Raw genomic sequence first — 57671 nt, 5'->3', positions numbered from 1 at the left:
CACGATGTGTTGCGTCTGACCGTTGCTGATCTCTTCGCGAATCTGATTGCTGAGGAAATTCGGGGCGTTGCTGCTTTCAACACTCATGGGGCGATGCTGAACCTCGTGATCGAACGGCGAAGCGAAGGCTTGCCTGGAAATATTGGAATAGCGGGGCTTAACGTCTTGCCAAAGCCTGCAAGTAAAAAACGTGTGCGGGGTTTTCAGCGGCGCTGACGCCACCTTCCCCCACATCGACATACACATGGCGCCATTGTACCGACCTTTGACGCGACTTTCCCGCTATCGACATAAACCGCTATTATAACGATCCGCGAGCTGCCTGTACGCACCTTGCCCGTATCCTCTTCAGCGAAGAGCCGTTCGCTTCGAGCGGCCTTCGCACCTAACAAGGACTTCCGCATGATTGTACTGAATACCTCGAAAGGCAAAATCAAGCTGCGCCTGTTTGCCGACAAGGCACCGGAAACCGTGAAGAACTTCGAGAACTATGTGCGCTCAGGTCATTACGACGGCACCCTCTTCCACCGCGTTATCCCCGGTTTCATGGTGCAGGGTGGCGGCTTCGATACCAATTTCGAGCAGAAGCCCACAGAAGCACCGATCAAGAACGAAGCTACCAATGGCGTTGCCAACAAGCGCGGCACCCTGGCCATGGCACGTACCCCCGATCCGCACTCCGCCAGCGCACAGTTCTTCATCAATGTGTCTGACAACAATTTCCTGAATCATAGCGCCCCCACCCCGCAAGGCTTTGGCTACTGCGTCTTTGGTGAAGTGGCTGAAGGCATGGAGATCGTCGAAGCGATCGAAGGCGTAAAAACCGGTCGTCGCGGCATGCACGCTGACGTTCCGCAGGAAGATGTAGTGCTCGAAAGCGCTACCATCGAAGAAGAGTAACCAGCACGCCGCTATCAGGCACCGCTGAATCTTGTCGGGCGGTGCTGATGACGGCATCGGCAATGCCTCTCGCTGGCGTACTTGCTTGCCCTTTTTTACCGTGGCCCAGCGCCACGGTTCATGGGGCTTTCTTCCGTCAAGAGTGGCATTGCACTCGCCATGGCAGCAGGTATGCTTAGCCCATGATTCCCCATTAATAGAGACGCTATGACAACGCTTTTCATTGCCGACCTGCACCTGTCGCCGTCGCATCCCGATCTGACTCAGGCGTTCTACGATTACCTTGAATATCGTGCGGCAGAAGCAGCCACCCTCTACATCATTGGCGACCTGTTCGACTACTGGATAGGTGACGACGCCATGGGCGACTTCGAGCATGAAGTGGCGGCCAAAATTGCCGCTTACGCCGATACCGGCAAGGATGTGTACTTCATTCACGGCAACCGCGACTTTTTGATCGGCGAAGCCTTCGCGAATGAAGCGCACCTCACGCTGCTGGATGACCCCTCGCTGATCATGCTGGGAGATGTACCGGTGCTGCTCGCGCACGGTGATGCCATGTGCACTGACGACGAGCAGTACATGGAGTTTCGCGCCATGATGCGCAATCCGCAGTGGCAGCAGCAGGCACTGGAGATGCCGATTGAGGCGCGTCAGGCCATTGCCGAGCAGTTCCGTGCCGACTCAAGCGATGCCAATGCCAACAAGCCGCAAAACATCATGGATGTTAACCAGCAGGCGGTTGCCGAGCTGATGGGCGAATATCAGGTGCGCACCCTGATTCACGGTCATACCCATCGTCCTGAAGTACACGATTTCGATGTCAACGGTGAGCTGATGCGCCGCTACGTAGTGGGCGACTGGCGTCTTGATCACGATCAGGATATCGATATTGGCTGGGAGATACGCCACGACGGTCTGGCCCTGACGCTGGAAGAGTTCAGCCTTAGCGAACTGGCCTACGACTAACGCTGAAAAGAGGCGCGGCGCTTGAATGTTCGCCTGCTAGTGCTGCGTTTCTCTTCTTGTTCTTGCTGTTCCTGCGTGCCTTTTCTATTAAAACTTTTTCTATGAAAAGGCGATGCTTTTCAAAGGGCGGTATCTGCGGGTGCCGTCTTGCGTTGGATTCGTGCGCCTGCCCCAGCGGGTACGTTTCCACCCTCTTGTTACTGTTCAGGATTCCCAATGTCGCCATCAGACACCCTCGAAAACCATTGCTACGACGAACTACAGCCGGGCCAGCAAGCATCGCTATCACGCACCGTCAGCCATGACGATATCGCCCTGTTCGCGCACTTGTCTGGCGATATCAACCCGGCACACGTCGATGCCGACTATGCAGAAAACACCTCATTCGGTGGCGTTATCGTGCACGGTATGTGGACAGCGGGGCTGGTCTCCGCCGTACTGGGTACCCAACTGCCCGGGCCAGGCGCGGTGTATCTCGAACAGAGTCTACAGTTTCGCAAACCGGTGAAGCCCGGCGACACCATTACCGCCACGGTAGAAGTCGTCGAGAAAGGACGGCGCGGTCGGGTTACACTGAAATGCAGTGCGCATAATCAGGAAGGTGTTGAGGTATTGCGCGGCGAGGCTCTGGTGATTGCACCGAGCGAGAAGGTCAGCCGCCCTGCTACAGCGCTGCCTCGGGTCTCGGTTGAACGATAGCTACAGGCTCGATTACCACCGCCGGCCCTAATCTCCAGACGTCCGCCGATTCTGCACGCGCTTGAAAAGCAGCACATGACCGGCGGACGCCTTCTTGCCTATCGTCGCTCGCCTGACAACGATCTCTCTCCATTAAACCGCTGACGGGCAGCATTCATCAGGCGCTGCGCGGAATACCGCTATGGAAGCGAAATTCATCATCGGGGCCTTCGATCAACTCGCGCTCGCGGGCGCAGAAAAACGCGATACGTTCCGCGATGCTGCCAAGCCCGTGCTCTTCGGCGTACTGCTCGGCCAGCGCAATGTAATCCTCGAAGTGACGCCCTTCCGAACGCACCAGCGTGCGGTAGAACTTCGCCAGCCCTTCATCGAGATGAGGAATCAGCGCGGCAAAACGTTCGCATGAACGCGCCTCGATCAATCCCCCCACAATCAGAATATCAATCAAACGCCCCGGCTCATTGGTACGCACATGGGCACGCAGCCCTTCGGCATAGCGAGACGCACTGAGGTGCTCGTAGGCAATGCCGCGTTCACGCATCAACTCCACCACCTGCTCGAAATGCAGCAGCTCTTCACGCGCCAACTGCGACATCTTTGTCAACAATTCAGTGCGGTCAGTGTAGCGGAACATCAGGTTCATCGCCGTGGAAGCGGCCTTCTTCTCACACTGCGCATGATCGATCATCAGCAAGCGTTCGTTGCCAAGGGCTGCTTCCACCCATTCAGGCGGCGTCAAACAGGGCAGGAAGTCGATCAACTGCTGCGGCAGCATGGTCAGGTAAGCAGGCGTTTCCATTACATTTTCCTCTTCAATAACAGCACATCGTCACGCATCGGCGCTGCGCAAATCATACGTGAGCCGTGTCACAATGGGCAGCCTTAGGCGAAAGGGCTATCCCTTTAGCCTTAACATTGTCGACATTCAACGCTACCATATCGCTACTTTTTATCCCGCGAGGAGATCACCGTGCTAGAAGCCTATCGTCAGCAGGTTGAAGAGCGTGCAAAAGAGGGTATACCCCCGAAAGCGCTCGACGCAGAAATGACCGCTCAATTGATTGAGCTTTTGAAAAACCCGCCCAAGGGTGAAGAAGAGTTCCTGCTTGAGCTTTTGACCAACCGCATTAACCCAGGGGTGGATGAAGCGGCCTACGTCAAGGCAGGATTCCTCGCGGCCATTACCAAGGGCGAAGCTCAATCGCCATTGATTGACAAGATTCATGCCGTGAAGCTGCTGGGCACCATGCAGGGCGGCTACAACATCGCCACTCTGGTCGAGCTGCTTGACGATCAAGCGCTGGCAGCGGAAGCCTCCGAGCAGCTCAAACGCACGCTATTGATGTTTGATGCCTTCCACGATGTCGCCGAGCGTGCGCGCAATGGCAACCAGCATGCGCAGGCCACCATCGAATCGTGGGCGGAAGCCGAGTGGTTCACCCATAGACCCAAACTGGCCGAGAAGATTACCCTGACCGTCTTCAAGGTGCCGGGCGAGACCAATACCGATGATCTCTCCCCTGCCCCTGATGCGTGGTCACGTCCGGATATTCCGCTGCATGCCAATGCCATGCTGAAAAACCCGCGTGACGGTATCGAGCCGGTCGAGCCTGGCACGCGAGGCCCGCTGACGCAGATCGAAGAAGTGCGCAGCAAGGGCTTCCCGGTGGTTTACGTGGGTGACGTGGTGGGCACCGGCTCCTCGCGTAAATCTGCTACCAACTCCGTGCTGTGGTTTTTCGGCCACGACATTCCCAATGTGCCGAACAAACGCAGCGGCGGCTTCTGCTTCGGTGGCAAGATCGCTCCCATTTTCTTCAACACCATGGAAGATGCCGGCGCCCTGCCAATCGAAATGGATGTCGATAAAATGGCGATGGGCGACATCATTGATGTTTACCCCTATAAAGGCGAAGTCACTCGTCACGACTCTGATGAAGTGATCTCCACCTTCTCGCTGAAAACTCATGTGCTGCTCGACGAAGTGCGCGCAGGTGGCCGTATCCCGATGATTATCGGCCGTGGCCTGACCCACAATGCCCGTGAATATCTCGGCCTGCCTCCCAGCGACGTTTTCGCCACTCCCGAACAGCCCAAAAGCACCAACGCGGGCTATACGCTGGCGCAGAAGATGGTCGGCAAGGCTTGCCACATGGAGGGCGTTCGCCCTGGCATGTACTGCGAACCGCGCATGACCACGGTAGGCTCTCAGGACACTACCGGGCCGATGACTCGCGACGAGCTGAAGGATCTGGCGTGCCTCGGCTTCCAGGCCGATCTGGTGATGCAGTCGTTCTGCCACACGGCAGCCTATCCGAAACCCGTTGATGTCGAAATGCAGCACACTCTGCCCGACTTCATCATGAATCGCGGCGGCGTGTCGCTGCGCCCCGGCGACGGCATTATCCACTCATGGCTTAACCGCATGCTGCTGCCTGATACCGTAGGCACCGGTGGCGATTCACACACCCGCTTCCCGATGGGCATTTCGTTCCCGGCAGGCTCCGGTCTGGTGGCCTTCGCCGCTGCTACCGGCGTAATGCCTCTCGATATGCCCGAGTCGATTCTGGTGCGCTTCAAAGGCAAGCGTCGTGCTGGCGTTACCCTGCGCGATCTGGTTCACGCCATTCCCTACTACGCCATTCAGCAGGGTCTGTTGACGGTAGAGAAATCCGGCAAGAAAAATGCGTTCTCGGGCCGTATTCTGGAGATCGAAGGGCTTGAGGATCTCACCGTTGAGCAAGCCTTCGAGCTTTCCGACGCCTCTGCCGAGCGTAGTGCCGCAGGCTGTACCATTACGCTCTCCGAAGCGAGCGTGACGGAATATCTCAAGTCGAACATTACGCTGCTGAAATGGATGCTGAGCAACGGTTACGGCGACGTGCGCACCATCGAGCGCCGTATCAAGGGCATGGAAGAGTGGCTGGAAAACCCGACCCTGATGCGTGCCGATGCCGACGCTGAATATGCAGAAGTGATCGAGATCGATCTTGATCAGGTGGATCAGCCGATTCTCTGTGCGCCTAATGACCCTGACGATGCGCGTCTGCTGTCAGACGTGGCCGGTGAGAAAATCGACGAAGTATTCATCGGTTCGTGCATGACCAATATTGGGCATTTCCGTGCAGCCGGCAAGCTGCTGGAGAAACAGCCACCGGGATCGCTGAAAACCCGTTTGTGGCTGGCACCGCCCACCAAAATGGACAAGCACCAGCTTGAGGAAGAGGGTTACTACACCATTTACGAGCACGCCGGTGCACGCATGGAGATGCCGGGCTGCTCGCTGTGCATGGGTAACCAGGCGCGTGTGGAGGCCCACTCCACGGTGGTTTCAACTTCGACGCGCAACTTCCCCAACCGCCTGGGCGATGGCGCTAACGTCTACCTTGGTTCAGCGGAGCTGGCAGCGATCTCTGCGGTACTGGGACGTCTGCCCAGCGTGGATGAATACCAGGGCTACATGGGTGAATTCGATGCTATGGCGGGCGATATCTATCGCTACATGAACTTCCATGAAATCGCCGAATACCAGAAAGCAGCGGCGACCATTCCTCTGGAAGAAGCGTAACCCCCACAGGACGCCCCGTACGCCTGAAAACAAGGCGTGCGGGCGTCTTTGCAGCGGTAAAATGAAAAAAGGAAAAAGGCAGAACTTCTTCATTTTCCGCGCTTAGCGGTTGCGAACACCGTTTTCAAACTATATAAAAGAGCCCTGTAAAGGAATATGATGTACTATAGTGAGTGATTAGGAAAAAGTTCCCTCAAGAAAAAATTTTTCTTGATTTTTTCCTCTATAGAGATCATATTAAAAAACACTGTTCGACAACGCATCGAGCAACACAGACTCATAAAGCTTGCAACGACTTTTTTGACAGGAGCAAGGTCATGAAATTTGCCACTCTTATTGCAGCACCCGTAGTTCTCGCTACTTCGCTGGCGGCCATCAACGTTGCCAGTGCTGAAACCGGCATCTACTCTGGTATCTCCGGCAACAACACCAACTTCAATGGTGGCGGTGACTTCAAACACCACAACAAGCAGGGCGGCGGTGCATTCGTCGGCTTCAAATATGCTCCCTGGCTCTCCACTGAACTGAGCTATGACGACTACGGCAACCGTGTTCGCACTACTGGCCTGAGCGTCCTGCCTGAACTGCCCGTTGGCGCTGGTTTCAGCGTATTCGCTCGCGGTGGCTTCAACTATGTTGACGCTAGCGGCAAAGGCGCTCGCAACTGGGCTCCTTCTTATGGCGCCGGTGTTAAATACCAGCTTCCGTTCGAAGAATGGCCCGTATTTGCTCGTCTCGAGTATGATCGCGTTCCGGTCAACAGTGACTTCAAAATCGACTCCACCAAAGCTTCCATTGGTGTGCAGTTCTAATCACGCCCTTCAAGGCATGATGCAAAACGCGCGGCTTTTTAGCTGCGCGTTTTTTTATATCTTCTCACCAGCCTAATCTCCCGGCTTCACGCTCTGCTCTCACAGTACAACCCCCTGCCCTTCTTCATGCTGCTACCAGCATCATCTGTTGCAGCACTCTTCACACCCTATTTCTTCACACCCTATTGATTGCACCCTTCTGACGCACGCCCAGATCAAAGGCACCACTGCGCTCCCATTTATACCTTCTCGGCATCCACCACCGTTGCCTTCCTGCCCATACTTTTCTCTGACAACAGCGATCAATAGAATGTTTCATCGCACCCATGATCGGCTTCGCCTGCGAACTCTTACGGCTATTGCCTGCTGCTGCCAATAGGCGTTACGCCGGAAAAAGCGCCCTTGCTTTCGGCCCCAGAAGAGCGGCACGAATATTGCTTACACTCTGGACAAGGCCATGGGAGCTGACTCTATTCTGCTCTGCGACTAAAGGTTTTTGTCCGGACGGATGCTGAATCTCGACAATGCCGGTAAACTGCACCGCAACGTCATATCGTAAGGAACCAACATGCTCAGTGAGCAACAGATTCAAACGCTGCTCGATGCCGCCATCGACGCACGCCATCACGCCTATATCCCTTATTCATCCTTTGCCGTAGGTGCCGCCCTCCTCACGCGTTCCGGCAATATCGTGAGCGGCTGTAACGTTGAAAATGCCTCTTACGGCCTGTGCAACTGTGCAGAGCGCACCGCGATATTCAGTGCGGTTGCCCAGGGCCAACGGCAGTTTGCAGCGATCGCGGTCGCAGCGGATACCAGCGAACCGGTATCACCGTGTGGTGCCTGCCGTCAGGTGCTGGCGGAGTTCTGCGATGCCGACACCAGAATTTTGCTCACCAATCTGACCGGTGATGTGCGTGAATGCACCATCAGCGAGCTGCTGCCAGGTGCCTTTGCCGCACGCGACATGACACCTTGATGAGCCTATCCCATGCGGCCAGCGCCGCCATATAACCCAAGAACCGGGAACCCCTCATGCACTATCTGGTCGCTCTGCTGAGTGTCTTTGTTATCTTCCTGCTGGCGCTGCTGGTCTCCAGCAATCGCTCCGGTATTCGTTTTCGCCCATTGGCCGTAATGCTGGTCATCCAGCTGGTTCTGGCCTTTGCACTGCTTAATACCGGTGCCGGTGCGGTGTTCATTGGCGGCTTCGCCAGCGCCTTCGCCAAGCTTTTAAGCTATGCGGCTGTCGGCGTGAACTTCGTATTCGGCGGTATCGTCAAGCCAGACACCTTCGTCTTCTTCTTCAATGTGCTGATGCCCATCGTCTTTGTGTCGGCACTGATCGGAATTCTTCAATACATCAGCGTGCTGCAATGGTTCATGCGCATTGTCGGATGGCTGCTCAGCAAGATTACCGGCATGGGCAAGCTGGAGTCCTACAACGGCATCGCGTCGCTGATTCTGGGCCAGTCCGAAGTCTTCATTTCAATGAAGAAGCAGCTTGATTACCTGACACCGCAGCGCCTCTATACCCTGAATGCCTCTGCCATCTCGACGGTCTCCATGTCGATTGTTGGCTCCTATATGCAGATTATTGATCCACGCTACGTGGTCACTGCGGTAGCGCTCAACATGTTCGGCGGCTTTATGATCGCCTCGATCATCAACCCCTACACGGTGGCCCCCGAAGAGGATCTGCTCGAACTCGAAAATCCGCGCAAGCAGCACTTCTTCGATATGCTCGGCGAATATCTGCTGGATGGCTTCAAAATAGCGGTGATTGTCGCTGTCATGGTGATGGGCTATGTTGCGCTGATCGCGATGGTCAATGGCCTGTTCGACGGGATTTTCGGCATGACCTTCGAGCATCTGGCAGGCTATGCATTTTCGCCATTCGCGCTGCTGATCGGTATTCCATTCAGCGATGCAATTCAGGTGGGAGGCATCATGGCGATCAAAACGCTCAGCAACGAATTTGTCGCCATGTTGCAGCTCCAGAACCTGAATGAATTAAGCCCACGCAGTATCGGGATCACCTCGGTCTTCCTGGTCTCGTTTGCCAACTTCTCATCGGTCGGCATTATTGCTGGCGCCATCAAGGCGCTGAGTGATAAGCAGGCGGTCGAAGTCGCTCGCGTTGGCCTCAAACTGCTGTACGGTGCCATGCTGGTCAGCCTGCTGTCGGCTACCATTGCGGGGCTGTTTATCTAGCCTTCCTTCTGGCATCACTTCAGCGCCAGTTCAAACGTGAGTAAACACGGAGGGCTGGCGCTGCTGTTTATAGCCTGACCGTCACAGCGAAGATTTTGCTTTGCACCAAGCGCCCTGTTTTACGGATAATCACCCGCCACGCCTACCCGCATCTCTGACACGTCGCCACTGTGTACCAGCCTTCTCACGAAAGAAGACTGGTCTACCTGCCTGGTACTCTGGTGGTACAGTAACAGCGATTTTTGGCGGTATTTTGCGGTAAACAGCGGTAAAAACACTGTTCATTCAGACAGCATAATATATTTTTAAATGATTGATATTAAAGAAGAATCCCTTACTGACCGTGCACGACGCTTTTCCGTGGCCCCGATGATGGACTGGACGACACGCGATTACCGAGCGTTCGCACGCTGTCTGACCCGTGAAGCGCTGCTCTACACCGAGATGGTGACGACCGGCGCACTGCTGCACGGCACCCCTCGCGAGCGTTTCGTAGGCCATAGCGAGGTGGAGCACCCACTGGCGCTGCAACTGGGCGGCAGTGATGCGGGGGAATTGGCGGAATGCGCGGCCATCGCGCAGCAATGGGGCTTCGATGAGGTCAATCTCAATGTCGGCTGCCCCAGTGATCGGGTGCAGAATAACGAGATCGGCGCATGTCTGATGGCTCAGCCTGAAAAGGTGGCGCGTGCTATCAAGACGATGCAGGATGCTGTCTCGATTCCGGTCACGGTGAAGTGTCGGATCGGCATTGATGACCAGGATACCGAAGCCGATCTGGATCGCTTTATCGACCAGGTAGCTGATGAAGGTGGCTGCCGCGTTTTTATCGTGCATGCCCGCAAGGCGTGGCTGGCGGGGCTCTCCCCCAAACAGAACCGCGAAGTACCGCCCCTCGACTATGCGCGCGTGCGGCGCCTGAAGGCACGCCGTCCTGAGCTTCATATCTCGCTTAATGGCGGCCTCACCACTCTGGCTGATGCACTTCCGCACCTGGATACCCTTGATGGCGTTATGCTCGGGCGAGCCGCGTATCACGACCCGTGGCTGCTGGCGTCTGTCGATGAGCAGCTATTCGGCAGCACCGCCGTGGTGTCGAGCCGGCTCGAAGCGCTAAAAGCCTTCCGCCCCTATGTCGAGCATCGCCTGGCCGAAGGCGTTAAGCTCAATCATATTACCCGCCATATACTGGGGCTTTGCGCAGGTCAGCACGGTGGCCGCGCCTTCCGCCGCTATCTCTCCCAGCACGCCCATCTGCCCGATGCGGGCATTGACGTATACGACGCCGCGCTTGAGTGGGTAACAGGCTAGAGAAGCGAGTTTCCGGAGCATTTTATTGAAAGATCAGGCTGAACTCTGCGCGAAGTTGCTGGGCTGGCGCTCTTGTCCGCGGCTTGTTTCGCCTAATGCGAGAGGCACCTTTCCCCTCTCGCGCTTCCATTAGAAGAAGCGCTCACAATATCGCCTTTACTATCCACTGCTTCACATCCGGCGATTAGCTATCGTCGCCTGAACGGTGCTCGGCATCGTGATTGATCTGCTGCTCGTGCTGCTGCGCTTCTTCCTTGTGTACTCTCTCCTGCAGTGTCGTCATGCCCAGATAGATAGCCACCAGAAGCACAATGGGGATGAGCAGTAGATACATTCTGAATGTCCTTATAGGGTCGTGGGGGGCGTACCGCTATCCAGTCACTCTGCACCGCGCATATATTCAATGGGCAATCATGCTTTGGTTATTGGATACGCGTAACGCCACTAACATAGCAACCGTACACCTTACCGCGAAAGGCGCGGAATCATCCGCTTGCAGCGCGATTTTGCAAGCGGATGGTCTGACGCGACTGACGACAGCGGGGGTGAAGGGGGCCTGCAAGGTCCCCTTCGACATCAAGAAGCCAACGTTTGCAAACACGCCAACAGTGAAGTTCTGCGCAGTTTCCTCCTTCCCTAAGCAAAGCCACTGTTAAAACAGGCACAATTGAGCACCTTATCAAGGAAGGCGCGGGATCATCCGCTTGCAGCGCGTTTTTGCAAACGGATGGTCTGACGCGCCTGACGACAGCGGGGGTGAAGGGGGCCTGCAAGCTCCCCTTCGACATCAATAGGCCAATGTTTGCAAACACGCCAACAGTGAAGTCCTGCGCAAATTCCAGAATCTCCTTCTTAATAAGACTCCCCTACCCCTGCAAACGCGAAATCCGCTCACGCAGGTTGGCATCGCGCCAGATACGTTGCTGGGTGGCGCTTTCGATCAGTGTGGGGGCGGCGGATGCTATCGTACAGTGATGACGGGCGCGGGTAATGCCGGTATACAAAAGTTCACGGGTAAGAATCGGATTAGGCTGCTCGGGAAATACCAGCATTACACGACTGAATTCTGAGCCTTGCGACTTGTGTACGGTCATGGCGAAGCAGGTTTCTACGGAGGTCAGACGCCCTGGGGCAAGACTGCGTACCCCTTCTTCCCGATCAGGTGCAGCAAAAAATACGCGCAGTCGGGAGGCGTCATCAGGGTCGGGTAGCGTCAGGCCAATATCGCCATTGTACAGACCGAGGCGCGGATCATTACGGGTGACCATCACGGGGCGTCCGGCAAACCAGCCGCGGGTATGGCTAATCAGGTGGCGGCGTTTAAGCGCCTGGGCAATGGTGTCGTTAAGCCCTTCAACACCCCATCTGCCGCGCCGCAGCGCGCACAGCAGTTGAAACTCGCCCAACCGTTGCAGCGCCTCCAGCGGATCAAGCTGCGCCAGTGGTTCCAGATAGTGGCGATAGCCGTCTACTGCCAGCTCGGTCAATTGCCCATCGCCCTGCTGCGTCAAATCCACCCGCGCGATGTCTGCATAGCCCGCTTCCCAGCACGCGTTTACCGCTGCGCGATCCCCATTGTTGACCGCCCTTGCCAGGGCACCGATACCGCTGTTGTGATCGAAGCGATAGCTGCGCTCCAGCATGGTCACGTTATCCGCCAGCGGGGAATGGGGCGAACGCTGCGGCAGCGCTGTGCCGCCAAGCTGTTCTAGCCGTGCGTGCATGGGCGCTGAGAAGCCCGCCGACTCGCTGCACAGCTCTCCGAGTACCGCCCCTGCTTCGACGGACGCCAACTGGTCGCGATCCCCCAACAGCACCAGACGCGCGTCACTCGGCAGCGCCGCGAGCAGGGAGCGCATCATGTCGAGGTCAATCATTGAGGCTTCATCCACGACCAGCATATCGAGCGGTAGCGGCTGCTGCTCATTGTGACGAAAACGGCGCGTGTCTGGTAACGCCCCCAGCAAACGGTGCAGGGTGGTGGCCTCACAGGGAATCGCACTTTTCAGCTCGTCGTCGGTCACAATGCGCTGTAGCGCACCGGAAATCGAATCACTCAGCCGAGCCGCGGCCTTGCCCGTGGGAGCCGCCAGCCGAATACGCAAAGGCCGCCCTTGCTGGTTGAGCGCCTGACGCTGCAATACCGCGAGCAGCTTGATTACGGTGGTAGTTTTACCGGTGCCGGGGCCACCGGAAATGACTGCCAGCCGCTGCGTGGCGGCCAGCGCTACCGCCACCTTCTGCCAGTCGGGTGTGCCATCCTGCGGTGCCATGCTGTGCGGAAAATATGTCGCCAGCAGCTCGCCCAACTGCTCATCAGCAGGTGGTAACGCCCCCATGCGGCTGACCAGCGAGGCAGCCACATCGCCTTCGGCGCGCCAGCTACGGTAAAGATAGAGGCGCTGACCATCCACCACCATGGGCGCAGGTGCCGCTTCTTTCGACTCAAGCTGACGCGCATTCGCCACCTGCGGTGCCGCGCTGAGAAGCGCCAGCCACGTCTCTACCGACGACAAGCCCAATCCACGCAGCAGCGCACGCGCATCAATGGCGTGGGTGTCAGTCCGTCTGCCATCCTGTGGCGGCAGCGATAGCACACTGGCAGGGTCAGCCAGCGTACGGGCCAGATCAAGACATACGTGACCACGCCCCAACTGATGGCTGACCAGTGCAGCGGCGAGAGCAAGCGCTGGATGTTCGGTAATCCGATCCCCCACCACAAAGTGAGCAAAGTAGACATCCAGCGGTCGCAGCCAGCCGAGTTCACGCCAGGCATCGAATACCTCGCTCAGGGAGATAGTGCTATGACGTACCGCTGCGGAGGCGGGTGCATCTTCATCAAGCAGCGACAGTTGCGATGATTGCTCGTTCATTGAGCCTCCTGCTGAGGCAGGGTGACAGCTTCGCCTTGCAGCATGTTGTCCAGCGCCTCGATCAGCTCAAGCGGCGGACGCGCGTGGAAGATCCCCTGCCCCGGCCGTGCCGTATCGACACCGCGCAAAAACAGATAGAAGACGCCGCCCATATCACGCTGGTAGGAGTAATCGGGAAGGCGCTGCGCCAGGTGGCGATGCAGTGCCAGCACGTAAAGCACGTACTGTACATCGTAACGGTGATCGAGCATGGCGGCAGCCAATTGCGCCTGCGCGTACTCTTCGCCCCGCTCGCCCAGATAGTTGGATTTCCAGTCGAGAAGATACCAGTGCCCCTGCCAGCTAAACACCAGATCAATGAAGCCGCGCAGCATGCCATGCAACTGACGCGGTGCCAGCGCTGGATAATCACTGCTGCGCGCGAGGGGCTGATGATGTCGAATCAGGTGATCCACCGCCTGCGCTGAGGCATTAGCCACCGGCAGCCAGAACTCCAGCTCAATGGCCCATGATGCTGGGCTTCCAGCAGCCTGTTGCTCGCCGAGCGCGGCCAGCCGCAGCGCGCTGTTAGTGGGGGCATCTTCTTCCATCAAAGGCGCATCAAGCAGGTTCTTCAGCCATTCGCACAAGGGAGTCTGCCAGCCATCATCAAAACCTGACCGCGCCAGACGCCGTTCGATCATCGCTTCCAGTTCATGGGAATAGTCAAATTCACCGATACGATTGAAATCAATCGCGCCCAAAATACCGTGCAGGAAGGTGCCTGCCCGCGGGCCGCGAGGGAAGTCGTTGATTTTACCCAGCGGCGGTGCAGGCACCGGGGTGCGTTCGGTGGCAACTTCAAGATCAAGCGCCGCCTCTTCGGCACTCGGAGGATCGGCACCCAGCGTTTGGGTATCGCTGGTCAATACCGAGTAGGAAGCGATCCACCAGCGCCGGTCGATATGGCCTTCGAAGGGGCGCGCACGTCGCTCGGGCGGGGCGGCAAGCTGATCGGCAAGGGGCGTGCCAGGTGCCTCAGGCGGCGGCAAAATGCACATGTCACTGTATGCGGCGAGCTGCTTGAGCACCTCGCGCAAGCGCGTACCGCTCAGCGCATCCTCGGGGCCTGACTTGAGCAGCCATCCCAACGCACTCTTCCCGATGGTGGTCGCATCAGCGGCGTCCTCCTTGCGCTTGCGCCCCTTGTAAAGCGGCGCCACGCCCACTCGGCAGGCGTAGCTCGCGCGCGTCAATGCCACATACAGCAGTCGCACATCCTCAGCGTGGCGTGCTTCCTCTGCCCATTCGCGCTGCTCCTCATTCACCGCCAGACTGATCGCGCGGCCATAGCGTGGATGCTGCACCAACTGAGCGGGCGAGCGCCGATCCTGCTCCCGGTAGTCGCACGGGAAAGGTACATAGACCACCGGATATTCCAGCCCCTTGGAGCCGTGAATGGTCACCACCCGCACCAGTTGTTCGTCGCTCTCCAGCCGCTGGGTCAGGCTATCGGGGTCCATGCCCTCCTCGAAGCGCCCATCCAGCGCACGATGCAGCCAGCGAAGCAGCGCCTGTTCACCATCCAGCAGATGGCTGGCGGTTTGCGCAAGTTCGGCCAGATGCAGCAGATTGGTCAGGCTACGCTCACCACTGGCACTCGCCAGCAGCCGCGCCCCCACCGCGAAATCCAGCATGACGCGCCGCACCATCGCCAGCACGCCGATATAACGCCAATCGCGCTGATAGCCTTCAAAGCGTTCCACCATCGCTTCCCAGCGACGCTCATCTGCTACCAGTTGCTCTACTTCACTGAGATCATCGCTGAGCAGGCGACTTGCCAGAGCGGCGCGCAGGCTGCTTTCGCGGCGCGGCTGACCGACCGCTTCCAGCAGTTGCAGCAGCCACCAGGCTTCATGACTTTCGAACACCGACTGCCGCTGGCTTAGATAAACGCTCTTGATGTTGCCCGCTTCCAGCGCGTCGCGCACCAGCTGCGCCTCACGACCGGTACGCACCAGCACCGCGATGTGGTGCGCCTGTAGCGGCTGCTCCACGCCCTCTTCATTGCCGAAGCCGATCTGCCCCGCTGCGCCACCTTCCAGCAAACGCTGAATATCCGCCCGCACCGCCGTACTCATGACGCGCTGATAGTCGCTCTTGCTCATGCTTTCACTGCTCTCGGGCAGCCACCAGCTCAACGCAGGCTCAGGCTGCCCCGCCACCATTAACTGCTGCGCCCGCCCTTGTGCGGCACTCGGTGCAAAGTGCAGCTTCTTCTCCATGAAGGCGTTGGGATTGTGGGCAAAGAGCGCATTAACGGCGGACACCATACCGTTGGTAGAGCGGAAGTTGCGATCCAGCGTGTAGCCTGCATCGGCGCTGTCGCGCGCGTTCAGATAGGTGGCCAGATCGGCATTGCGGAAGGCGTAGATGGCCTGCTTGGGGTCGCCGATCAGCAGCAGCCCTGTAGCGGGCGTGTCGTCCGAACGCGCATATATGATGTTGAAAATGCGGTACTGGCGGGCATCGGTGTCCTGAAATTCATCAATCAGGGCAATCGGCAATTCATGACGAATACTCGCCGCCAGACGCGCGCCCTGGGCCCCCTGCAACGCATTATCGAGTTCACTGAGCAGATCACCGAAATCCAGCGTACCAGCGCGCCTTTTGGTCGCGCTAATGTCGTCACTGATGACCTGTAGGGCGTGGCTAATCAACGCGGGCGCCGGGTCAGGCACCCGCTGCTGCGCCTCGGCCAGCGCGTCCAGAGCTTCAAACAGCGCATGTTGGGGTGCTTGAAAGCCCTTCTTGACCGAGGCATCGAGGCGCTGTTGCCCCAGCCACGCGCTACCTTTGCTATCCAGAAGCGTCGTGGGCAGCGTGGTCGCCCCGCCAGCGCACCACTGTTCCAGCAATGCGATACGCTCTTGCAGCGCGTCCGGCTTGATGCGCGTCGCGTTGAACGCCTTGCTGTGAGCGCTTTCATTCAGCGCCTCAATGGCGGCACCACCGAAGTTATCGCGTACTCGTTGGGTCAACTTCTCAAGCTGGGCCAACACTTCCCGTGTCGCTGCCAACGCTCCTTCAGCACTGGCGGGCACTTCCAGCAGCGTATCACCCTCCAGCAAGCGCCCTTCCACATCTGCGTTCAGCGCAATGCGCACCCGCTCGGCGAGCGCTGCCGGACACTCGAACTGCTCGAAAATCAGACGCTGCGCTTCAACATCCAGCGGATAGTAGTGGCGTCGCCAGTAGTCCTCGACGGCCTGCTGCAGCAGCGCATCACCGTTGGAGGTTAACTCGACATTGAAACGGGCACCGCTATCGAAGGCGTGGCGTTTCAGCATTCGTTGGCAAAAGCCGTGAATGGTAAAGATGGCGGCGTCATCCATCATGCGCACCGCACTATCGAGCTGGAGCGCCTTGAGACGGCGCTGCTCCTCGTCGTAGTCACACAGCAGGCCCGCCAGGATAGCGTCGCCTTCGGCACGTCCCAGCAGCATATCGCGCGCTTCCCGCAGACGCCGCCGAATCCGCTCGCGCAGCTCTTCGGTTGCCGCACGAGTGAAGGTCACCACTAGAATCTGCTCCGGCGTCAGCGACACCAGTTCGCCATGGCCCAGCACCAGCCGCACATAAAGCGCGGCAATGGTGAAGGTTTTGCCAGTGCCGGCACTCGCCTCAATCAAGCGCCGCCCCGTCAGCGGTAGCGTGGCAATATCAAGGCGCTGCTCAGTCATCGCGGCGAGATTCCTGTTCAGTGGCTTCACGCCAGCGCTTCACGGCCCCCACCTCAATATCAAACAGATCGAGCACGCGCCCCAACGAATGATCCACCATCTGCTCGATCGACTCAGGGCGAGCATAAAAGGCGGGCACCGGCGGTGCCACAATAGCGCCCATTTCGGTCAGTTCGCTCATGTGGCGCAAATGGTTCAGGTGCAGCGGCGTTTCCCGCACCATCAGCACCAGCCGTCGGCGCTCCTTGAGCACCACATCAGCGGCCCGCGTCAGTAGCGACGCGGTTGTACCTGCGGCAATTTCCGACATCGAGCGTATCGAACAGGGTGCCACAATCATTCCCAGCGTGCGGAAGGAGCCGCTGGAGATGGCCGCGCCAATATCGGCGCTGGGATACACCACATCGGCCAGCGCCTCCACCTGCTTCACCGAGTAGTCGGTCTCCAGCGCAATGGTCAGTCGCGCAGAAGGTGACATCACCAGATGCGTTTCGATGTCGCTTTCGCGCAGAAGCATTAGCAATCGAATCCCATAGATGGCGCCCGAAGCCCCTGAAATACCCACCACCAGGCGTGCGGGGTACGCTCGTTGGGGGGGGCTGCCCGGATAGGCTGTGCTCATGAATGACTCCTTTGGGATTGGGTGTCGCCACCGGGCAAGAGCGCATGAAGCAGCTCAAACAGCGGCTGATAGAGGTGCTGACTGGCGCTCTCGAAACCGGCGGCCTCCAGTGCCACAAACTGCGGCCAGCGATCGCCCAGCTGCGGGTAGCGCTCACGTAGCGCGGGGCTGTACGCGCCACCTTCTTCATAGCGCTGGCGCAGCGTATCGCGCACGTTCTCATCGCCTTCGCCCGCCAGCCACTCCAGCGACAGCTCGGCCAGCGCGGGCATCGGCTCTGCCCAGGCTGCGCGATAGCACTCAAGGTAGTGGCTCAGCAGCTGGCGCGCCTGCGAAGCTGAAACGCTCGGCAAACTCAGTTGGCGATCTTCAAACAGCCCTTGCAGCGCCACGGGTTTGCCCAGTGCAGCAGCGGCCAGTAACTGTTCGAGATGCAAAAGGTACAGTCGATGCGGCTTGCCCAGATGCGTCAGCCGCCCGCTACGGTCAGCTTTCAAGGTGCCGTAAACGCCCGCCTCAAGCCGCCATAGTTCAGCGTAATCGCCGTGATCGACCAGGTTGTCGAGCCGCCCGCTAATGCTGGTATCGCCCATGTTGACCGCCAGGCTCAAAGTGACGAAATCCGGCAATTCAGCCGTCGCTTCACCCCACTTCTGCCACTGCTTCTCCACCACGGGAAGCTGCTCGGCCAGCAGCGCATCGCCAAATCCCAGCGCCGGTAATTGCCCAGCGTGCTGCAAGCGAGTGGCGCTCTGTGCCAGCGGTTGCCCAGCCAGCAGGGCATCGAGCAGCTTACGCTTGAAGTGGTGCTGGGCCAGCCCATCGAAGTCGAACGGCTCAGCGTCGGGGGCCAGCTCTTCGGGAGTGATCGCCCGCGCCCCCAGACGCTCCTTCAGACATACCGAACACGGCTCGCGCAGCAGCGTTTTCAGCATCGGCAGCGTTATCTCCACCGGCGGCGGCGCGACGCTGGACACTGCGGAAGAAGGCGCTGCCACCGGCTGCGGCTGCCACTGGTCGTCGTAGCTGAAGAGCGCCTTCTTTCCTTCCTGCCCTTGAGGCTGAGCATTGCTGAAATATGTCAGCGAGAAGGGCTGAAGCGGATGCTCTTCATACAGATGCGCCTCCAGATGCTGCCGCTGCGTCTGCTCATCGCTCTGCTCGTCACCGGCCAGACACCAGCCCTGGGCAATGGTATCCAGCAGCTCGCTGACCAGCACCGAGGGCGGGCGCGGCAGATTGCTGCGCTGATCGTGCCCCACATAGCTAATCACCAGTTTCTTTCTTGCTGCCAACAGCGCATCGAGCATCAAATAGCGGTCATCATCGCGCCGCGAACGGTCGCCGCCGCGCGGATAGGCGGCCATCAGATCGAAATCCAGTTCCACCCGCGGCCGCGGATATTCGCCATCGTTCATGCCGAGCAGATAGAGATGGCTGAAAGGAATCGCACGCATCGGCATCAGCGTTGCGAAGTTCACCCGCCCAGCCAGAAAGCGCGGCGACAGGCCACTTTCATCAAGCTGCGCAGCGATCGCTTCGCGCACCACGGAGAGCGGCAGCGGCCCCTCGAAGGCTGCGGCATCACAGCTATCGCTCCACTGCGCAATGGCTCCTAGCAAGCGCCCGACACTATCGTGCTCGGCATCGCTATCGGGCAGCACCAGCTCCTCGGTCAGCGCCTCGATACGCTCGCTCCACTGCGCCACGCTGCGCGGCTCGCTCAGCTCACGCGCCGCCTGCTCCAGAGTATCGACCAACTGCAACAGCCGCCCCGCCAGCGCAGCATCAAGCCCACTGACTTCATCGTAAGGCTCGATCTCATCAAAGCCAGCGTCCGACGCGGGCAAGGTATCGCCCATCGCATAGCCCAGCAGCATACGCCGTGCCCCGAACCGCCAGCTATTGGCAGCAAGCGGCGGCAGCTTGAGCTGCGCACGATGCGCTTCCGACAGGCCCCAGCGAATACCGCTCTGCTCCACCCAGCGCGTCAGCAGCGCCAGCTCATTGGCGGCAATACCGAAACGCCGACGCAGCGCGGGAATATCGAGCCAATCGAGCATTTCGCCAATGGTGACGCGCCGCTCGGGCAAATCGAGCAGTTCCAGCAGGGTCGCCAGCAGAGGATCAGCGCGGGTGGCGCGACGATCGGTAATCGTGAACGGAATATAGCGCGGATCATTCGTGTCATAGCGCCCAAATACCGCTTCGATAAAAGGCGCGTAGCGATCAATATCCGGCACCTGCACGATAACATCACGCGGCTTCAGTTCAGGATCTGCACTGAAGGCGGCGAGCAGCTTATCGTTGAGAATCTCGACTTCGCGCAGCGCTGAATAGGCGGTGACGAGCTGGATCGAATCATCTTCCGGCGCGACGCTGCATTTCCCTTCCTCCTCGGCATGTTCCAGCGGATGGCGCAGATCGAGCACATCCTGCTGAAGCTGGCGCAGCAGCGACGGCGTTTCATCGGGCGTTATCCAGTCGCGGAAGATATCGGCTTCGGCATCCTGCGGGCTGTGCTGTTCGATGTCATAAAGTGCCTGAATGAAATCACGCCCCTGCGCCCCCCACCCCGCGAGCAGCGGATTGGCACGCAGATGCAGCTCGGTAGGGTCAAGTCCGCTCAACTCAGGCCGTTCAGGGTGGCGACGCAGCGCCCGCGCCTGCTCGCGCAAGGCTTCACGCTCACTGACCACATCGCCCCAGTAAAAGCGGCATGGGTTGGTGAGCAGCAGCATCACATCAATATGGCGCGCCAGACCGTGCAGCGCCTCAATCACCGCCAGCGGCAAGGATGAAATGCCAAAGACAAAGAGCCGTGGCGGCAGCCCAGCCGGTGCATGATCGAGCTGCTTGAGGCGTGCCAGAAAGCGCTCCTGCAAGGCGGCGCGCTGCAACGGCTGCTCACTTTCATCGGCTGCCGCCAACAGCCGCTGCCATAGCGCCGGCTGCCACGCCTGAGTGCTCGGCAAGCCTAGCTGCGCGGCACTTTCGCCTGCGCTCCAACGGGCCATCCAGTCAGGACGGTAGACCAGATACTGGTCAAACAGCGCCGCCAGACACTCGGCCAATTGGTAGAGATGCCGCGCTTCTGGCGTGGCGTCGCTGGGCAGGTCAGTCACCGCCTCAGGAGCGCTACGCTCATCGCGCAGATAATCGGCCAGCGGCGCAAACTGCGGCTCATCCAGCAGAGTTGGCAGCAGCGCCATCAAGCGCCACACCAGCGCCTTGCGCTCGAATGGAGAGCGGCGTGGAATATCGTCCCCCAGCACCGCGCGATACGCCTTCCAGATAAAACTGGAAGGCAGTTCAAACTCAAGCGCGGCGGCAATACCGGAGCGTTCGGCAATTTCCAGCTTGAGCCACTGCCCCATGCCCGCCGACTGCACCAGGAAGGTCTCGGCGGTCAAGGGCGGCAGCGGATGACGTTCAGCCAGCGACAGCGCCAGGTCGCGCAGATCCTCAATATGATTGGCATGAATGACACTGAACATGAGCACTTACCGGGCCGAAGGGAGAAATCGCTACAGTCTACCTGAGCAGGCGTGAATCCGCAGTGCCGAGGCGGAAAGAGCGCTGAGCGCGCCGAGGTGCCACTACACATCCAATGCAAAACGGGCAGCTCATGTTCCAGAGCTGCCCGCCTTTGCTGCTTTTCAGTGCTTCTTTCAGTTCTACTTCCAGTGCTTCTTCTTGGTAAGCCTTGCGCCGTTAGCGACGCTGACGCGCTTCGCGGATATTCAGCCACACACCCAGCACGCACGCCAGCAGGCCCAGCAGCGCTATATAGAGGGTCGGAGTGTAATCCCACTGCGCGACCAGCAGCGAGATAACCAGCGGAGTCAGGCCGCCAAACACCGCATAGGCCAGATTGTAGGAGAACGACACACCAGAGAAGCGCACCTGCGCCGGAAAGGCACGCACCATAACGCCCGGCACCAGCCCCGTAATACCACCAAAGAAACCTGCCACGGCATAGGCAGGATAGAGCCACGCCATACTGTGGTGCAGCGCGATGCCCATCACTCCAAAGCTCGCCCCAAAACCGAGTCCGAAGCATACCAGCGCCTTGCCAAAACCGATGCGGTCCGCCAGCCAACCGGCCGCTACGCAGCCAAGTGCGGTCAGGGCGATGGCTATACTGTTGACGGCCAGGCTGGCACTGCGTTCAAGACCAAACGACATCTGTAGCAGGGTCGGCATCATCAGTAGCCCCACCACTACCGCGCCGGTGAGAATCCAGGTCACCAGCATCGACAGGATGACACTGCCGCGGTGTTCCCTCAGTACCTGCTTGACCGGCATCTCCTGCGCCTCAGAAGCGGCCTTGTTCTTCTGCATCTCGGCAAATACCGGCGTCTCGTGCAGATAGCGACGCAGATAGAGAGTCACAAGGCCAAATACACCACCCAGCAGGAAGGGAATGCGCCACGCCCACGCCATCAGCTCTGCATCGCTGTAGACATGGGTCAGCGCTGACGCCACCAGCGATCCGATCAGGATACCCGCCACCAGCCCCATGGTGAGGGAAGCGCAGGCAAGACCGGTATGACGCTGCGGCACATGTTCGGTAACAAAGACCCAGGCCCCTGGCGCTTCCCCACCGATGGCGGCACCCTGACAGAGACGCATCAGCAGCAGCAGCAGCGGCGCGGCCACCCCGATGGTGGCATAGGTAGGCAGCAGGCCAATCACCAGCGTGGGCAGCGCCATCAGCAGAATACTGAGCATAAACATGCGTTTACGCCCCAGAATATCGCCGAAATGCGCCATGACGATGCCGCCGAGGGGGCGGGCCAGATAGCCGGCAGCGAAAATGCCAAAGGTTTGCACCAGACGCATCCACTCGGGCAGTTCGGCGGGGAAGAACAGCCCCCCCATCACGGCAGCAAAAAACACGAAGATGACGAAATCGTAGAATTCCAGCGCCCCACCCAGCGCTGAAAGCGCCAGAATGCGCACATCGGAGGCACCCAGCGGACGCCGCTGATCGGGAGATTCATCGGAGAAGGAACGACTGCTGGCAGCTAACTCGGTCATTGAAGGCTCACGGAACACCAAAGATACAAACCACGCGCTCGGCCGCTATTATCAGCAACACTGATATAGCCGACCACGGCGCACATAAACCTCGATATACTGGCACTCAACGGGGATCGCCCAGTGGTGAATCAAGGTATTCAGGTACATTTCAGGCTCTGTAGGCCAGCACCCAGGCTCCAGCAGGGGTAACGCTTTTGAGCAGGAATTGCCAAGCATACCAAAAAAACAAAAAATATATAGTGCTTTTGGCTAATTAAGCGCAATACATTACACTCACCAGCGGCCTATTCCGATCTTATCTTCCATTCATTCTTCCATCCATCAGAAGGAATTCTCATGTCGAGCAGCACCGCTAGCTACCCTTCTTCCAGCCGTGCATGGCTTGAACAGCTGGTGAGCTTCAATACCGTCTCCAGCAACAGCAACCTGGCCCTGATTGATTACGTCGATACCGTCCTTGCCGAACTTGCCGCGACGCCCGGTCAGCCCTTGACCACAGAACGGATTCCCAATGACGACGGCAGTAAAACCAACCTGCTGGTACGCATCGGCCCTGATGTGGAAGGTGGCGTGGTACTGTCGGGCCACACCGATGTGGTGCCCGTGGAGGGGCAGCAGTGGAGCAGCGATCCCTTTACGGTCACCGAACGCGAGGGGCGCCTCTACGGACGCGGCACCGCAGACATGAAAGGGTTTATCGCCTGCTGTCTGGCGCAGGTGCCGACATGGCGTCAGTTGCCGCTGCAACGCCCGATTCTCTTGGCACTCTCCTATGACGAAGAGATCGGCTGTGTGGGCGCTCCCCGCATGATCGAACGTTTGGCAGCGCGCAGCGATCGCCCCGCCATTGCAATTATCGGCGAGCCCACCATGCTGCAAGCGATCAATCGCCAGAAGGGCATCACCGATCTGATGACCCGCGTCACCGGGCTGGAAGCGCACTCCAGCCAGATTCCTGACGGCGTATCAGCGATTCATGTCGCGGGCAAGCTTATCAGCAAAATTGACGCCATCATGGAGGAGCTAAGCGGCGGTGACGCCCTCAATCCTGCCTATAACGTGCCCTACTCCACCCTCCATGTAGGTACCATCAAAGGGGGCACCGCCGTCAACATCATGGCGGGTCAATGCGCCTTCGAATGGGAAATTCGTGACCTGCCCGAATATGGCTTCGATACCGTATTCGAGCGTTTTCAATCCTACGCCTCGGAGCTGGAAGCCGACTTACGCACCCGCGCGCCCTCGGTATCCATCACCACTACCCAGGTGGTGGAAACAGTGCCGGGCCTCAACAGTCTGGATGATGCGCCCGCGCTCAGGTTTATCCTGCCGATGCTGGAGAACGGCACCACGGGCGCCGTGGCTTTCGCCACTGAAGCGGGCCAGTTCCAGCGCGCCGGATTCAGTGCGGTGATCTGCGGCCCGGGAAATATTGCCGTAGCCCATAAGCCGGATGAATATCTTGAGCTGGAGCAGCTCGACAAGGCCGACACCCTGATGCAGCAGATCGGCGAAGCCATGACCCACGCCTAGAGACTTCAGGCAATCTGACGGCAGTACGCTGGCACACTACTCGATGTAGCCATCACGCGAGCCGCGCCGTGGGTCATAAGCAGTCAGGTAGCAAGAAGTCAGGCACTAAAAAGGAGGCGGTAGCATGTGCTATCGCCTCCTTTGTTGCTGGTAGTAAACGGTGCTGTTACACCAGAACGACTACCCTGCCCGATTAGCCTTTCAGCGTTGCGCTGAGGGTAATTTCGGTGTCATACAGCTTGGAGACCGGGCAGCCTTCCTTGGCAGAGTTGATGATGGAATCGAACTCATCCTGGGCAATGCCGGGAATGGCGGCTTCAGTAATCAGATGAACGCCCGATACGGTGAAACCATCGCCATCCTGATCGAGAGAGACTTCAGCCTTGGTATCAATGCTGTCAGCGGTATACCCAGCGTTGCCCAGCATCAGTGAAAATGCCATCGAGAAGCAGGCGGCGTGCGCAGCACCCAGCAGCTCCTCGGGGTTGGTACCGGGCTGACCCTCGAAGCGAGTATTAAAGCCATAGGGGTTCTCTTTCAAAGCGCCGCTCTCGGTAGAGACAGTGCCTTTGCCTTCCTTGATAGAGCCACTCCAGTGCGCTGAACCTGCTTTTTTAATCGTCATGATCTCTCCAGTACGTTACTTGAATGGGCTACCTTTACTGCAATGGGGACGGTATATGCCGTCATCAACCATTACGTGCACTTCTTTAAAAAGAATAGCCGATATTGGCGCAACCGCCATCCGCTTTTGGTCTTTTATATCTGCGTTCCAAAGCGCCACTCAGCATGGCTGGCATCAGGGGGAAGGATGGCAATGGGCAGCGCATTGGGGGCGCTCTCGCCACGGTGAGAACCATGAACAAGCTGCCGAATGGCTCTGAATACTCCTGAATGCGCCACGACAACAGGATGGTGATAGCGCTCCAGCAGATGGTTGAGCGTAGTGCCTACCCGTTCGACAAACGGCACCCACGGCTCTGCCCCCGCGGGCGGATCTAGATAGGGCATCTCGGCCAGCACCGGGCCAAGCTCCAAAGGCCCCCAGTTGCGCTCGCGCAAGCCATCGAAGGTGGCGATCCGCTGCGCCGGCAGCGCCAACTCTGCCGTTTGAACAGCGCGCCGCAGTGAACTGGCCGCAACGATCTCTCCCTGCCAGTGATGCAGCGCAGCGCGGGCCGCGATCGCCTGCTGCTGACCTTTCGGCGTTAACAGCACATCCCGGCTGCCGGCAATAACGCGCGCGCGATTGTGGAAGGTTTCGCCATGGCGGATAAATAAAAACGGCTTCGCTACCAGTTCCATTTCAGGCTCTCGTCAGTTTCATTGGCGATGCATTGCGCGCACGCTTCAAGGCAAAACGCCACCTTAACACTTAAAACAAGCCATACGACAAGCCATTGGCATAAAAGCTGTCGTGAGCTTTAAGAAAAAGGCCGACATGATAGAGGAAGCCAGTGATGATACTGGCTATAAGCGTGTGAGGGCGCTCAATGCACCTCATAATGGAAATTTTGCGCCATCGCGTCAGGTCAGCCCCCGCTCTCCTGACGGTAGAAGGGGCACCAGAGCATGAACCGCGCCATTACACACTCCGTTTTATGGTTGAGTTATTACCCTTGGCAGTTTTGATATGACTTCACACTCCACTGATGACGATCAACCAAGCGCTATCCATGATCACAATATTGCTTACCTGATGCTGGCACGCGAACTCATTATCAAGGATAAATCTCTGGCGCTGCTCCAGTTGGGTATGAATGAATCCCTTGCCGAGCTGATTGCTGCGATGCCGATCGAACAGATAATCGCCATCAGCCGCACCAACCGGCTGATTTGCACGCTTGCCCTCGATCAGGAGCGTTTGCTGGAGTGGCGCGACAATACGCCATGGCATCAGGAGATCTATCACGCCCAGCGCACCCTGTATCTCACCGGCAATACGTGCAGCGAACCGAGGGAAAGCGGTGAAAGCGACTCAAGTCAGAGACCGGGAGCCTCGCTGGTCAGGCAGACCCACGATCAACTGCTGGCGATTGAGATGATCGAGCTGGGCGCTCGCCCAGCGGTCATTCTGCACAGCCTGAACATGCCCTACGCGCGTATCACTCGCCTCTATCGCGAGATGACCGGCAGGCCGCTGCCCAAGGGCACCCTGCCCTTTGCGACCGATTGGTTTTTGCAGTGGCGTGCCAATATGCATGCGTCGGTCTTTCTTAACTATCACCGTTGCCTTGAATCGCTCTCCCTTCAAGGCAGTACTGAACTGCTGCTGAGCAGCTATCGCCACTATCTGAACTGGCAGGCAGCACCCGCTGGCGAGGCGCTGCTGTCGATCACCCGTGCCTGGACACTGCTGCGCTTCCTTGAAAGCCATCTGCTACACATGCGGCGCTGTAGCTGCTGCGACTGCCTGTTCATTGATGATGCCAACGCGCCACAAGGAAACTTCCGCTGTGGTTTATGCGCGCCGCCGTCGCGGGCGGGTCATTACAAACAGCACACGCCTGCGCGCAATATACCGGCTAGTGGCAAGTCTCAAACAGCGCCCTAACGCCGGGCGCCAACGCCACAAAAGAGGGATTAATCAGCGTGTCACGCTGGTTGTAGTCGAGTGCCGCGCCTAACCGAGTTCCCTCCAGGGCGTTGACTGCGCCGCCTGCCTGCTCCAGCACAAACTGGGCCGCTGCGGTGTCCCACTCGCTGGTCGGGCCGCACCTCACGTAGAGATCGGCGTCGCCACGCGCAATGGCGCAAAACTTTAATGAACTTCCCATGGCGACACATTGATGTGCCGGCAGCCTCTGCAGCCAGGCTTCAGGAAGGCCGCGGCCATGGGAGCGGCTTTCGGCAATACGCAGCGTATGCTCACTGCGCCAGGGGCGAGCGGCAATCGCAAGGCGGCTATCACGATAACGACCCGGCTCGAAGCGCCACGCCTGCTCACCGCGACGCGCGGTATAGCCCTCCTCCAACGCTGGTGCCAGCACCACTGAAAGCACCACCTTCCCCCGCTCAATAAGCGCAATATTGACCGTGAACTCATCATTGCGACGCAGGAAATCGCGCGTGCCATCCAGCGGATCGACCAGCCAGAATTGCTGCCACTGCCGCCTTTTCTCGATGTCATGGGCGGGAGATTCTTCTGAGAGGATCGGCAAGGCAGGATCAAGCTGCGCTAAAGCGCTGACGATTATCCGGTGTGCGGCGATATCCGCCTCGGTAACAGGGGAGTGATCCTCTTTCTCGCTGACGTTTATAACTGCCTTGTTCCGGTAGATATCCAGTATTGCCTTACCCGCTTGCCAGGCGATCTCGGCCAATGCGTGCTGCCATTGCTTAAGTAATTGATCAGAAAATTGAAACATTATCCGCAATTAATCCTTAAATCCATGTTATGTGGAAAACCATGTCGCTATCCGGGCATCAGAGTAGCACTCTTTCCTTATAATGATGCCGGTTGGCCTTGTTGCTATAACTGTTCATTATCAGAGGGTTTAATCACGCTGGCTATTGAATATCAACCATGCGCGCAAGCGCATTCCTGCATGAAAGAAGCAGTGGAAAAACGAAAAAACCGCCAGCGATGATCGCCAGCGGTTATAGGTGCGGCACTTGATAAGTGCTATAGGAATGCGCGACTTGCTTCACGCGATCCTGGTGGCCTGACTACGCCTGACCCTCTTCCAGCCAGCCTTCCACCGTATCGCTACCGTACTGCTCCTTCCACGCCTTGAGCACCTTGTGGTTGCCGCCGCGCGTTTCAATGACTTCACCGTTGTGAGGGTTGCGATACACCTTCAATTTGCGCTTGCGGCGAGTGCCACTGGTTGCCTTGGTGGAAGCAGATTTGACTGATGAGCTAAGATCACCTTTCGGATCGACAATAGCGATAACATCAGAGATGTTTTTGTCGAACTCCCCCATCAGGTCTTCGAGTTTTTTCTTGAATTCAAGCTCAGCCTGCAAGCGCTCGTCGCGCTCAAGGCGCTGTAGTTCCTGACGCAGCGTTTTGACCTGCTGTTCCTTGAGAAGATAATCACTCAATAACGACATTCTTATAACTCCAACCGGATTGCATAAACAGTAACAGTACAATGTATGTGGGTAATCGCACGCAAGGATGTTACGTGCTTAACAGCCACTATTCATTAACGGAAAATAGTATACATCATCATCTTCAAATGGGAGAAGTATTTTTAGAGTCCCCATCAATATAAGCGCATTGTGATAACGCACATGAGCGCCAGACAATTAACAAGTACTGTCTTTACCATATATTTTGCATATAACAAAGCACCCTTCTTCGACCAGCCCCTGCGGCAACTACTGGACATACATCCATGCTCGCGAGATCATGAGGCCATGACAAAGATCCTTCATGCTGACTGTGACTGCTTCTACGCTGCCGTAGAGATGCGCGACAATCCTGAATTGCGCGACATCCCTATTGCCGTGGGCGGCAGCGCGGAAGGAAGAGGAGTCATTGCAACCTGCAACTACCCTGCCCGCACCTTTGGCATTCACTCGGCCATGTCGAGTGCCCAGGCGCTGCGACTGTGCCCTCACCTGACAGTGATCAAACCTGACTTCGAGCGCTATCGCGAGGTCTCCGCCCAAATCATGGCGATTTTCAGGGAGCTGACCGAGTGGGTGGAGCCGCTATCACTCGATGAAGCCTATCTTGATATCAGCGGCGTCGAGCGCTTCAAGGGCAGCGGCACCTGGATGGCCCAATGGCTGAAGGCGGAGGTGCTGCGCCGAACCGGTATCACCGTCTCCATTGGCGTGGCGCCCAACAAGTTTCTCGCCAAGATCGCCAGCGATTGGCACAAGCCCGACGGCCTGTTTGTGATTACTCCCGAGCAGGTCGATGCCTTTGTAGCGGAACTTGGCGTCGATAAATTGCCTGGCGTGGGGCCAGCCACGGCACAGCGCCTCAAGCAGATGAATATTTCTGACTGTACTGAACTTGGCCGCTGCTCTCTTTCGATACTGGTGGATCGCTTCGGCAAGTTCGGGCATCGCTTGTATGAGCTGAGTCGCGGCATCGACCGCCGCGATGTCAAGGTACACCGCGAGCGCAAATCCATCAGTGCCGAAAATACCTTTGAGCGTGACCTCACTCCGGCGCAGGTCATAGCGCAAGAGCTGACGCCCATGGTCGATAAGCTGGCAGCGCGCATCGACCGTCACGGCACTCCTGCTTCCAGCAAGATTTTCATCAAGCTGCGTTTCGATGACTTCACTACGACCACCCTGGAGAGCAGCGCTATGCTGCCTTCCATTACCAATTTTACTGAACTGTTCGAGCGCGCCTGGCAGCGCGGCCAGCGTCCGGTACGGCTGGTGGGCGTTGGCATCAGGCTGCTTGACGCTGAACACAGCAGGCAGCTAGCGCTGTTTGGCGCTCCCCTCTGACGGACAGCCGCCTAACGCCCCCCTAAACCGAGTGTATGTGGGTAGCGACGTGCGGTTGGTCTCTCAAGGCATTCGTCGATAGTGGGCACTGCCCCACGCCTTCCCTCTATTGCTCTCGCCTGTTCATGTGCATGTTAAGCGATCAGCACTGGGTCGCCAGGAGATCAGCACCTGTTGGCAGATCGTCGCTGGCGCCTTTTTGCTTCTCTTTGCGCCTGCCCGTTGACCATGCCTTCCCTGCCAAGGCCCCTGTTGCGTATAGTAAAGGCAACGCCTTAAGGGTGGGCTGCGTTCACAAGGACGTTGACGCCCCGGGCATCCGCACAGCAATAAGGCACTCCATGAGCGACCATCAGGTATCCATCCGTCCTCGCAAACGCCCGCCCCTCGATATTCTGGTGATGGGGGGATGCGGCGAAATTGGCATGAACCTTACGCTTTATGGCTATAACGATAGCTGGATCGCGGTGGACTGCGGCATGATGATTCATCAGAACCTGCCGGATTCACCGCTACAGATTCCTGATGGTCAAGCCTTGAAGGAGCGCGGCATCACGCCGGACGCGCTGATTATCACCCATGGTCATGAAGACCACATTGGTGCGGTGGTGTGGCTGTGGCCACGCTGGGGCTGTCCGGTATGGGCATCACCGCTGGCGGCAGACTTGCTGGCGCATCGCTTCGCCCAGCATGGCCTGGATACCAGCGTGATTCGCGTGTTCGAGCCGGGCGAGGCATTCGAGCAGGACGAATTCGATATTCGGCCACTACCGGTAACCCATTCGATTCCTGAAAGCTCGGCGCTGCTGATCAGCGCAGGGCGCCATCGCGTCCTTCATACCGGTGACTGGAAGCTCGACCCTGCGCCACTGCTTGGCCCGCCGATCAATGAAGCGCTGTTTCGCTCGCTGGGTGCCATTGATCTGGTGCTGGGAGACTCCACCAACGCCATGCAGCCAGGTCACTCCGCCAGTGAAGCTGAAGTGCTCAGCGCGCTGCACGAGGCCGTTGCGCCCTTGACTGGCCGAGTGGTCATCACCAGTTTCGCCAGCAATCTGGCCCGCATTCACTCGGCGGGGCTTATTGCGCGCGCCACTGGCCGCCGTCTGGTGCTGGCCGGACGCGCCATGCAGCGAATGGTGCATATCGCTCAGGGCTGCGGCTATCTGGCAGAGCTGCCTACCATCGTACCGCTCAAGGATGCCGGTTATCTGCCGCCCAACGAGGTACTGCTGATGGCAACCGGCAGTCAGGGAGAGCCTGGGGCTGCACTGGCGCGTCTGGCCCATAACCGCATGCGCGATCTGGAGCTGGAAGAAGGCGATACCGTGATCTTCTCTTCGCGGGTCATTCCCGGCAACGAACAACCTATCGCGACGCTGATCGCTGCCCTGAAGCAGCGCAATATTCAGGTCATGGATGAACACAACCATCCTGATCTTCACGCCTCGGGCCACCCCGCACAGGAGGAGCTGCGCACCTTCTATCACTGGATCAAGCCCCGCTACCTGCTACCGGTACATGGCACCGAGGCACACCAGCGGGCGCATCTGGCGCTGGCGCAGGCGCTTGGCATTAGCGGTCAGGAAATGCCCAGCGACGGCGATTGGCTGCGCTGGACCGGCGATACCCTTGAGCATGTAGAGAAGCTCAGCCTCTCTCCTCGTCTGATTAACCAGCAGCGCGAGGTGCGCCGCGATACCCGGCACGGGCTGCGCGTGGTGATTTCAGTACTGAGTGATCACAACGGCTGGTCACGGGTGGGGCGCACCATTGTCGATCCACCGCCCGGTGTCGCGATTGATGAGGATGCGCTGGGCGACTGGCTTGATGACCAACTGCCTGCGCTGAACGCCCTGCCTCTGCGGGAAGTGCGCGCTCTGCTGAGTGATCGGCTTACTCACTGGCTGGCCAATCGCAGTCTACGCGCTGGGCGCGTCTATCTTGATATGGTGGATGTATCAGCCTAGCCAAGAGAATTTCGATAAGTGGCTCTCTCATATCGACATAAGCTCGGCATAAGCACGCTAACCGCCGGTCATGTTCATGAAACGCACCACCTGTACATCGCCGTCGGTGGTGAAGTGGTGCTGCCACGGTTTCAGCTGCATCGCTTCCTTCATGCTCTGCTCCAGCCGCTGCCCATCGCCGGGGTAGCGCCTGAGCACGGCGCGCAAATCCTTCGAATGCTCATTGCCAAGACATAGCAGCAAACGCCCTTCTGCCGTTACGCGAACACGATTGCAGGAGGCGCAGAAGTTATGGCTATGGGGGGAAATGAAGCCTACGCGGGTGGCGCTGCCGTGCATACGAAAATAGCGCGACGGCCCAAGCGTTGACTGCGCAGTGGGCCACAGCGGATAGCGGGTTTCGATAGCGGCCTGCACATCATCGCTGGAAAAATAGGTTTCTCCGCGGCCATGATCCGACACGTCACCAAGCGGCATCTCCTCGATAAAGCTGATGTCGAGGTTACGTTCACGGGCAAATTCGACAAGATCAAGCACTTCGTCGTCATTGCGCCCCCGCAGCACCACGGCATTGAGCTTGATAGCGGTGAAACCTGCCGCCTGAGCCGCTTCGATACCGGCGATCACCTGCTCAAGCCGACCGGTACGGGTCAATTTGCTGAAGCGTTCGGGCTTAAGTGAATCGAGGCTGATATTCAAGCGATCAACGCCTGCTTCCTTAAGCATGACTGCGTGACGCGGCAACTGTGAGCCGTTGGTCGTGATCGCCAGTTCCTTAAGACCGTGCTGCTTGAGCGCGCCCAGCCCGTGCATCAAGGTTGCCAGCCCCTGCCTGACCAGCGGTTCTCCGCCGGTAATACGAATTTTTTCGACCCCAAGGGCGACGAAGCGACGTGCGACCAGCAGCAGTTCTTCAATGGAGAGAAGCTGCTGACGCGGCAGGAAGCTCATCTCCTCGCTCATGCAATATACGCAGCGGAAATCGCAGCGATCGGTAATGGATAGCCGCAAATAGCGAATTTTACGCCCGAAGGTATCCACCAGTTCGCTGCTGGCTGATTCGCTCGCCTCGCGCTCCATGATTACTCCTCCCAGCGACGGCTGGCATCGAGATCGCTATGACGCTCTGCGACCCAATGCGCGGTGTCGCCTACATGCTCTTTTTTCCAGAATGGCGCGGCGGTTTTCAGCCGATCAATCAGGAATTCGCACGCCGCAAACGCATCGCGGCGATGGGCAGCGGCGGTCATCACCAGCACAATCCCATCGCCCGCCGCTAATTTGCCCACCCGATGCACCAGCGCAACACCGCTCAGTGACCAGCGCTCGCTGGCCTGTTCCGCCAGCTCTGTCAGCATCTGTTCGGTCATGCCGGGGTAATGTTCCAGCGTGAGGGCGGTCACGTTGGAGGCTTCGCTGAAATCGCGTACGCAGCCTTTGAAGGACACGACGGCGCCAATATCATGCCGCCCTGCCAACAGGCGCTGCTCAATCTGCGCCGCGTCGAACGGTTCAGGATGTACGGCGATATAGATCATCCGCCCATCACCGGTGGGAAAAAGCCGACTTCATCTCCTGGGCTGAGCGGTGCATCGCTCTTGCACATGCGCTGATTTACCGCGCTTAACACCTGCTGTTCATGCAGTAGCGCGAAACGGGCATCGCGCGCGATCAGCGCCTCTTTCAAACCGCTCAGCGTCGCCGATGCCAGCTCAGTGAAAGGCACCTCGATACTCTCGGTATCCAGCGTTTCGCGCAGCGCCGCAAACAGCAGCACCTTGATACTATCCCGCTGGGCAACAGGCGCAGCAGGCGGTTCAGCTTCAAGGGTGGCAGGCTCGCGATGCCAATCACCGGATTTCCCGCCCTCCTTGTGTTCAAGCTGAACAGCGCCAATCACCATGCCCTTATCGACCGCCTTGCACATGTCGTACAGCGTCAGCGCCGCCACGGATACCGCCGTCAGTGCTTCCATCTCAACGCCGGTGCGTCCGGCCACGCGGCAACGCGCCCGAATGCGCACCCCCGGCAATTCTGTATCAAGGGCGAAGTCGAGTTTGACCGATGAGAGCGCCAGCAGATGGCACAGCGGAATCAGTTCAGAAGTACGCTTGGCCGCCTGAATGCCCGCAATCCGCGCAGTCGCCAGCACATCCCCCTTGGGCATGGCGTCATCGGCCAGCAGCGCCAGTGTATGCGGCGCCATGCGCACATGGCCGGAAGCCTCCGCGGTACGCTGGGTAACGATCTTGTCGCCCACATCGACCATATGCGCGTGACCGCGCTCATCCAGATGCGAGAGAGCTTCATCGGGCATGATTATCTCCAGAGAGCGCCACCAGCGGATGGATCAACACCCGATGCCCCGCGTCGCAGGTGGTGGTCTGCTCATCAAGTTCGATCAGACAGCTTGCCTGCAACAGTGCATCAAGCTGATGGGAATTCTGTTTAGGTAGCGGTAGCGCCATTAGCTGCCCCGCGTCATTCGCCCAGTAGTGCGCCAGCAGCAGCTCGCTGCGTCCAGCACGACCGCTGGCTGGAGACGCCAGCGTAGCGGGCAGCCTGGTGGTGGCGGTAATAGTGGCGCTGAAATGTGCCAGTGCGGGCCGGACCAGTTGAACACAGCAGCCCAGCGCCGCCAATGGATTCCCTGGCAGCGCGATCAGCGGCGTCTGCTGCCAGCGTCCAAAGGCGACCGCTTGTCCTGGCTTGTGGGCCATGCGCTGCGGAGCGATGCCCTGCTGGGCAAGCAGATCACGCACATGGTCATGAGGGCCTCGCGAAATGCCGCCGCTGGTAATCAGCAGGTCCGCCTCCTGCGCCGCTGCATCAAGGTGCACGGCAATCGCCTCACAGCTATCCTCAAGCACGCCGCACAGGATGACCTGCACGCCCCAGCGCTCCAGCAGCGCTGCCAGCATCGGCCCGTTGGCATCAAAGCGCACGCGGTCCCGCGGCAAGCCGGATGACGTAGCAGACGCCGCACTCAGCTCATCGCCGGTAGAGAAGAGCGCCACCCGTACAGGCCGAACGACTTCAACCTGCTCAATGCCCAGTGCGGCCAGCATCGCAATATGGCGGAAGTCGATGCGCTCGCCAGCACTGATCACCACCTCGCCACACGCCACTACCTCGGCGCGACGCCGCACATGCTGCCCCGCTATCGGGGACTGCTGCAACCAGACGCGATGGTTGTCGAAGCGGCACGCTTCTATGGGCATCACGCTATCGCATCCTTCAGGCAACCACGCACCGGTCGCGATCCCGACGGCTTCATCCGCTGCAACGCTTTGAGTACACGGGTGCCCTGCGTGGCTGTGCCCGACGATGGTCAGCGGCTGTTCGGTATTCGCCAGATGTGCAGCAAAGGCGACACCATCCATGGCGGATGCATCCGCTTCCGGCACATCAAGAGGCGCGGTGATATCACGGGCCAAGTGCCGCCCAACCGCCTGTGCCAGCACCACCTGCTGCGTCGTCGCTGACAGCGGTGCGCCTATCGCTGCCAGCAGCGCCTGCTGCGCCTGCTGCGCCTCGGGTACGCTCATGCGTTGTTGGGTCATCACGGCAGCTCTCTCTGCGGGCTGGCCCAGTTCAGCACCCACTGGGCAATGCGTGCAGGCTGATCCAGCGGTAATAGCGTACGTTCACCGAAGCAGCGTGAAATTGCGGAATTTATCCCGCACTGCTTTTCTTCCTGCGCATCGGCGGCAGTTAACAGCGCTTGCTCTGCCACTTCTTCCGCAGTAGGTGCCGCGATAGCGATAATGCGGTTATCGTGAAGCGCCAGCAGCGGTTTGTGAAGCGCGGCCCGAAACACTTCCAGACGAGAGATATCGGCGTGCTTGAAGCCTTCCACCAAAATCAGCGAGGGCGCATGAGGCAGCAGTTGCCCGATCAGTTCATTCAGGCACGGCTCGCCCGATTCAGGGGTTTCCACCATCACTGCATAGCGCTGCGCCGAGGCCAGCAGCATCGGTATCGCGCCTGCCTTGCGCAAACGATAGCTATCCTTGCCGGGTGTATCGACATCAACGTCATGGTGGGCGTGCTTGATTACCGCGCAGTGCTCGCCGGCTTCGCGCAGCAGCGGCAGCAGCTTTTCCAGCAGGGTTGTCTTGCCCGCCCCGCTAAAACCGGCGATGCCCAATACTGGAGGGAGGGAGCGATGGTGAGTAGCTTCCAACATGATTACACCCCTGCGGCTGCCAAACGTGCGGCGACCGCGTTCAATTCTTCGACACTGTTTACATTGGTAAAACCGGCACTGTCGTCGAACTGCACCGCTACAGCACGACACTGCGCCATCACGCGGTACAGCCGCCGTTCACCGCCCGCCAGTGCCTGATGCACCCGTTTAGCAAGAGAGGGGCGCCACAGCGCTACCGTATAGTGCGCACGTTGAGCATCGCAGGCATACACCAACTCACTTTCAGGCGCGGCTTGCGCCAGCAGCATTTCTACCAGATCGACCGGCAGCAGCGGCGTATCGCACGGCACCGTCAACACCCAGTCAACGCCTGGAAAAAAATCGAGCGCACGGGCAATTCCTGCCAATGGCCCTTGGTGCTGCTCACCTGCTGCGTCGGGCAAGAGCGGATAGTTTGTCAGCGTTCGATAGCGCTCGAAGGCTCGGTTGGCACTGACCGCCACGCTATCCACCTGCGGCGCGACTCGCGCAATGACATGCTCCAGCAAGGTCTGCCCTGCCAACGCTACCAGCGCTTTCTCGCCACGCCCCAGGCGTCGCCCTTCGCCCCCTGCCAGCACAACAGCGGCGATACTGGGGCGCTGTGATGAAAGCAGGGAGTTCGAGGACATTGCTGACGCCTCTAAGCGAGAAAACTGGATTCAGCGCAATTACCACGCGGCACTGAAGGAGCACTGCACAGGCCATTAGCGGCTGAGCACTTCATCGCTCAGAAATGACAGAGTGCAGGAATGAAAACGGCCGCTGACTGCGGCCATCTTATCAGTGGGTGCCGAAAATCTTGTCACCGGCATCGCCCAGCCCTGGCACGATATAGCCGTGTTCATCAAGATGATCGTCCACCGACGCGGTGAATATCTCGACATCAGGATGCGCTTCCAGCACTCGCTTGATGCCTTCAGGCGCCGCCACCAGCACGATGATCTTGATATCCCGACAGTTGCGCTCTTTCAGCATATCGAGAGTGGCGATCACCGAGCCGCCGGTCGCCAGCATCGGGTCGATCACCAGCGCGGTACGCTCGTGCAGATCGGAGACGAATTTCTCGAAATAAGGAACTGGTTCAAGCGTCTCTTCGTTGCGGTAAAGCCCTACCACGCTGATACGCGCGCTGGGAATCAGGGTAGTAACACCTTCCAGCATACCGATGCCGGCACGCAGGATCGGCACCACGGTCACCTTTTTGCCCTTGATCTTGTCAACCGTCAGCGCATCACCGGTCCAGCCGGTAATGCTGCGCTCTTCAAGTTCAAGATGCTTGGTGGCCTCATAGGTCAGAAGCGTCGCGACTTCGCTGGCAAGTTCGCGGAAATGCTTGGTACTGATGCCTTCGGCACGCATCAGTCCGATTTTGTGTTTGATCAGCGGGTGCTGAATATCATGAACGCTCATGAGGATATCCTGAAAAATCTGGAAGACGCGGCGAACCGTCGATCCATCATGGGGCTTTGTGAAGCAACATTCGAGACTTTCCGAAATTCGATACTTTCCGAAAAAATGCTCGACATCTATCCCGATGAATGACCGGACGATCACGCCGCGTCGTTATTGAAATAAAGTGACGGTGCCGCTGCGAAGCTCGCCAGCGCACCGGCTGTCTGTTAAATCGCCAATGTTAGCGAGCAGCGCCCACCTCAGCGGGAAGCTGCCACTCGATAGGCGCAATGCCATGCTGCGCCAGGAAAGCATTGGCCTTCGAAAAGTGCTGATTACCAAAGAAGCCGCGATGCGCTGAGAGCGGCGACGGGTGCGGCGAATGCAGAACCAGATGGCGCTCGCGGTCAACGAAGGCAGCCTTCTTCTGCGCGTAGCTGCCCCACAGCAGAAACACCACATGGGAACACTCGCGATTGATCTGTTCTATGGCGCGATCGGTGAAGGTTTCCCAGCCGCGGTTGCGGTGCGACCCCGCCTGGCCTTGCTCTACCGTCAGCACGCTGTTGAGCATCATCACTCCCTGACGTGCCCAGCTTTCCAGAAAGCCGTGCTTGACCGGGGTGAAGTTCACTTCATCAGCCGCCAATTCCTTGTAGATATTGACCAGCGAAGGCGGAATGGTGACATCGGGACGCACCGAAAAACAGAGCCCATGGGCCTGGCCCGGCCCGTGGTAAGGGTCCTGTCCCAGAATCACCACCTTGACGTTATGCAAAGGCGTCAGCTCAAAGGCACGAAACCAGTCACTGGAGTGAGGAAAAATCACCCGATGCTGCTCTTTCTGCGCTTTCAAAAAGGCGCGTAGCTGCGCCATGTAGGGCGCATCGAATTCAGTTTGCAGCGCGGCTTGCCAATCGGCACTCATCGGCACGGACATAGACACTCCTAGACGCCGCTCTTGCCTGCATCAGCGCGACGGTGGCGCTCGACCAGCGGCTCAACGTAGGAAAAACCGGTATCCCAGGGGAATTGAATCCAGCAATCCTGGCCCACTTCGGTGTGGTATTGATCGACCAGTGCTCGCCCTTCGGGCTTGGCATAGATGGTAATGAAATGGGCTTTGGGCAACATGCGACGTACAGCCGCAGCGGTTTTGCCGGTATCGACCAGATCATCTACCAGCAGCCACCCTTCACCGTCGTGATCAACGCCCTTCAGCACCTCAACGTCGTCGTGCTGCTCCATGTTGTCGTAGCTTTTGACACACAGAGAATCGACCAGCCGAATATCCAGCTCGCGCGCAATTAGACCGGCGGGAATCAGACCGCCACGTGCGATGGCGACGATACCTTTGAAGTGGTGATGCAACAGCGGCTCACACAGTTCGCGCACATCGCGATGCAGTTGGTCCCAGGAGACCGTGAAATACTGCTGATAACGATCACTTTTAGCCATGCCGATTACTCCGTTTCAGTGAAGCTGCACACAGCAAACACACTATGACCTGCTGCACGAATAGCGTCTGACCCACCCAGTTCGGGCAGATCAATGATACCGGCCGTCTCGACCACTACGCCGCCGGTACGCTCGATCAGGCTGGCAGCGGCCAGCATGGTGCCGCCGGTAGCGATCAAGTCATCCATGACCAGAATGCGGTCGTTGGGGCGGAAGGCGTCGGAGTGCAGCTCAACCGTCGCTTCACCGTATTCGAGCTTGTAGGTTTCACTGATGGTCTTGAAGGGCAGTTTGCCTTTCTTGCGCACCGGCACAAAGCTGCATCCCAGCTCATAAGCGAGCGGTGCGCCAATAATAAAGCCGCGCGCATCAATCGCCGCAATCGCGTCGATCTCCATTTCCTGATAGCGATGCACAAAGCCATCAATCAGTTTGCGGAATGCGGCGCTGTTTTGCAGTACGGGCGTAATGTCGCGAAAGTTAACGCCCGGTTCCGGCCAATCCCGCACAGTGCGAATAACCGACTTTATATAATCGCCGTAGACGCTTTTTGTATCTTCCAACAGAATTCTCCTGCACGCACGGAAACACCGTACGACGTGCCTTCAACATCGAATAATGGTCGCCGCGACCAGGTGGCGTGGCTGATTCTTTAACGCGATCTTTGCAAGAACCCGCAATGGCGGCAAGTTTACGCGAAAACGCGGCGACGCTTAAGTATCTTCATGAGGATTCCCCAGCGCCGCGCGCTACCCCGTTCATCAGAGATTACGATGCACGACCAGCCAGCACCCGCTCCACGGTCGCGACAATTGCCTGCGTTTGCGGATCAAGCTCAAGGTTGACGCGATCTCCCGGCACGCGGGTAGAGAGCGTGGTGCGCGCCAGGGTTTCCGGAATCAGATCAACGCTAAAGCGCCCATCATCCACCTCGCTGATGGTCAGACTGGCACCATCAATGCTGATGAAGCCTTTATCGAGCACATAGGGCGCAAACTCGGGCGGCAGCGCAAACCATAGGCGGCGATTGTTGGGGCGCTCGACGATCTCCTTCAACGTGACAGTGCCTGCAATATGCCCGGAGGTGAGATGGCCGCCGATTTCATCGCCAATACGCGCGGCACGCTCCAGATTGACCCGGCTGCCCACTTCCAGCTCGCCCAGATTGGTCAGTGATAGCGTTTGAATCATCGCATCAAAGCCCACGCGATTACCCTTGACCTCGACTACCGTCAGACAGCAGCCGTTGTGCGCCACCGACGCGCCCAGCTCGACGCCCTGCTCCAGACCGTCGGGAAACGCGACCGTAATGTGATGCAGACCGTCACGCCTATCAATGGCGACCACTTCGCCAATACCCTGCACAATGCCAGTAAACACGGTGCCTCCTTGATATTCCAACCGTAACCCCAGAGGGGCGAATGCCATTATTGTGGCACGACTGGCCGATTTCGTGTCAGGGCATCGCCATTTGATGGATCAAAAGCGCCCTGGCATAGCGAGTCACTGTCGCCAGATTGACGACTCGTAGACGGATACCTACAATCCCTAGCCATTCAAGACAGGCGCTGATTTGTTCCCAGCTTGCGGGCGCCACAGTAAATATCGCTAAACGGGGAATGGCTTTCCGTTCCGCGCGGTGACTCACCGTCACCTTCAGCGCATCCCGCCCTGCACCGTACTTTCGGCCCTGTCAGTCGTGGCATCACGCCACCTACCTATGCGTCCTTCTTATAAAGGCCCATGATTACCCTATCCAATGTTGTAAAAAGCTACGGCCGTGGTGAACACACCGTTAGCGCGCTCAAGGGCATTGATCTGGAAGTTCCCGCCGGCAGCATCAGCGGCGTTATCGGACTTTCAGGTGCCGGCAAAAGCACGCTGGTGCGCTGCGTCAATCTGCTTGAGCGCCCCACTTCCGGCAGTGTCGTCGTCAACGGTCAGGAGCTGACATCGCTCAGCGCCGCTGGTCTGCGTCAGGCACGTCATCGCATCGGCATGATCTTCCAGCACTTCAACCTGCTGGAGTCACGCACCGTGGCGGCCAATATCGCGCTGCCGCTGGAATTGACCAAAACGCCTCGGCCTACCATCAAGGCGCGGGTCAGTGAGCTGCTCACGCTGACCGGCCTTGAACAGATGGGCGAGCGCTACCCGAGTCAGCTTTCCGGCGGCCAGAAGCAGCGCGTCGCGATTGCCCGTGCTCTCGCCAGCGAGCCGCAGGTACTGCTGTGCGATGAAGCCACCTCAGCGCTCGATCCGCACACTACCACCTCGATTCTTGAGCTGCTCAAGGAGATCAATCAGCGTCTGGGCCTGACCATTTTGCTGATTACCCATGAGATGGAGGTGGTCAAAGCGATCTGCGATCAGGTGTCGCTGATTGAGGGCGGAAAGCTGGTGGAAACGGCACCGGTCGGCAAGTTTTTCACTTCTCCCGACAGCAAGGCGGCGCGCCACTTCATCAGCGATCAACTGTCGCTGGATATTCCGGCTTCACTGAAAGAGCGTCTGCTGCCTGATGGCGCGCCCCCTCAACACAGCCATCCGGTGGTGCGTCTGACCTTCGCCAACGACAAGGTCAGCAAGCCGCTGATTTCCCATATCTCGCGCACCTTCGATATTGATATCAGCATTATTGAAGCACGCATCGAGTCGATTCAGCGCTGGACGCTGGGCCTGATGATCGCCGAGCTGATTGGCGATGCCGACACTACGCAACAAGTGATTGATCACTTGTCTTCCCTGGATATTACGCTGGAGGTCATTGGTCATGTGGCTGGGACTAAGTGAAGCGATGTGGAATCGCCTGGGCCAGGCGACGCTGGATACCCTTGTCATGGTCGCCGTTAGCGGCGTGATGTCGATTGTGATTGGCATCTTGCTGGGTATCGCGCTCTATGTAACGCGCCCCGACCGTTTTCTCAGACAGCCGCTGCTGCACGCGATCCTCGGCATTGTGGTGAACATTGGCCGCTCGGTGCCCTTTATCATTCTGATGGTAGCTATCGTGCCCTTCACTCGTCTGCTGGTCGGCTCCTCGATCGGCATGAGTGCCGCCATTGTGCCATTGACCATTGCCGCCATTCCCTTCGTGGCGCGACTGGTGGAAGGATCGCTGAATGAAGTCTCGCCCGGCCTGATTGAAACGGCACAATCCATGGGCGCCACACCTGCGCAAATCATCTTCAAGGTGCTGCTGCCGGAAGCGCGCGGCGGGCTGATTACGGCGGTCACGATCACCCTGATTACGCTGATCGGCTATTCGGCCATGGCAGGAGCAGTCGGCTCTGGCGGTCTCGGCGCCATTGGGATTAACTATGGCTACAGTCGCTATAACAGCGTGGTGATGCTGGTTACTGTAATGATCATTATCATTATGGTGCAGGCCATCCAGATGCTGGGCGATTGGCTGGTGCGCCGAACGCGCCACTGAAGAAGACATCACACGTAGTACACGATCAATAACGCTTTACACCCAAGGGGAGAACAGCACATGCACAGGACCATCAAGGGAATTGCACTGGGCGCGGGAGCGCTGGCCATCACCGCCTTTTTGAGCGGCTGTGGCAGTCAGAGTGAAGATTCAAACACCGTCAGCGTTGGCGTTATCGCCGGCCCGGAAGAAGAGCTGATGGAAGTTGCCAAGCAGATCGCCAAGGAGCGCTACAACCTCAACGTGAATATCGTTGAGTTCAACGATTATGTTGCACCGAACTCGGCACTGGCGGACGGCAGCATTGACACCAATGCTTATCAGAGCCAGCCCTACATGGATGCGATGATCAAGGATCGCGGCCTCGATCTGACCGCGATGCCCAATGGTCACACGTTCATTTACCCGATTGGTGGCTACTCGACCAAACATGATTCGCTCAGTGACCTGCCTGACGGCGCGACCATCGCGATCCCCAACGATCCCGCCAACGGCGCACGCGGCCTGCTGATCCTGGCAAAAGCCGGTCTGATCGAGCTGAATGATCCCAACAATATTTCCGCGTCGGTCGATGACATCACTGCCAACCCCCATCACTTCAAGTTTGAAGAGCTGGAAGGTCCGCAGATCCCGCGCTCCCTTGACGACGTGGATCTCGCGTTCATCAACAACACCTTCGCTGAACCTGCCGGGCTACAGCTTAGCGACGCGCTGATCGCGGAAGATGCCGATTCGCCCTACGTCAATATCTTTGCCGTGCGCAAGGGTGATGAGGAGAACGAAAAAATTCGCCATCTGGTCGATGCCTTTCAGACCGACGACGTGGCCGAAAAGGCACACGACCTGTTCGGCGATGGGGCTATCCCCGGCTGGAAGTAATTCAGCGCAGCGGGCAGCCTCCATGCCGTCCGCCTGCTTCTCTGAGAAGGCCGCTATCGAGCGGCCTTTGTTATTTGGCAACCGTGCCATGACAGCATTCCAAACGTTTTCCCATGAGGTACGCAATGGATTCCACCCTGCTGACACGCCAGCTCGAAGCGCTGCTGGACAGCGACGACTGGCTCACCAATAGCGCTCAAACGGTAGCCTTTATCCACACGAATATCGCGTCGCTCAACTGGACAGGATTTTACCTGCAACGCTCGCCGCAGCTACTCACGCTGGGGCCGTTCCAGGGCAACCCCGCCTGCAACCCCATTCCCTTCAGCAAAGGGGTGTGCGGAGCCGCTGCCACTCAGCGCCGTACCCAGCGGGTAGCCGATGTACACGCTTTTCCCGGCCATATCGCCTGCGACTCGGCCTCCCGTTCTGAACTGGTGATTCCTATTGTGAGCGAAGGCCAGCTATGGGGAGTGCTCGATATTGATAGCCCGCTGCCTGAGCGCTTCAGCGAGGAAGATCAGGCGACTATCGAAGCGTTGTGCGAGGTATTTATCAACGCGACACGGCTGCCGCTGTTCGTATAGTCATGGCTTTTGATCCAACGAACAGGTACTGCGCAATAATGAGGTGTCAGCATGGATGATATCGCTGCGGCCCAGGCACGCTGGCAAGCCCCGCTGCGAGCCATGGCGGCGCAACACACTGATGGTGATGCGGCCCATGATGCAGGCCATCTGGAGCGGGTATGGGCGACGGCCAAACACATTTTGCACGCCCATCCCGAAGCGGTGCCGCTGGTGGTGCTGGCAGCCTGTTACCTGCACGATCTGGTCAATCTGCCCAAGAATCACCCTAATAGAGCCGAGGCGTCGCGTCTTTCCGCCCAGCAGGCCGTGCGAGTGCTGCGAGCACATCACTTTCCTGCCCAACTGCTCGATGACGTTGCCCACGCAATTGAAGCGCACAGCTTCTCGGCAGGGATCGCTCCCGCCACCCTCGAAGCCAACATCGTGCAGGACGCTGACCGGCTCGATGCGCTTGGCGCGATTGGCCTGGCACGCATGTTCTACGTCAGTGGCACACTTCAACGCGCGCTCAGCCACCCCACCGACCCGCTTGCCGAACATCGCCCTCTCGACGATGGCCGCTATACGCTCGATCATATCGAGACCAAGCTGCTGACGCTGACGGAGAGCCTGCACACTGAAACCGCCATGGACATCGCTCTTTCGCGACGCCAATGGTTACTCGATTTCCGTGATCAGTTTGTCGCTGAATGCGCGGGAGAAAGGTAGCGGGGCCATTCATTCAGCCGGAATGTGGCGCATCCTCGGGACAAAACAAAATCCCCAGGCAAAACAAAACCCCTTGCAACCGTGTGGCTGCAAGGGGCTGAAAACTGGTAGGACCGAGCGGATTCGAACCGCTGACCTCCACGATGTCAACGTGGCGCTCTAACCAACTGAGCTACGGTCCTATGGCGCTGTGGGTAAACCCATGAAGCGCTGGTAGGACCAAGCGGATTTGAACCGCTGACCTCCACGATGTCAACGTGGCGCTCTAACCAACTGAGCTATGGTCCTATGGCTGCTGCCTGCTCTTCCCAAATGCCGATACAGACGTATATGGGGCCAAGCGAGCGCTGCGCTATTCTACTTGTTTTTCGTTGAAATGCAATGACCTGCATGACAATACACCCGCGATGCCGCATCAACGACACCGCGCTTTGCACATGCTCAGTTTTCGACGGTAAACAGCTTGGTCGCTTCTACCGCACGCTGCCAGCCCTTGTAGAGCTTGTCGCGCTGCTCGTCACTGATTTCCGACTCAAATACCTTGTCAGCCGCCCACTGCGCCTTGATTTCATCACGGTTTTTCCAGAAGCCCGTTGCCAGCCCGGCCAGATACGCGGCACCCAGCGCCGTGGTTTCTGTCACCTTGGGCCGCACCACCGACACATCGAGAATGTCGCTCTGGAACTGTCCCAGGAAGTCGTTGCTGATCGCACCGCCGTCAACGCGCAGCTCTTTCAGCGACAGTCCGGAATCTGCCAGCATCGCATTGAGTACATCGCGCGTCTGATAGGCCATCGACTCAAGCCCGGCACGCACGAACTGCTCCTTGCTGGTGCCGCGAGTGATGCCAAATACCGCGCCGCGAATATCGCTGCGCCAGTGAGGTGCCCCCAGCCCCACAAAGGCCGGCACCATATAGAGGCCGCCGTTATCGCCAGCACGCAGTGCGTACTCTTCACTGTCGCTGGCGCGCCCCAGCATGCGCATGCCATCACGCATCCACTGAACCACCGATCCCGCGACGAAGATGGAACCTTCCAGCACATACTCGACCTTGCCATCAATGCCCCAGGCAATCGAGGTGAGCAGCCCATTGTTCGACTCAACCGGTTCTTCACCGGTATTCATCATCATGAAGCAGCCGGTGCCGTAGGTGTTCTTGACCATGCCCGGGTCATAGCAAGCCTGACCGAACAGCGCCGCATGCTGATCCCCGGCGATACCGGCAATCGGCACTTCTTCACCGAAGAAATACTCACCGCGCGTCTTGCCGTAAACTTCGCTGGAATTGTGTACTTCCGGCAGCATCTCGCGCGGCACATCGAGCATTTTCAGCAGTTCGTCATCCCACTCCAGCGTGTGAATGTTGAACATCATGGTACGGCAGGCGTTCGAGTAATCGGTGACATGCACCTTGCCGTGGGTCAGGTTCCAGATCACCCAGGTATCAATGGTGCCGAACAGCAGCTCACCGCGCTCGGCGCGCTCACGAGCGCCCTCCACGTTATCGAGAATCCACTTCACCTTGGTGCCGGAGAAGTAGGCGTCAATCAGCAGGCCGGTTTTGGAGCGCACCAGATCCTCGTAGCCCTGCTCCTTCAGCTCGTCACATACACCGCTGGTCTGGCGCGACTGCCAAACAATGGCGTTGTGGATTGGCTGACCGGTCTTGCGATCCCACACCACGGTGGTTTCGCGCTGGTTGGTGATGCCGACCCCCGCCAGATCACCCGGGCGAACGTCATAATTGTTCAGCACTTCGGTAATGGTGGTGTAAACGCTGGTGATAATTTCACGCGGGTTGTGCTCGACCCAGCCCGACTGGGGGAAATGCTGGGTAAATTCACGCTGCGCAGAGCCGATCGGCGTACCGGAGTGATCGAACAGAATGGCACGAGAGCTAGTGGTGCCCTGATCAATAGCAAGAATGTAACGTTTGTCCATTATTGGTCTCCAAAGTCGGTGACATTACCGGCGGTGTGTGTAGCGCCGCTTTGCAGCAAATCGCGCTGGCGCGCAGGCAAGAAAGGATAGATCAGCAGCTGGTAGGCAGCCCCCCCTAGCACGCCGCCAATTAACGGCCCGGCAATCGGTGCCCACCAATAGTTTCCGGCCGCCGGGAACGCCGCAGGCCCCCAACCAGCAAACCAGGCAAAGATACGCGGACCAAGATCGCGAGCAGGGTTGATCGCCCAGCCTTCCAGGTACCCCATCGAAGCACCGATCAGCGCCACCAGCAGACCGATCATCAACGCGCCCATGTTCGCAGAAGGAGCGACTTCATTGAAACGTTCGGTAATGGCGAAAACGCCGCATACCAAAAACCCGGTCAGCAATATCTCATTAAAGAACGCATGAATCGGTGTAATGGCAGGCCCAGGCGCGGTAAAGAACACGCCCGCAGCACCGCCAGCTTCACGCGTCAACTGATGCGTCTCATTGAAGTGATCAATCACGGTGAAGTAAAGCGCATACACCAATGCCGCCCCGATCACGCCGCCAATCACCTGTGCCACCCAATACGGTAACACCTTGCCCCACGAAAAGTTGCGGTATAACGCCAGCGCCAGTGTCACTGCCGGATTGGCATGGGTGCCCGTTACCGAGCCGGTGGCGTAAATGGCCATGGTCACCGCCAGCCCCCAGCACATGGCGACCCCCCAATAGGCATTCACGTAGGGACTAGGATCATAAAGAATCAGCATTGCGGCAACCGACCCACCAAACGAAATAATGATGAAGACGGCGACTGCTTCCGAGATCAATTCGCCCAAAAATTGTTTGTTCATTACTGCTCCTCACTGCTGCGCACCCTTGGCGCCCGTGCAGATGCATCTCGTAACCACGATCCATGACTTGATGCGGCGGGCCTGACATCGACTGCGCTATATCTCTTTGACTGAGCCTCACCGTTATTCGCTGTGACATTGCATATGACGCAAGAACGATGGGTGAACCGATAGAAGAGCGCTGCGCAAATGTTCATTACCGCAACATGAAGCCGCTTTGTTTTTCGAATACGAAATTACCTTAACCGCTCGGGTCAGCACAGTAATAAACGCCCATTTAGCGACATACTTTGGTCTTAAAGCCACATTACGCAAAAATAAATCATTCAAAAACAGATAGTTAAAAAAAGCACCATCACAGCGTGACAAGACCGGCCACCTCTGGTCTGCCAGTGCCGGGCACTGAAACCACGTTCACTATTTGTTGTTTTCCGAAATAGCGATAAGCTTCTTCCTATAGCGGCTGCCCAAGCCTTCGTTGCCGGTATGTGCAGCCTGCGCAACCGGCAACGAAGGCCGCTCAAAGCAGGGCAGCCCCCTTCATTACTCGCCGGGCAAGCTGTGCATACCGCACATGCACGCCCCTCCGTGGAGAGACCATGCACGAACGCAGCCTAAGTCAGGAAGCGCGCCATGAGCAGATCATCGAGATCGTAAGTGAACGCGGCTACGCCACTATCGAACAGCTTGCATCGCACTTTTCAGTCACCCCGCAAACCATCCGCCGTGACCTGAACCATCTGTCCAGCCATGGGCGTATTCGTCGCGTGCACGGTGGCGCGGGAAGAGATGAGTCGAGCACCACCAATGCGCCCTACCTGTCACGTCAGCGCCAGAACAGCGATGCCAAGCAGCGTATTGCCGAGCTGGTCGCTGCGGCCATTCCCGATAACGCTTCACTTTTCATTAACATTGGCACCAGCACCGAGCGGGTAGCGCGCGCGCTGCTGGAGCATCGCGGCCTGGAGATCATCACCAATAACCTGAACGTCGCTTCCATTCTGCAACCCAAGGACGATTTCAATGTGATTATTGCTGGCGGCACGGTGCGCAGCTACGACGGCGGCATTATTGGCGAGGCCACCATCGACTTCATCAACCAGTTCAAGGTGGATTTCGGCATTATCGGAATCAGCGGCATTGATAACGAAGATGGCTCGCTGCTCGAATACGATTATCGGGAAGTGCGCGTTGCCCAGGCCATCATCAACAATTCGCGGCGGCGGCTTTTGGTCGCCGATGACTCCAAGTTTGGCCGCCGCGCGCTGGTCAGGCAGGCCAACATTGGTCAGATCGACGCGCTGTTCACCAATGCCATGCCGTCCGATTCCCTGCTGCGCGTGCTGAAGGCAAGCGAAGTCGAGCTGCATATTGCCGACTGACAGCGCGATCTATTCCCCCAATAGAGGGTTGATAACGCTATCGCCTTGGTTTATGTTCGCTTTCGAAACCATTGTGGTTCGAAAACGAACAAAGACGTTCGTTTAAACCGCACTCACTCTTGTGATCAGGCGCTTTCAAGGTCGTTAACGCTACCGCTTTGCCAGACCGCCGCCTGCCGAATCCCGTGTGGAGATGCTTTTATGTCAGACAGTCAACTTCTTGATCTTTTTGTCATTGGCGGTGGCATCAATGGTGTCGGTATCGCCAACGATGCTGCTGGCCGCGGCCTGAGTGTCGCGATCTGCGAACAGGACGACTTCGCTTCCCACACATCATCGGCATCGAGCAAGATGATTCATGGCGGCCTGCGTTACCTGGAATACAAGGAGTTCCGCCTGGTACGCGAAGCGCTGCACGAGCGTGAAGTGCTCTTGAAGAAAGCGCCCCATATCGTGTGGCCGCTACGCTTCATCCTGCCTCATCAGAAGCACCTGCGTCCGGCCTGGATGCTGCGCGCTGGCCTCTTCCTGTATGACCACCTCAGCCCCCGCGCCACGCTGCCTTCAAGCAAAACGCTGAACTTCACCCGCGAATTCGGCGGTCAAAGCCCCTTGGTCGATTCGATCACCAAGGGGTTTGAATACTCTGATTGTTGGGTAGACGATGCGCGCCTGGTGGTACTGAATGCGCTGCAAGCACAGCAGAAAGGGGCTGAAATTCTCGCCCGCAGCCGCTGTGTGGGTGCCAGTGAACAGGAGGGAGTGTGGCATCTGACTCTCGAAAACACGGTCACCGGCGAGCGTTTCGAGCGTCGCGCTCGCGCCATCGCCAATGCCGCCGGCGCATGGGTCACCTCATTCATTCGCGAACACTCTTCGCGCAAGCCCAACCTTGGCATCAAGATGGTCAAGGGCAGCCACCTGATCATGCCGCGCATCAACACCGATGATCGCGCCTATATTCTGCAAAACAGCGACAAGCGCATTGTCTTCGTGCTGCCCTGGCAGCAGGAGTACAGCATCGTCGGGACGACCGATGTCGATTATCACGGTGATCCTTCTTCGATCACCATCAGTGATGAAGAGACCGACTATCTAATCAAGGTACTGAACGAGCACTTCAAGGCCGATTTCACGCGTGACCAGGTGGTAACCAGCTACTCAGGCGTGCGCCCGCTGTGCGATGACGAATCCTCTGATCCTTCTGCGATGACCCGTGACTACACGCTGGATCTCGACGGCGACGATAACCGTGCTCCGATGCTGGCCGTGTATGGCGGCAAGATCACGACCTACCGCAAGCTGGCGGAATCGGCGCTGGAAAAACTGGCGCCCTTCTTCCCCAACATGGGCCAGCCGTGGACCGCCGACGCCGTGATGCCGGGCGGAGACATTGGCAACCGTCTCGACTACGCGCGCGATTTGCAGCGCCGTTTCCCGTGGCTGGAAACCTCGACCGCCGAGCGTTTTGCGGCCAGCTATGGTCGTCTGTGCGAAACCTTCCTGGAGCGCGGCGAAGAAGCCATGGGAGAGCGCTTCGGTGCCGGCCTGACGGCTGCCGAAATAGACTATCTGGTGGAACACGAGTGGGCACGAGAAGCGGACGATGTGCTGTGGCGTCGCACCAAACTCAAGGTGCATCTGGACCGGCCTGCGCAGCAGCGCGTCGCCGACTACCTGCACCAGAAAATCGCCAGCAGCGAAGCACAACCAGCCGCCTCGGTTCACTAAGAAACGCTAGAGCGGCTAACCGCCACAAAACGCACTTTTATTGAAGTGTCAGGGCGCTGGCCTCCAGCGTATTCAGATTGCGCGGTTATCAATCAAAAAGCCTCACTGGTTTTGCTGACCAGTGAGGCTTTTTGGCACTCCCTCCCTGCTGTACCGCATTCTGTACCGCAAACTGACGAGGGGTGAGCTGCTTCCCTAATAGTCTTGATAGCTACCGCTCGCATAACGTTCACTGTGGAGGATTGCCACGAGAGAACACACGGTCTGGCAAGTGCGATAACGGAATACAACAACACCCCGCTCTGAAAGACAGAGACGGAGTGTTTGCTAACGCGAGAGGCTTTCGTTAATCCTGAATGCCGCCCTTGGTCAGCAAGGCTGGATCAAGGTGACGACGCAGATCTTCTTCAGACACATCACAGTTTTCCTTCGCCACCTCAAGGATGGGGCGCCCTTCCTTGTATGCTTTCTTGGCAATTTCAGCCGCTTTCAAATAGCCAATCACCGGATTCAGTGCAGTCACCAGAATCGGGTTTTTCGCCAGCGGCGCTTCAATATTCTCTTCGCGCACGGTGAACTCAAGAATCGCTTCGCCCAGAAGCGGCAGCGTATTGGAGAGCAGCGTAATCGACGACAGCAGGTTATGAGCGATCATCGGCAGCATCACGTTGAGCTGGAAGTTGCCCGATTGACCGCCAATGGTAATGGCTGCATCGTTACCGATAACCTGGGCAGCCACCTGAGCAGCGGCTTCAGGAATCACCGGATTCACCTTGCCCGGCATGATGGAGCTGCCCGGTTGCAGCGCTTTCAGTTCGATTTCACCCAGACCCGCCAGCGGGCCGGAGTTCATCCAGCGCAGATCGTTGGAGATTTTCAATACTGCGCAGGCCAGCGTTTTCAAGTGACCCGAGGCTTCTACCACCGCATCCTGCGACGACAGTGCCGAGAAGAAGCTGTCGCTGGGCACGAATGACAGTTGGGTCGCTTCGCTCAGACGGTTCGCAAAGCGCTCGGCAAATTCAGGGTGCGCATTGATACCGGTGCCTACCGCAGTACCGCCCTGGGCCAGACGCAGCAAGCGCTTCTGACCATCCTTGATGCGATTGATCGACTGGGCAATCTGATCGGCCCAGCCCAGCAGCTCCTGGCTCATGCGAATCGGCATCGCATCCATCAGGTGGGTACGGCCGGTTTTAACCACATGCTCGACGCTGGCCGCTTTTTTCTCGATGGCAGCATGCAGGGTTTGCAGCGCTGGGAGCAGTTGATGCTCGATCGACAGGGCCGCAGAGATGTGAATCGCGCTGGGAATGGTGTCGTTACTGCTCTGCCCCATATTGACGTGGTCGTTGGGAGTGACCGTCACGTCATCAGTAGAGGCAAGATGAGCAATCACCTCATTGACGTTCATGTTGGTTGAGGTACCTGACCCGGTCTGGAAGATATCAATCGGGAACTGGTCTGCGTACTGGCCGTCAATGATATTCTGGGCAGCGCTGATAATGGCTTCAGCGCGCGCACTGTCGAGCAGTTGCAGATCAAGATTCACCTGCGCAGCGGTCAGCTTGACGCGCGCCACTGCCTTGATCAGCTCAGCCGGCAGCGGTTGACCGCTGATGGGAAAGTTATCGACCGCGCGCTGCGTCTGGGCACCGTATAGCGCATCTGCAGGCACTTCCAGTTCGCCCATGCTGTCCTTCTCAATGCGGGTGTTGCTCATCTTATCCCCCTAACCAAGGTATTTTCGTGGTGATCAAAATCCTGTGATGCTCAATGGCATTGCCGCCACTCCAGCGAACCCTGCTTGTAGCCGTACGCGCTAACAAAGCGTGATACCGAAGCCGCGCAATTCAAGAGCGTATAACAGGGTTATGTTACACCCTGCGCCACTCATGCGCTGCCCCACCGTACTCCCCATTGATAGCGACCTTAGTAGATAGGAAGCACGGTAAGGCTGCCTTTTGCACGCCAATAGCCCACGTTCAAGGCGCTGTTGATTATTCGCTACATAATCAAGGAAGGAATGGGAACATTATCGGCCCGAACTTCCTTATGGCTCCTTCAGCTCACCTAACGCGACCAGCAACTCGACAACAATTCAGAATCGGGTAGAAAAAATGGCCTGGATAGCGGCATATTCTTTAACTGCATAACAGCGGCGTTTTTTATATTTCCCACCGACAGCGCGCTCCCCCAGGCTAGAGCAAATGGTCAGGAGGACGCTTATGAACGTCAGCATTAAACACTATGCTCCGGTCGCCGCCGGATTATTCGCTATCGCGATGGGAGCGAGCAGCAGCTCCGCCCTCGCCGCACCCCCGCATACCCTTACCGTGGGCTATCAGAAGGCCAATATCTTCCAGCTGCTGAAATCCCGCGGCACGCTGGATGAAGCCTTCCAGAAGCGAGGTATTCAGGTCAAATGGGTGCCGTTTGCGGCAGGCCCGCAGATGCTTGAAGCGCTCAATCTTGGCAGCATTGATGTGGCCGCGACAGGCGATACCCCACCTGTTTTTGCACAGGCTGCTCAGGCGGATCTTGTCTATCTGGGGCATTCACCGGCCAATCCTGAAACCGAAGCGATCATCGTGCCTCAAGGCTCCGATATTCACTCGGTGAAGGAGTTGAAGGGCAAGCGCGTGGCGCTCAATAAAGGCTCGGATGTCAACTATCTGCTGCTGAAGGCATTGCAAAAGGCGGGACTTGGCTACAGTGATATTCAGCCGGTCTATCTGACACCCGACAGCGCACGCGCCGCCTTCCAAAGCGGTGCCGTTGATGCCTGGGCCATTTGGGACCCCTTTCTCAGCGAAGCCGAAGCTCACGCGGGGGCGCGTCCAATTACCAACGCTACGGGGCTGGCACCCCACTACAGCTTCTATCTCGCCAGCCGCACCTTCGCGGATGGCTCCCCCGATACGGCCAAAGCCTTCATCAGCGAGCTACAGTCGCTCAGCGATTGGGCCAATAGCCATCAGAGCGAAGTCGCCACACTGTTATCGAAAGCGACCGGACTCGAAACCGCTATCTGGCAGAAGGCTCTGGGACACGCGCCCTTTGGTGTCGAGCGGATGAGCAACCGGGTATACGACGAACAGCAGCAGGTGGCCGACACCTTCACTGCCGCCCGTTTGCTGCCGGGCAAGGTGGACGTGCGCTCGGCGCTGTGGTCACAGGACAGCCAGCTCAAAGATCACTGACCCTCTGCTTGCTTTCGGGCGGAGAACATCACCGCCCGCTCCTTCCCCCACTACCGCCTGTAACGAGCGTGTCCTTTCGACAGTAAATATTCCGACAGCGAAGGAGGCCCAGATGTGCCTACCCCTGGGCAGAAGCCCCGCGAGCGCGAAGGCGGTAGGCGACGCCCAGCACCACCAGCCAGGGCGGTAGCAGCCACACAGCCAAACGCATCTCCTCACTACAGGCCATGATCACCAGAATTCCGCACAGAAAAGCGAGACACAGGTAGTTGGTCCACGGCTGTAGCGGGCTGGGAAACCGTGTGGAGTGCCGCCCACGCTGCATGGCGTGGTGAAACTTCAGGTGGGTGATACTGATAAACAGCCAATTGAGCGTCAGTGAAGCCGTGACCAGCATTAGCAGAACTTCGAAGGCGCGATCAGGCATCAGGTAGTTGATCAACACGCAAACGGCACTCGCCAGCGCAGAGACGCAGAGAGAATTGACCGGCACCCCCTTGGCATTCAAGCGCCCTAAAAAGTGAGGCGCATCGCCCTGACGCGCTAGCCCCGTGAGCATGCGGCTGGTCGAATAGGTGGCGCTGTTATAGACCGATAGCGCTGCGATCAACACCACGATATTGAGTGCAGTGGCGATCCATGGCGAATGCAGCGCCGCAAAGATCATGACGAAGGGGCTACCGCCCTGCGCGATCTGATTCCACGGGAACAGCGCCAGCAGTACCGCCTGTGAACCGATGAAGAAGATCAGAATACGGATGATCACCTGATTGGTTGCGCGCGGAATGGTCCGCGTCGGGTCATCGGCTTCTGCCGCTGCAATGCCTACCAGTTCAAGGCCACCAAATGAGAACATGATAATTGCCAGGCCCAGCAGCAGGCCGCTCACGCCATGCGGAAAAAAGCCCCCAACTGCCCACAGGTTCGACCATGAAGCCTGCGGTCCACCAGTACCGCTGATCAAGAGATAGAGGCCAAACACCATCATCGCCACGATCGCGATGATCTTGATCAACGAGAACAGGAACTCCATCTCGCCAAACAGTTTGACGTGGCGAAAGTTGATCGCGTTGATGATTACGAAGCACGCCGTTACCGATATCCACGACGGCAATTCGGGCCACCAATACTGCATGTACTTGCCCACCGCCGTCAGCTCAGCCATGCTCACCAGGATATAGAGCACCCAGTAGTTCCAGCCTGCGGCAAAGCCGGCAAATGGCCCCCAGTAGCGGTGAGCAAAATGGCTGAAGGAGCCGGCCACTGGCTGCTCGACCACCATCTCGGCCAGCTGGCGCATGATCAGAAAGGCAATTACGCCAGCGATGGCATAGCCCAGCAGAATGGAGGGCCCCGCCAGAGAAATGGTGTGGGCAGTGCCTAAAAACAGCCCGGTGCCCACTGACCCGCCCAGCGCGATCAGCTGGATATGCCGGTTCTTGAGGCGACGCTGGAAGGTATGGGAGGAGGAAGTAGAGCTTTCAGTCATGGTTGATCGCAGCAGTTGGACAGATCACCGTTGCGTCAACGCGCAGCGGCATAATTAAGTAAGAGGGCGCTAACGCTAACCAACTGGCCACCGCGGTCCTTCGAGGGCGCAGTTGTACCACATTTGAGCCTTAAGAGGGGATAGCCCATCAGGCTATTACAGCACCATTGTTGCCAATGCAGCGCACATGACTTTGATAACAGCGGCAAATAGCTCAAGATGAGACCATCCTTTCCATGCCTATCATCAGGAGCACACCATGTGGTTCCGCAAGCAGCTGACACTTGCCCCGAAACGTCGCGGTTTTCACCTGATCACCCGTGAAATTGTCGATGAACTTCCGGAAATCAGAAACATTTCCACCGGTCTGATGCATGTGCAAATTCTGCATACCTCGGCATCACTGACGCTGAATGAGAACGCTGATCCCGATGTGCGTCACGATATGGCAGCGTTTTTGAATGATCGCGTACCGGGCAATCTGCCTTACTTCCGACATACGCTGGAAGGCGATGACGTACGGGTTATATGAGTGCATCTTACCGGATATGAATATATAGCACCGCATGGACACATACTGCCCCTCACCTTAGTTTCCTAGCTAGAAGCCAGCCTCCAATGAGATAGCAGCCAAGTGATCGTGCCTACCCTCGTTTCTGGCCAAGAAAATAATACTTGGCTGTCCTTTATTAGGGCGGATGAATATAGTAAAGCATTACACTATCCGTGCATATTTCATCACCTACGAGGAATTAACTCCACGCAAATAATGGTTTAAAAATGAGATTTGATATAGTTGTTGAAAACACATCAAATGGCGTTATGCGCAAAGACTCTAAAGATAGAACGACAGGATGTGGATTCAACATGCGAGAAAACTCACATCATTGATGTTGTGTCATTTCAACGAATTGAATCGCCCCGGATTTTCTAGACACTCTCCAGGGTCGCTACGTAACGTTTTTCAAACTCTACCGGTGACAGCTGATTGTTGAAACTGTGGCGTCGTTTTGGGTTGTAAAACATCTCGATGTAATCGAATACATCATCCCGAGCATCTTGGCGTGTAGTGTAGATTTTACGCTTGATCCGTTCCCGCTTTAGCAACTGGAAAAAGCTCTCCGCCACAGCGTTGTCGTGGCAGTTACCTCGACGACTCATGCTGGCGACTAGATTGTTAGCTTTCAAGAAGCTTCGCCAGTCTGAGCTGCTGTACTGACTGCCCTGATCCGAGTGGATCATCACCTCTTGCTTTGGCTTACGTCTCCAAACCGCCATCAGCAGTGCATCAATCGCTACGGCGCTGGTCATGTGTGGCTTCATTGACCAACCAATGATCTGGCGTGAAAATAAATCGAGTACCACGGCCAGATATAGCCAGCCTTCATATGTTCGGATGTAGGTAATGTCTGTGACCCAGACTTTGTTCGGTTCTCCGACATCGAATTGGCGCTTCAGTAAGTTCGGTGCGGCAACGGCTGGTTTACCGCCATATTTCCCCGGCCTCCGGCGATACCCCGTTTGAGAACGTAAACCTTCAAGGCGCATCAACCGAGCCACACGGTGACGACCACAGCTCTCACCAACCTCTCGCAGGTCATCATGGATCTTGCGATAACCATAGACACCACTGCTTTCTAGCCAAGAGTGTTTAATCAACCCAAGCAGTCGCTGATCGTCCTTGGCTCGCTCAGATGTTGGTTTTGATAGCCACGCGTAGTAGCCACTAGGATGCACCTTGAGCGTCAGACAAAGCCGTCTAATCGCGTAATGACCCGCTTGCTGTTTAATAAAGGCGTACTTCAGCCGCACTCCTTGGCAAAGTACGCGGCGGCCTTTTTTAAGATGTCTCGCTCCTCCATTACCCGTTTCAACTCGGCACGTAGGCGACGAACCTCAGCGCGCTGATTATCTTCCTCGACGCGCTGTTTCTGGGGCTTAATGTAGCGCTTAATCCAGGCATAGAGACTGTGCGCGGACACACCCAATCGTACAGCCACCTCCGAGACAGGCAGCTGCTTTTCGGTCACTTGCTTGACCGCTTGGATTTTGAATTCTTCGGAATAACGCTGGTTGCTCATGGCACCTCCTAGTGGGCCTCATTTTAAGGCTTAGAGGTGTCTACGAAACTAGGGGCGATTCATACCTTTGAAGACGGCTTCAGCACGTCCCCTGATCCTCGATTAATTAGCCTCGAACCCTTCGGCACAGACGATGAGGTAGAAACGTCCGTGGCCAATTGGGTCTATATGGATACTCAGACCAAGGTTCTTCGCGGGGTACTTGTCATCAAGGTGCATGTGTTAGGTCAAGCGCTTTATCTCATGGAACTTCAGCGACGCCCTCCGAAACCCAGAAATGGCAGTAGGGAGGAAGGGTCAAAACCTCCGTCCTACAAAGGTTTAGTGTTTACGTTGGATCACCAAGTGTAGTGGCACAGTGAATCTGGCCACCTGACTTTGAGTGTATGATGGCTCACAGAGACAATCAGGTGCAGATGATGACGAAGAAGAGAACGTTTAGCCCGGAATTTCGCTTGGAAGCGGCCCAGCTCGTGGTCGACCAGGGCTACACGCTGAAGGCGGCGTGTGAGGCCATGGGGGTTGGCAAATCCACCATGGAGTATTGGGTTCGCAGGCTTCGCGCTGAGCGGGCAGGCAAGGCGCCGCTGAAAGGTGAGGCTCTGACGCCGGAACAGCGTGAGATCCAGGAACTGAAGCGCAAGCTGCGGCGAGTGGAAGAAGAGAAGGCAATATTAAAAA

Annotated in this window: 50 protein-coding genes and 2 tRNA genes (1 of these 52 running past the window's edge); 22 read left to right on the top strand and 30 right to left on the bottom strand. The window is 57.8% G+C overall.

Features of this window, described 5'->3' with window-relative positions; all coding sequences use genetic code 11:
• Positions 1-87, bottom strand: partial view of a glutamine--tRNA ligase/YqeY domain fusion protein gene (locus L881_RS0111890; RefSeq protein ID WP_025733916.1) — the 5' end (the start) only. The gene continues 1617 nt to the left of window position 1, outside the view; the window shows 87 of its 1704 coding nt (coding positions 1-87); it begins with the start codon at positions 85-87; the stop codon falls past the left edge of the window.
• A gap of 315 nt (positions 88-402) precedes the next feature.
• Between L881_RS0111890 and L881_RS0111885 the strand changes: the two genes are divergently transcribed.
• The 3 genes from L881_RS0111885 to L881_RS0111875 all read left to right on the top strand — a co-directional run bounded on the left by L881_RS0111885 (position 403) and on the right by L881_RS0111875 (position 2568).
• Positions 403-900: a peptidylprolyl isomerase gene (locus L881_RS0111885; RefSeq protein ID WP_025733915.1), complete on the top strand. Its 498-nt coding sequence runs from the start codon at positions 403-405 to the stop codon at positions 898-900.
• A gap of 207 nt (positions 901-1107) precedes the next feature.
• Positions 1108-1869, top strand: coding sequence for a UDP-2,3-diacylglucosamine diphosphatase (locus L881_RS0111880; protein WP_025733914.1), 762 nt, complete (start codon positions 1108-1110; stop codon positions 1867-1869).
• 216 nt (positions 1870-2085) lie between these two features.
• Entirely contained in the window at positions 2086-2568 is a 483-nt protein-coding gene (locus L881_RS0111875; protein ID WP_025733913.1) for a MaoC/PaaZ C-terminal domain-containing protein, read from the top strand.
• A gap of 157 nt (positions 2569-2725) precedes the next feature.
• On the opposite strand, the gene L881_RS0111870 is transcribed toward L881_RS0111875, so the two are convergent.
• Positions 2726-3367 carry a MiaE family protein gene (locus L881_RS0111870; protein WP_025733912.1) on the bottom strand — a complete coding sequence of 214 codons (642 nt, stop codon included), beginning with the start codon at positions 3365-3367 and terminating at the stop codon, positions 2726-2728.
• A 171-nt stretch (positions 3368-3538) separates the two neighbouring features.
• Between L881_RS0111870 and acnB the strand changes: the two genes are divergently transcribed.
• The 5 genes from acnB to dusA all read left to right on the top strand — a co-directional run bounded on the left by acnB (position 3539) and on the right by dusA (position 10473).
• Complete coding sequence (gene acnB / locus L881_RS0111865) at positions 3539-6136, top strand: bifunctional aconitate hydratase 2/2-methylisocitrate dehydratase (RefSeq protein WP_025733911.1); 2598 nt, start codon at positions 3539-3541, stop codon at positions 6134-6136.
• Between the two features lie 317 nt (positions 6137-6453).
• Positions 6454-6948 (top strand): outer membrane beta-barrel protein, encoded by a 495-nt coding sequence (locus tag L881_RS0111860; RefSeq protein ID WP_025733910.1) that lies wholly within the window; start codon positions 6454-6456, stop codon positions 6946-6948.
• A 568-nt stretch (positions 6949-7516) separates the two neighbouring features.
• Entirely contained in the window at positions 7517-7927 is a 411-nt protein-coding gene (locus L881_RS0111855) for a cytidine deaminase (RefSeq protein WP_025733909.1), read from the top strand.
• A 56-nt stretch (positions 7928-7983) separates the two neighbouring features.
• Entirely contained in the window at positions 7984-9162 is a 1179-nt protein-coding gene (locus L881_RS0111850) for a NupC/NupG family nucleoside CNT transporter (RefSeq protein ID WP_025733908.1), read from the top strand.
• Between the two features lie 309 nt (positions 9163-9471).
• A complete protein-coding gene (gene dusA / locus L881_RS0111845; protein ID WP_025733907.1) occupies positions 9472-10473 on the top strand; it encodes a tRNA dihydrouridine(20/20a) synthase DusA in 1002 nt (333 codons plus the stop codon).
• Positions 10474-10657: 184 nt separating this feature from the next.
• Here the strand turns inward: dusA and L881_RS13810 are convergent, their stop codons facing one another.
• From L881_RS13810 to L881_RS0111815, 6 genes are all read right to left on the bottom strand, one after another.
• Positions 10658-10807, bottom strand: a complete 150-nt coding sequence (locus L881_RS13810; protein WP_156926559.1) for a hypothetical protein — start codon at positions 10805-10807, stop codon at positions 10658-10660.
• A gap of 532 nt (positions 10808-11339) precedes the next feature.
• On the bottom strand, positions 11340-13346 hold the full coding sequence (gene recD / locus L881_RS0111835; protein WP_025733906.1) for an exodeoxyribonuclease V subunit alpha: 2007 nt from the start codon (positions 13344-13346) through the stop codon (positions 11340-11342).
• Positions 13343-17068 carry an exodeoxyribonuclease V subunit beta gene (gene recB / locus L881_RS0111830; RefSeq protein WP_025733905.1) on the bottom strand — a complete coding sequence of 1242 codons (3726 nt, stop codon included), beginning with the start codon at positions 17066-17068 and terminating at the stop codon, positions 13343-13345. The genes recD and recB overlap by 4 nt, the downstream gene beginning before the upstream one ends.
• Complete coding sequence (locus L881_RS0111825) at positions 17061-17690, bottom strand: UbiX family flavin prenyltransferase (RefSeq protein ID WP_025733904.1); 630 nt, start codon at positions 17688-17690, stop codon at positions 17061-17063. Before L881_RS0111825 ends, recB begins: the two co-directional genes overlap by 8 nt.
• Positions 17687-21187 carry an exodeoxyribonuclease V subunit gamma gene (gene recC, locus L881_RS0111820; RefSeq protein WP_051464889.1) on the bottom strand — a complete coding sequence of 1167 codons (3501 nt, stop codon included), beginning with the start codon at positions 21185-21187 and terminating at the stop codon, positions 17687-17689. The genes L881_RS0111825 and recC overlap by 4 nt, the downstream gene beginning before the upstream one ends.
• Before the next feature lie 217 nt (positions 21188-21404).
• Positions 21405-22733, bottom strand: coding sequence for an MFS transporter (locus L881_RS0111815; RefSeq protein ID WP_025733902.1), 1329 nt, complete (start codon positions 22731-22733; stop codon positions 21405-21407).
• Positions 22734-23072: 339 nt separating this feature from the next.
• Between L881_RS0111815 and argE the strand changes: the two genes are divergently transcribed.
• The gene (argE, locus tag L881_RS0111810) at positions 23073-24269 is read left to right on the top strand and encodes an acetylornithine deacetylase (RefSeq protein WP_025733901.1); all 1197 of its coding nucleotides are present in this window, start codon (positions 23073-23075) and stop codon (positions 24267-24269) included.
• A 193-nt stretch (positions 24270-24462) separates the two neighbouring features.
• Here the strand turns inward: argE and L881_RS0111805 are convergent, their stop codons facing one another.
• Both L881_RS0111805 and L881_RS13490 read right to left on the bottom strand, forming a co-directional pair.
• The gene (locus L881_RS0111805; protein ID WP_025733900.1) at positions 24463-24894 is read right to left on the bottom strand and encodes an OsmC family protein; all 432 of its coding nucleotides are present in this window, start codon (positions 24892-24894) and stop codon (positions 24463-24465) included.
• A 134-nt stretch (positions 24895-25028) separates the two neighbouring features.
• Positions 25029-25574, bottom strand: a complete 546-nt coding sequence (locus L881_RS13490) for a histidine phosphatase family protein (protein ID WP_025733899.1) — start codon at positions 25572-25574, stop codon at positions 25029-25031.
• Positions 25575-25902: 328 nt separating this feature from the next.
• On the opposite strand from L881_RS13490, the gene L881_RS13485 reads away from it, so the two are divergent.
• A complete protein-coding gene (locus L881_RS13485; protein WP_025733898.1) occupies positions 25903-26823 on the top strand; it encodes a FlhC family transcriptional regulator in 921 nt (306 codons plus the stop codon).
• Here L881_RS13485 and cysQ read toward each other — a convergent pair.
• Positions 26795-27637 (bottom strand): 3'(2'),5'-bisphosphate nucleotidase CysQ, encoded by an 843-nt coding sequence (gene cysQ / locus L881_RS0111790; protein ID WP_025733897.1) that lies wholly within the window; start codon positions 27635-27637, stop codon positions 26795-26797. The genes L881_RS13485 and cysQ overlap by 29 nt on opposite strands.
• Positions 27638-27938: 301 nt before the next feature.
• Positions 27939-28325 (bottom strand): histone-like nucleoid-structuring protein, MvaT/MvaU family, encoded by a 387-nt coding sequence (locus L881_RS0111785; RefSeq protein WP_025733896.1) that lies wholly within the window; start codon positions 28323-28325, stop codon positions 27939-27941.
• A gap of 309 nt (positions 28326-28634) precedes the next feature.
• On the opposite strand from L881_RS0111785, the gene dinB reads away from it, so the two are divergent.
• Positions 28635-29690, top strand: coding sequence for a DNA polymerase IV (gene dinB, locus L881_RS0111780; protein WP_025733895.1), 1056 nt, complete (start codon positions 28635-28637; stop codon positions 29688-29690).
• A 341-nt stretch (positions 29691-30031) separates the two neighbouring features.
• Positions 30032-31660, top strand: a complete 1629-nt coding sequence (locus tag L881_RS0111775; RefSeq protein ID WP_051464888.1) for a ribonuclease J — start codon at positions 30032-30034, stop codon at positions 31658-31660.
• 57 nt (positions 31661-31717) lie between these two features.
• On the opposite strand, the gene moaA is transcribed toward L881_RS0111775, so the two are convergent.
• From moaA to L881_RS0111715, 11 genes are all read right to left on the bottom strand, one after another.
• Positions 31718-32740, bottom strand: a complete 1023-nt coding sequence (gene moaA / locus L881_RS0111770) for a GTP 3',8-cyclase MoaA (protein WP_025733893.1) — start codon at positions 32738-32740, stop codon at positions 31718-31720.
• Between the two features lie 2 nt (positions 32741-32742).
• A complete protein-coding gene (locus L881_RS0111765; RefSeq protein ID WP_025733892.1) occupies positions 32743-33198 on the bottom strand; it encodes a molybdenum cofactor biosynthesis protein MoaE in 456 nt (151 codons plus the stop codon).
• Entirely contained in the window at positions 33195-33977 is a 783-nt protein-coding gene (moaC, locus tag L881_RS0111760; protein ID WP_025733891.1) for a cyclic pyranopterin monophosphate synthase MoaC, read from the bottom strand. The genes L881_RS0111765 and moaC overlap by 4 nt, the downstream gene beginning before the upstream one ends.
• A complete protein-coding gene (locus tag L881_RS13270) occupies positions 33967-35223 on the bottom strand; it encodes a molybdopterin molybdotransferase MoeA (protein WP_025733890.1) in 1257 nt (418 codons plus the stop codon). The genes moaC and L881_RS13270 overlap by 11 nt, the downstream gene beginning before the upstream one ends.
• Positions 35223-35849, bottom strand: a complete 627-nt coding sequence (mobB, locus tag L881_RS0111750) for a molybdopterin-guanine dinucleotide biosynthesis protein B (protein WP_034579659.1) — start codon at positions 35847-35849, stop codon at positions 35223-35225. The genes L881_RS13270 and mobB overlap by 1 nt, the downstream gene beginning before the upstream one ends.
• A gap of 2 nt (positions 35850-35851) precedes the next feature.
• Positions 35852-36481, bottom strand: coding sequence for a molybdenum cofactor guanylyltransferase MobA (gene mobA / locus L881_RS0111745; protein WP_025733888.1), 630 nt, complete (start codon positions 36479-36481; stop codon positions 35852-35854).
• Positions 36482-36632: 151 nt separating this feature from the next.
• On the bottom strand, positions 36633-37262 hold the full coding sequence (upp, locus tag L881_RS0111740) for a uracil phosphoribosyltransferase (protein ID WP_025733887.1): 630 nt from the start codon (positions 37260-37262) through the stop codon (positions 36633-36635).
• A gap of 223 nt (positions 37263-37485) precedes the next feature.
• Positions 37486-38184, bottom strand: a complete 699-nt coding sequence (ung, locus tag L881_RS0111730; RefSeq protein ID WP_025733886.1) for a uracil-DNA glycosylase — start codon at positions 38182-38184, stop codon at positions 37486-37488.
• A gap of 8 nt (positions 38185-38192) precedes the next feature.
• Positions 38193-38702: a xanthine phosphoribosyltransferase gene (gene gpt / locus L881_RS0111725; protein WP_025733885.1), complete on the bottom strand. Its 510-nt coding sequence runs from the start codon at positions 38700-38702 to the stop codon at positions 38193-38195.
• Positions 38703-38707: 5 nt separating this feature from the next.
• Positions 38708-39265, bottom strand: a complete 558-nt coding sequence (locus L881_RS0111720) for an adenine phosphoribosyltransferase (RefSeq protein WP_025733884.1) — start codon at positions 39263-39265, stop codon at positions 38708-38710.
• A 205-nt stretch (positions 39266-39470) separates the two neighbouring features.
• Positions 39471-40082 carry a riboflavin synthase gene (locus L881_RS0111715; RefSeq protein ID WP_025733883.1) on the bottom strand — a complete coding sequence of 204 codons (612 nt, stop codon included), beginning with the start codon at positions 40080-40082 and terminating at the stop codon, positions 39471-39473.
• Between the two features lie 363 nt (positions 40083-40445).
• On the opposite strand from L881_RS0111715, the gene L881_RS0111710 reads away from it, so the two are divergent.
• The 5 genes from L881_RS0111710 to L881_RS0111690 all read left to right on the top strand — a co-directional run bounded on the left by L881_RS0111710 (position 40446) and on the right by L881_RS0111690 (position 44315).
• Positions 40446-41495, top strand: coding sequence for a methionine ABC transporter ATP-binding protein (locus tag L881_RS0111710; protein ID WP_025733882.1), 1050 nt, complete (start codon positions 40446-40448; stop codon positions 41493-41495).
• The gene (locus L881_RS0111705; RefSeq protein ID WP_034579654.1) at positions 41476-42138 is read left to right on the top strand and encodes a methionine ABC transporter permease; all 663 of its coding nucleotides are present in this window, start codon (positions 41476-41478) and stop codon (positions 42136-42138) included. Before L881_RS0111710 ends, L881_RS0111705 begins: the two co-directional genes overlap by 20 nt.
• A gap of 60 nt (positions 42139-42198) precedes the next feature.
• The gene (locus tag L881_RS0111700) at positions 42199-43017 is read left to right on the top strand and encodes a MetQ/NlpA family ABC transporter substrate-binding protein (RefSeq protein ID WP_025733880.1); all 819 of its coding nucleotides are present in this window, start codon (positions 42199-42201) and stop codon (positions 43015-43017) included.
• Between the two features lie 125 nt (positions 43018-43142).
• The gene (locus tag L881_RS0111695) at positions 43143-43604 is read left to right on the top strand and encodes a GAF domain-containing protein (RefSeq protein WP_245587976.1); all 462 of its coding nucleotides are present in this window, start codon (positions 43143-43145) and stop codon (positions 43602-43604) included.
• 51 nt (positions 43605-43655) lie between these two features.
• Positions 43656-44315 (top strand): HD domain-containing protein, encoded by a 660-nt coding sequence (locus L881_RS0111690; RefSeq protein WP_025733878.1) that lies wholly within the window; start codon positions 43656-43658, stop codon positions 44313-44315.
• A gap of 105 nt (positions 44316-44420) precedes the next feature.
• On the opposite strand, the gene L881_RS0111685 is transcribed toward L881_RS0111690, so the two are convergent.
• From L881_RS0111685 to L881_RS0111670, 4 genes are all read right to left on the bottom strand, one after another.
• Positions 44421-44497: transfer RNA gene (locus tag L881_RS0111685), tRNA-Val, on the bottom strand.
• 29 nt (positions 44498-44526) lie between these two features.
• A tRNA-Val gene (locus tag L881_RS0111680) sits at positions 44527-44603 on the bottom strand.
• Positions 44604-44756: 153 nt separating this feature from the next.
• A complete protein-coding gene (gene glpK, locus L881_RS0111675; RefSeq protein ID WP_025733877.1) occupies positions 44757-46259 on the bottom strand; it encodes a glycerol kinase GlpK in 1503 nt (500 codons plus the stop codon).
• Positions 46259-47104, bottom strand: coding sequence for an MIP/aquaporin family protein (locus L881_RS0111670; RefSeq protein ID WP_025733876.1), 846 nt, complete (start codon positions 47102-47104; stop codon positions 46259-46261). The genes glpK and L881_RS0111670 overlap by 1 nt, the downstream gene beginning before the upstream one ends.
• A gap of 599 nt (positions 47105-47703) precedes the next feature.
• Between L881_RS0111670 and L881_RS0111665 the strand changes: the two genes are divergently transcribed.
• Together L881_RS0111665 and glpD are read left to right on the top strand one after the other, a co-directional pair.
• Complete coding sequence (locus tag L881_RS0111665) at positions 47704-48486, top strand: DeoR family transcriptional regulator (RefSeq protein ID WP_025733875.1); 783 nt, start codon at positions 47704-47706, stop codon at positions 48484-48486.
• A gap of 201 nt (positions 48487-48687) precedes the next feature.
• Entirely contained in the window at positions 48688-50217 is a 1530-nt protein-coding gene (glpD, locus tag L881_RS0111660; protein ID WP_034579651.1) for a glycerol-3-phosphate dehydrogenase, read from the top strand.
• A 346-nt stretch (positions 50218-50563) separates the two neighbouring features.
• On the opposite strand, the gene L881_RS0111655 is transcribed toward glpD, so the two are convergent.
• A complete protein-coding gene (locus L881_RS0111655) occupies positions 50564-51940 on the bottom strand; it encodes a class II fumarate hydratase (RefSeq protein WP_025733873.1) in 1377 nt (458 codons plus the stop codon).
• Positions 51941-52445: 505 nt separating this feature from the next.
• Here L881_RS0111655 and L881_RS0111650 point away from each other — a divergent pair.
• On the top strand, positions 52446-53420 hold the full coding sequence (locus L881_RS0111650) for an aliphatic sulfonate ABC transporter substrate-binding protein (protein ID WP_084055493.1): 975 nt from the start codon (positions 52446-52448) through the stop codon (positions 53418-53420).
• Positions 53421-53538: 118 nt separating this feature from the next.
• Here L881_RS0111650 and L881_RS0111645 read toward each other — a convergent pair whose 3' ends face one another.
• Positions 53539-54909, bottom strand: a complete 1371-nt coding sequence (locus L881_RS0111645) for an amino acid permease (protein ID WP_025733871.1) — start codon at positions 54907-54909, stop codon at positions 53539-53541.
• A gap of 259 nt (positions 54910-55168) precedes the next feature.
• Here L881_RS0111645 and L881_RS0111640 point away from each other — a divergent pair, with 259 nt between their 5' ends.
• A complete protein-coding gene (locus L881_RS0111640) occupies positions 55169-55441 on the top strand; it encodes a secondary thiamine-phosphate synthase enzyme YjbQ (RefSeq protein WP_025733870.1) in 273 nt (90 codons plus the stop codon).
• A 398-nt stretch (positions 55442-55839) separates the two neighbouring features.
• Here L881_RS0111640 and L881_RS0111635 read toward each other — a convergent pair.
• Positions 55840-56990 (bottom strand): IS3 family transposase gene (locus tag L881_RS0111635; protein ID WP_156926557.1). Its coding sequence is split into 2 segments (ribosomal slippage): positions 55840-56756 and positions 56756-56990, totalling 1152 coding nucleotides; the frame shifts between segments, so codons are not numbered across the junction.
• A gap of 419 nt (positions 56991-57409) precedes the next feature.
• On the opposite strand from L881_RS0111635, the gene L881_RS0111620 reads away from it, so the two are divergent.
• The coding region (locus tag L881_RS0111620) for an IS3 family transposase (RefSeq protein WP_025731836.1) at positions 57410-57671 on the top strand (262 nt) is incomplete at its 3' end.

This window comes from Carnimonas nigrificans ATCC BAA-78 (assembly GCF_000526695.1).
GTDB lineage: Bacteria > Pseudomonadota > Gammaproteobacteria > Pseudomonadales > Halomonadaceae > Carnimonas > Carnimonas nigrificans.
The sequence above is the reverse complement of the archived record's forward strand: the minus strand, read 5'-3'. Positions and strand labels throughout refer to the sequence as shown.

Coding starts and splice junctions, on each gene's coding strand:
- L881_RS0111655 (WP_025733873.1), bottom strand. CDS start 51,940: ATGAGCAACACCCGCATTGAGAAGGACAGCATGGGCGAACTGGAAGTG.
- L881_RS13490 (WP_025733899.1), bottom strand. CDS start 25,574: ATGGAACTGGTAGCGAAGCCGTTTTTATTTATCCGCCATGGCGAAACC.
- argE (WP_025733901.1), top strand. CDS start 23,073: ATGTCGAGCAGCACCGCTAGCTACCCTTCTTCCAGCCGTGCATGGCTT.
- dinB (WP_025733895.1), top strand. CDS start 28,635: ATGACAAAGATCCTTCATGCTGACTGTGACTGCTTCTACGCTGCCGTA.
- moaA (WP_025733893.1), bottom strand. CDS start 32,740: ATGGAGCGCGAGGCGAGCGAATCAGCCAGCAGCGAACTGGTGGATACC.
- L881_RS0111765 (WP_025733892.1), bottom strand. CDS start 33,198: ATGATCTATATCGCCGTACATCCTGAACCGTTCGACGCGGCGCAGATT.
- gpt (WP_025733885.1), bottom strand. CDS start 38,702: ATGGCTAAAAGTGATCGTTATCAGCAGTATTTCACGGTCTCCTGGGAC.
- L881_RS0111650 (WP_084055493.1), top strand. CDS start 52,446: ATGAACGTCAGCATTAAACACTATGCTCCGGTCGCCGCCGGATTATTC.
- L881_RS0111645 (WP_025733871.1), bottom strand. CDS start 54,909: ATGACTGAAAGCTCTACTTCCTCCTCCCATACCTTCCAGCGTCGCCTC.
- L881_RS0111665 (WP_025733875.1), top strand. CDS start 47,704: ATGCACGAACGCAGCCTAAGTCAGGAAGCGCGCCATGAGCAGATCATC.
- L881_RS0111700 (WP_025733880.1), top strand. CDS start 42,199: ATGCACAGGACCATCAAGGGAATTGCACTGGGCGCGGGAGCGCTGGCC.
- L881_RS0111885 (WP_025733915.1), top strand. CDS start 403: ATGATTGTACTGAATACCTCGAAAGGCAAAATCAAGCTGCGCCTGTTT.
- L881_RS0111805 (WP_025733900.1), bottom strand. CDS start 24,894: ATGACGATTAAAAAAGCAGGTTCAGCGCACTGGAGTGGCTCTATCAAG.
- L881_RS0111690 (WP_025733878.1), top strand. CDS start 43,656: ATGGATGATATCGCTGCGGCCCAGGCACGCTGGCAAGCCCCGCTGCGA.
- recD (WP_025733906.1), bottom strand. CDS start 13,346: ATGAACGAGCAATCATCGCAACTGTCGCTGCTTGATGAAGATGCACCC.
- recC (WP_051464889.1), bottom strand. CDS start 21,187: ATGTTCAGTGTCATTCATGCCAATCATATTGAGGATCTGCGCGACCTG.
- L881_RS0111825 (WP_025733904.1), bottom strand. CDS start 17,690: ATGAGCACAGCCTATCCGGGCAGCCCCCCCCAACGAGCGTACCCCGCA.
- glpK (WP_025733877.1), bottom strand. CDS start 46,259: ATGGACAAACGTTACATTCTTGCTATTGATCAGGGCACCACTAGCTCT.
- L881_RS0111705 (WP_034579654.1), top strand. CDS start 41,476: ATGTGGCTGGGACTAAGTGAAGCGATGTGGAATCGCCTGGGCCAGGCG.
- ung (WP_025733886.1), bottom strand. CDS start 38,184: ATGTCCGTGCCGATGAGTGCCGATTGGCAAGCCGCGCTGCAAACTGAA.
- L881_RS0111850 (WP_025733908.1), top strand. CDS start 7,984: ATGCACTATCTGGTCGCTCTGCTGAGTGTCTTTGTTATCTTCCTGCTG.
- L881_RS13270 (WP_025733890.1), bottom strand. CDS start 35,223: ATGACCCAACAACGCATGAGCGTACCCGAGGCGCAGCAGGCGCAGCAG.
- L881_RS0111775 (WP_051464888.1), top strand. CDS start 30,032: ATGAGCGACCATCAGGTATCCATCCGTCCTCGCAAACGCCCGCCCCTC.
- L881_RS13810 (WP_156926559.1), bottom strand. CDS start 10,807: ATGTATCTACTGCTCATCCCCATTGTGCTTCTGGTGGCTATCTATCTG.
- L881_RS0111870 (WP_025733912.1), bottom strand. CDS start 3,367: ATGGAAACGCCTGCTTACCTGACCATGCTGCCGCAGCAGTTGATCGAC.
- dusA (WP_025733907.1), top strand. CDS start 9,472: ATGATTGATATTAAAGAAGAATCCCTTACTGACCGTGCACGACGCTTT.
- L881_RS13485 (WP_025733898.1), top strand. CDS start 25,903: ATGACTTCACACTCCACTGATGACGATCAACCAAGCGCTATCCATGAT.
- cysQ (WP_025733897.1), bottom strand. CDS start 27,637: ATGTTTCAATTTTCTGATCAATTACTTAAGCAATGGCAGCACGCATTG.
- L881_RS0111710 (WP_025733882.1), top strand. CDS start 40,446: ATGATTACCCTATCCAATGTTGTAAAAAGCTACGGCCGTGGTGAACAC.
- mobB (WP_034579659.1), bottom strand. CDS start 35,849: ATGTTGGAAGCTACTCACCATCGCTCCCTCCCTCCAGTATTGGGCATC.
- L881_RS0111875 (WP_025733913.1), top strand. CDS start 2,086: ATGTCGCCATCAGACACCCTCGAAAACCATTGCTACGACGAACTACAG.
- L881_RS0111860 (WP_025733910.1), top strand. CDS start 6,454: ATGAAATTTGCCACTCTTATTGCAGCACCCGTAGTTCTCGCTACTTCG.
- L881_RS0111695 (WP_245587976.1), top strand. CDS start 43,143: ATGGATTCCACCCTGCTGACACGCCAGCTCGAAGCGCTGCTGGACAGC.
- moaC (WP_025733891.1), bottom strand. CDS start 33,977: ATGCCCGATGAAGCTCTCTCGCATCTGGATGAGCGCGGTCACGCGCAT.
- L881_RS0111855 (WP_025733909.1), top strand. CDS start 7,517: ATGCTCAGTGAGCAACAGATTCAAACGCTGCTCGATGCCGCCATCGAC.
- glpD (WP_034579651.1), top strand. CDS start 48,688: ATGTCAGACAGTCAACTTCTTGATCTTTTTGTCATTGGCGGTGGCATC.
- recB (WP_025733905.1), bottom strand. CDS start 17,068: ATGACTGAGCAGCGCCTTGATATTGCCACGCTACCGCTGACGGGGCGG.
- L881_RS0111815 (WP_025733902.1), bottom strand. CDS start 22,733: ATGACCGAGTTAGCTGCCAGCAGTCGTTCCTTCTCCGATGAATCTCCC.
- mobA (WP_025733888.1), bottom strand. CDS start 36,481: ATGTCCTCGAACTCCCTGCTTTCATCACAGCGCCCCAGTATCGCCGCT.
- L881_RS0111880 (WP_025733914.1), top strand. CDS start 1,108: ATGACAACGCTTTTCATTGCCGACCTGCACCTGTCGCCGTCGCATCCC.
- L881_RS0111785 (WP_025733896.1), bottom strand. CDS start 28,325: ATGTCGTTATTGAGTGATTATCTTCTCAAGGAACAGCAGGTCAAAACG.
- L881_RS0111640 (WP_025733870.1), top strand. CDS start 55,169: ATGTGGTTCCGCAAGCAGCTGACACTTGCCCCGAAACGTCGCGGTTTT.
- L881_RS0111670 (WP_025733876.1), bottom strand. CDS start 47,104: ATGAACAAACAATTTTTGGGCGAATTGATCTCGGAAGCAGTCGCCGTC.
- upp (WP_025733887.1), bottom strand. CDS start 37,262: ATGAGCGTTCATGATATTCAGCACCCGCTGATCAAACACAAAATCGGA.